Consider the following 56,999-nt stretch of genomic DNA (forward strand, 5'->3'; position numbering starts at 1 on the left):
ACCGTGAACGGATCAGCGTTGACGGCGCAGGTCGACGCTACGATCGATGATCCAACGGGTAATCTGGCCGTCGATGGACATGCCAGCATGAATGTCCCGGATTTGTCCGTGCTGTCCGGCCTTGCCGGGCGCGATCTGGCAGGCTCGATCAAGGGCGATGTTCAGGGCAAGGGCGCAAAAAGCAGCCAGACTTTTGATATCCAAGGCGACGTCACCGCGAATGATATCCAAACGGGCATTGCCGCACTGGACAAGCTAATTCAGGGACGCACGACGCTGGTGGTCGACGCATTGAAAGAGGACAGCGGCCTTAACATCCGCGACTTTCGCCTGAATGGGACGGCCTTGTCGGCCAATGCCTCGGGTCAGTTGGATCGACAATCTGGAGGGCTGGATTTTTCGGCCAAACTGGATGATCTGGCGCGGTTGTCCAACACCTTGTCCGGTCCGTTGCAACTGGATGCAAATGTTGCGCCTTCCGCTACCGGGTTTGAGGGAACAGCCAAACTGCAAGGGCCTGATAGCTCGTATGCCAGCCTGTCCGGAACAGTGGCCACGGATGGGGCCGCTGATCTGGATTTTGACGCCAAGCTCAATCGCATCGAACGCTTCGCGCCAGAGTTTCCCGGGACCGTTGCCGCCACGGGAAATGCCAAGCGGAGCAATGGCGTCTGGACAATCGACGCCAACGCCAAAGGCCCGGCCAGCATCAATAGCGATGTGGCGGGCACCTTTGACGAAACCAGCGGAAATGCGGATCTGACGGCACAAGGCGGGGTCAATCTTGGCATCGCCAACATCTTTGTCACTCCCAACAAAATCGACGGATCCGCCCGCTTCAATCTGGCGCTAAAAGGCCAGCCAGCTCTGGAGTCGCTAAGTGGAACAATCACGACGTCCGGCACATCCTTCGCGATCCCAACAGCCGGTCAGACCATAACCGGGATTAGCGGCTCGGTCGATCTGGCCCAAAGCCGTGCAACGATATCGCTGAACGGCGGAGTGCGCGCCGGGGGCGGATTTACAATCAGCGGGCCGGTGGATCTAACTCCGCCCTTCAATGCGCAGATCACGACGCAGCTCAACAGCCTCGTGCTGACGGATAAGTTGTTGTACGAAACTACGCTGAACGGCCAGATTGCCATGACCGGAGCACTGGCCGGGAATAGCTCGCTTGCCGGACAAATCAATTTTGCCGAAACCAACATCAATCTTGCGGCGGCCTCCGGTGCAGTAGGCGCCGCGCCAATACCCGAGATCCAACATGTCGACGAAAGCCGTGCAGGGTTTGTCACTCGTGAGCGCGCGCAGTTGGTCGTGAAGGAAGAAGGATCCAAAAGCGACTCCCGCATCGCGCTGGATGTCAGTCTGGTCGCCCCGAAGGCCGTGTTCGTCCGAGGCCGTGGCGTGAATGCGGAACTGGGTGGCCGCATCGTGATCGGCGGTACCACAACATCTGTTGTTCCCTCCGGACAGATTGATCTGATCCGGGGCACTTTTGACATTCTGGGCCGCAGGCTGCAGCTGACAAAAGGCATTGTCAGCCTGCAGGGCGACCTGAAGCCGTATATTGAATTCGAGTCCTCGGCCAGCACGTCTGACGGCACGGCTACCATAGAAATCGCGGGCCCGCTGGATTCACCCGAGGTTGATGTGTTCTCGGATCCGGAACGCCCCGCCGAAGAGGCGCTGGCCATGCTGCTTTTCGGGAACCGCTTTTCTGAGATATCGCCTTTTTTGATCGCGCAGATGGCAGCCTCATTAGCACAGCTCAGCGGCGCGGGCGGCGACGCGACCAAGGGGCTGCGTGAATCCACCGGCCTTGATACGGTCGACATTGGCGCGACCGAAGGCGGCGCAGGCCGTTTGGGGGCTGGCGCGTATCTTAGCGACAACCTTTACACGGATTTCACGGTGAACACCGAAGGCGATACCGAGGTGAACCTGAACCTGGATGTCACGGATAATTTTTCCATCAAAGGCACGGTCGATGGCAAAGGTGAAACAGGTATCGGTGTGTTTTTCGCAAGGGACTATTAAGCTCGCGTCACCGTGGCCCTACTTGCGACGAATTCCGATCCGTTGACCAATCTGTGACGCCGGTTCCAAAGACTTGTGATCCTCGACCATCTGCATCAGGCGTGCCACCGCCCAATCCGGGTAGGCCACCGAGCGACCGGTGTCGTGGCTGACATTCATAAACAAAGCCTCTTGTGTGGCGCAGACATGACCATCTGAGGTCGAGATCATCTGTGCAAAATAGTGACCTCTTTTGGGGTCGGCGTCCAACATTCGAAAGTGAAAGTGGAACTGCGTGTCTTGGGTAATCTCGCGCAGAAAATGCAGGTGCGACTGGATGATGTACGGGCCCTGCCCCAACGCGTTGACCTGCAGCTCCCCCAACCCGAGGTGATCCACCATTAGTATCTCAAGCGCCATGTCGAAAGCCACACCGTAGTATCCGACATTCATGTGGCCATTGTAGTCGATCCAAGCGGGGTCCACCGCTCCTCCGCGGATTTCAACCGGCGCCGGATACGGACCGTCATGTCCACCCAAAGACGTGTTCGCCATCTGTGTTCCCCTCGTTCAGGCGTATACATCAAGGCGACATGCGGGCCGAAAGTCCAGCTTTGACACGCAAAAGGGCGGCCTATTTAGGGCCGCCCTATGTGTTTTAGCAGGCTGAAAGGTTACTCTGCCGCAATGGCATCCTCGATCTTTTCGACGCGAATGGCCGAGAATTTAAACTCGGGGATTTTGCCATAAGGATCGATGGCAGAGTTGGTCAGGATATTCGCCGCAGCCTCGACATAGGCAAACGGTATGAACACCATATCCTCGGCAATCGCGCGATCGGCCCGCACCATGATCTCGATCGAACCACGGCGTGTAGTCAGGCGGATCGTTTCACCCGGTTCGATCCCCATCAGCTTCAGCTGACGCGTATTCATCGAACAGTTCGCCTCGGGCTCTACCGCGTCAAGCACCGTAGCGCGCCGGGTCATCGACCCAGTGTGCCAGTGTTCCAACTGACGGCCTGTGGTGGCGATCATTGGGTATTCGTCATCGGGCGCTTCATCCGGCGGGATCACGCTGGCCGGGGTGAACTTCGCGCGGCCGTCAGCACGGGGGAAACCATCACCAAACACGATCGCCTGACCCGGATCAGTTTCACTGAGCGACGGATAGGTGATCGTCTCGGTTTCAAGCCGCTCCCAGGTAATGTTGTCGAGCGACGCCATGGTCAGCTTCATCTCATCAAACACCTGCGACACATCCGTGTAATCCCAGTTCAGCCCAATGCGCTGTGCCAGCTCAACCGTGATCTTCCAGTCCTCGCGCGCCTCGCCCGGAGGCGTCACAGCCGGACGCACCCGCTGCACCTGGCGGTTGGTGTTCGACACGGTGCCGTTCTTTTCATACAGCGCCGAGGCGGGCAGGATGATGTCGGCATAGTTCGCGGTTTCGGTCAGGAAGATGTCCTGTACGATCATCAGCTCCAGCTTGGCCAAAGCTTCCCGTGCGTGACCAACATCCGGATCGGACATGGCCGGGTTTTCGCCCTGAATATACATGCCCTTGATGTTGCCCGCATACGCCTGATCGATGATTTCGGTCACAGTCAGCCCCTTCTCGTTCGAGAAGTCGTCTGAGTTCCAGACGTTGTTGAACTTGGCCCGAATGCCGTCATCCATAACCGACTGATAATCCGGCAGGAACATTGGGATCAGACCCGCGTCAGACGCGCCCTGCACGTTGTTCTGGCCCCGCAGCGGGTGCAGACCCGCGCCGGGTTTACCAACATTGCCGGTCATCAATGCCAGCGAGATCAGGCAACGCGAATTGTCGGTGCCGTGAATGTGCTGGCTGACGCCCATACCCCAGAAGATCAGACCAGCCTTGGCCTGCGCGAAGGTACGCGCGACACGGCGCAGCTGATCTGGCTCAATGCCACAAATGGGCGCCATTGCCTCGGGCGTGAAGGCGCGCAGATGCTCTTTTTCGGCTTCCCAGTTCTCGGTCCAGCGGTGGATGTACTGGCTGTCGTACAGCTCTTCCTCGACGATCACGTTCATGATCGCGTTGAGCATCGAGACATCAGCGCCGGGACGGAACTGCAGCATTTCATCCGCAAACTTTCGCATCCCGACACCGCGCGGGTCCATCACGATCAGCTTGCCACCTCGTTTGGTGAACTGCTTAAAGTAAGTCGCCGCGACAGGGTGGTTCTCGATCGGGTTGGCCCCGATGATGATAACCACATCCGAGTTCTCGACCTCGTTGAAGGTCGCGGTCACAGCGCCCGAGCCCACGTTTTCGATCAGTGCCGCCACGGACGACGCGTGGCACAAACGGGTGCAGTGATCGACGTTGTTGTGCTTGAAGCCCTGACGAATGAACTTCTGGAACAGATAGGCTTCTTCATTGGTGCATTTGGCCGAGCCAAAGCCAGCGACGTTGCGCGGATCTTCATCACGCAGCGCCTTCAGCTTGGTGGCCGCCAGATCCATTGCCTCTTCCCAAGTCGCCTCGCGGAAATGGGTCGACAGATTACCCGGATCGACGTTCAGGCCCTTTTCTGGCGCACCCTCACGACGGATCAGCGGCTTGGTCAGGCGGTGCGGGTGGTGGATATAGTCAAAGCCAAAGCGGCCTTTGACACACAGGCGACCTTCGTTCGCAGGACCGTTGATGCCCTCGACATACTTGACCTTGCCGTCCTTGACCTTCAGCGAGACTTTGCAGCCGACGCCACAGAACGGGCAGACGCTTTCGGTCTCGGAATCGTAGTCTTTGCTGTCGCCTTGCTGGTTGTCGTCCAACACAGTTGCTGGCATCAGCGCACCGGTTGGACAGGCCTGAACACATTCACCACAGGCAACACAGGTCGAATCCCCCATCGGGTCGTTCTGGTCAAACACCACCTGCGCGGTGTGTCCACGACCGGCCATGCCGATCACATCATTCACCTGCACATCGCGGCAAGCCCGGACGCAGAGGTTGCAGTTGATGCAGGCGTCCAGATTGACACGCATCGCGACATGGCTGTCATCCAACAGCGGAATTTTCGCGGCTTCTTTCGCCGGGAAGCGGCTGTCGTTGACATCGTTCAGCTTGGCCATGTCCCAGAAGTGACTGGACACATCATGCGGCTGCTCAGGCTGATCCGAGACCAGCAGTTCCATGACCATTGCGCGCGATTTCTCGGCCCGATCACTATCGGTTTTTACCACCATTCCGTCCGCAGCCGGACGGATGCACGAGGCGACCAGCGTGCGCTCGCCTTCAACTTCGACCATACAGGCGCGGCAGTTGCCATCGGGTTTGTAGCCCGGTTGCGGTTTATGGCACAGGTGCGGAATGGTGAACCCCTGCCCCTTGGCGGCTTCCCAGATGGTCCAGCCTTCGGGCACGGTGACATCATCGCCGTTCAGGTTGAAGGTGACGGTTTTGTTCGGGCTTGCATCAAGCATGGCTCTGTCTCCCTCAGATTTCGTCGGCGAAGTGTTTCATGACCAGGCGGATCGGGTTCGGGGCCGCCTGCCCCAGCCCGCAGATCGAGGCATCACCCATGACCTGACACAAATCTTCCAGCAGGTCCTGATCCCATTTGTCGGCCTGCATCAGCTTGACCGCCTTTTCGCAGCCTGCCCGGCAGGGTGTGCACTGACCGCAGCTTTCATCTTCGAAAAACCGCAGCATGTTCAGCGCCGCATCGCGGGCGGTATCCTGATCTGACAGAACCACCACGGCAGCAGAGCCGATAAACGTGCCCAACGGCTGCAGCGTGTCAAAATCCAGTGGCACATCGTCGATGGATGCGGGCAGCAGGCCCGAAGACGGCCCACCCGGTTGATAGGCCTTGAAGGTCTGCCCCGCGGCCATACCTCCGGCGGCCTCGATCACGTCCAGAATGGTCGATCCTGCGGGCAGCAGGTAAACGCCCGGCTCGGCCACGCGGCCCGAGACCGAATAGCTGCGCAGACCCTTACGGCCATTCTTTTCGGTGCTGTTCAGGCATTCCGGCCCCTCGCGGCAGACCTTGGTGACCCAGTAGAGCGTCTCGACATTGTGTACCAAGGTTGGACGATTGAAGACCCCCACCTGCGCCACGAACGGAGGGCGGTGACGCGGCAGGCCCTTTTTGCCCTCGATCGACTCGATCATCGCGGATTCTTCACCGCAGATATAGGCGCCAGCACCCCGGCGCAGATCGATATAACCTTTTTCAACGATCCCAGCCTCTTCCAACGCGGCAATCTCTCGACGCAGGATTTCCAGAACGGCCGGGTATTCGTCGCGCATGTAGATGAAGCAGGTCTCAGCCTCGACCGCCCATGCAGCGATCAGCATGCCTTCTAGAAAGACATGCGGCTGGCGCTCCAGATAATAGCGGTCTTTGAAGGTGCCGGGTTCGCCCTCATCGCCGTTCACCGCCAGATAGCGGGTACCTTCGTTCATGCGAACAAAGCCCCATTTCTTGCCCGACGGGAAGCCAGCACCACCCAGACCGCGCAGGCCCGAGGCCAGGACGTCTTCCTGCACCTTCTCCCAGTCGCCGCTGTCGCGCAGCTCTTTCAGCTTGGCGTAGCCACCGTTTTTGGCATAGGCGGCAAAGGTTTCATAGTCGGGCAGATGTGCGTGGGTGTCACTGGCGGCAATCGCGGCCTTTACCTTTTCGGGGGTCGCGTGATCGATATGGTTGTGGCCAATCTCAAGCACCGGCGCCGTATCGCAGCGTCCCATGCAGGGCGCGCGGAGGACGCGCACCTGCGATGCATCCAACCCATCCTCGAGCGCCTTTTGCAACTGCTGGGCCCCAGCCATTTCACAGGACAGGGAATCACAGACACGGATTGTCAGCGCAGGCGGAGGTGCTTCATCCTCTTTCACCACATCGAAATGGGCGTAGAAAGTGGCAGTCTCATAGATCTCGGCCTGGCCCACGCGCATCTCGACGGCCAAAGCGGCGATGTGATCGGCGCTGATATGGCCGTGTTCGTCCTGGATCAAATGCAGAAATTCAATCAGCAGATCGCGGCGGCGCGGGCGGTCGCCCAGCAGGCGCGATATCTCGGCCTGTGCCTCATCCGTGAACTGACGGCCTTTGGGCGTGTGCCGCCCTTTGCCTTTACCTGACTTCCAGACGCCCCTGGGTGCGCCTGATGGCTTGGTATCTAATGGTGCCATGATGCCCTCCGATTGAGGTTTGGTCTCTCATCAGGTTAGCATATCGTCAAATCGCATATCACTATCGCACGATAACGACAGGTTATCACCGTAAAGACGCCACGACGGCGCGCAATGCCGCAACCGTCGGCAATTCGGGATCGCGCGTGAGGGTCGCCAGACAAATCGGTTTACTTACAACAGGATCGATCAGCGGCAGTACCTTCGTGCCTTTGAGTTCTCCCAACGCCCGCACCAGAACGCGGGGCACAACGGTTGCGGCCAGACCCTCGCGGGCCATAACCATCGACGCGGTAAATCCGCTGGTTTCTGCCACCACATGCGGATGAAGACCCTGTTCTGAAAATATCCGATCCAGAATGCGCCGATTCTGCATTTGCGGCTCCAGCAGGCTGATTGGAAAATCAGCCACCCGCGCCCAGGGAATCGGCCCGGTTTCACCCGTCATGTGCGCGGGGATCAGCAGGACATAGGTCTCTTCATACAAGGGCTGAACCTGACGCAGGTCGGTGCCGATACTATCGCCATAAGTCACGCCAGCATCCAGACTGCCCTCGTCAAGCCGATGCTGAATGGCATTGGCTGACATGGTTTCGATCCGGGACAGGATGCGAGGATGGGCCTGCTGCAGCCGTTTGATCAAGCGGCCCGTAAATGCGGTCGCAGTGGGGATCACACCGAAAATCAGCGTGCCGGTGATTTCACCGCGGGTTGCCAAGACCTGCTGTTCCAGCGCTTTGGCATCATCCAGAATGCGGCGTGCCCGACGAACAATCATCTCGCCTTCTTCGGTCAGACCTTGAAACCGATTGGCGCGGCGCACGATTGACACACCCAACCGATCTTCGAGATTGCGGATGCGCATCGAAAACGCGGGCTGAGATATCCCGCATTCCTCGGCCGCTTTGGCAAAGTGTCGGTGCCGCGCCAAAGCGCTGAGCAATTGCAGGTCGCGAATCTCGATCACTCTGGGCCTCGGCGTGCTGACAGGTGGGGCAGGATAACCTTCTCTGGCTGCAGGAAAAGACCCTTATTGATCAGGTGTTGAACAAGAAGTGCATCACGTCACCGTCCTTGACAACATAACCTTTGCCTTCGGCCCGCATCTTGCCAGCCTCTTTGGCCCCCTGTTCCCCATCGGCCGCGATATAGTCGTCATAAGCGATGGTTTCAGCGCGGATGAAACCCTTTTCGAAATCACCATGAATAACACCAGCCGCCTGTGGCGCGACCGTTCCTGTCCGAATGGTCCACGCACGGGCCTCTTTCGGGCCAACAGTGAAATAGGTTTCCAGCTTGAGCAAATCGTAACCGGCGCGGATCAGGCGGTCGAGACCAGGTTCTTCCAGACCCATCTCCTCAAGGAACATCTGGGCTTCGTCCTCTTCCAGCAGGCTGATCTCTTCTTCGATCTTGGCGCTGATGATGACGTGAGAATTGCCCTGTGCAGCGGCCATTTCAGCGACGCGGGTCGAATATTCATTTCCCTCCGCCGCTTCTTCTTCCGACACGTTGCAGACATAAAGCACAGGCTTTGTCGTCAGCAGCTGCAGCATCTTCCAGGCTTTTGAATCCTCATCGCTGACCTCGACCAGACGCGCGGGTCTGCCACTTTCCAGCATTGCCTGCGCTTCGGCCAACAGACGTTCCTGCTGCTGGGCTTCCTTGTCGTTGCCTTTAAGCTTGCGCACCAAGTTTGCGCGGCGTTTTTCAATACTTTCCAGATCCGCCAGCATCAGTTCAGTCTCGATGGTATCAGCATCTGCCACCGGATCGACGCGCCCGTCGACATGGGTCACATCACCATCTTCGAAACATCGCAGGACATGAGCTATTGCGTCGGTTTCGCGGATGTTGGCCAGAAACTGATTGCCCAGCCCTTCCCCCTGCGAGGCGCCTTTGACCAGACCTGCAATATCCACAAAAGTCATCCTTGTCGGGATGATCTGTTTCGAGCTTGCAATCGCCGCCAGCTTGTCCAGCCGATCATCAGGCACGGCCACGTCGCCCACATTGGGTTCAATCGTGCAGAACGGGAAATTCGCAGCCTGAGCGGCCGCGGTTTTGGTCAGCGCGTTGAAGAGGGTCGATTTGCCCACATTCGGCAAACCCACAATTCCCATTTTAAAGCCCATGGTGGTCTCCTGATGCCATTCGCGGCTGCTTCTAGGCAGGTCAGGCTCAATGCGCAAGCGGTTGGCAGGCAACACTCAATTGAGCCTGTTTGGACACATCACAATAATGTTCGGTAGTTTTCGATGCTTGTTTGCTTGTGTAAATCTGAAAATGCGCTTTAAAGTCACCACTTAGCGAACGACATCAACAACAAATTGCGTATAGATTGATATGAAGACACTCCTTTTAGTTTCCGCTGTGGCCATTGGCGCCGCGACCGCTGCGCCTGCGCAATCCATCATATTTGGCGCTGGATATGCAGATTATTCGGACAGTATGTCCGAGGATCAGGCTATTTTGTCCCTGGAATACCAACACAGTCCCTTTCATCAAGCGACGCGGTTCAGTGCCACTTGGGGTGCTGCTTTGTCGGTCGACGCTGATGGCGACACACATATTGGCGCTGGGCTGATCGGCGTCTATACGCTGGGTGATCGCTGGTTTGTCGAGGGCAGCGTCATGCCCGGGTATTATGACGAAGGAAATGATCTGAACGATCTGGGCGGTAGCTTTCAGATCCGCAGCCTGCTGGGCCTTGGCTATACCTTGAACAGCGGCAACAAGATTTCGGTCGCGGTGACACATAAATCCAATGCCAGCACCCAGGACGAAAATCCCGGGGTGAACGCTCTTTTGCTGCGGTATCATTACGCGTTCTAATCCATTCGCAACGAGGCGGGATTGATTTTCGGTCAAAGTTTCTGCACATCAGGTCCAAACCTGTTTGCAAGGACATCTGATGAGCCGTATCGACGCAAAGTTTGCCGCACTGAAAGCCGAGGGCAAAAAAGCCTTTGTCGCCTATATCATGGCCGGAGACCCTGACTATGAAACCTCGCTTGAGGTGGTCAAGGGTTTGCCGGGAGCTGGTGTCGATGTGATCGAGCTGGGCCTGCCCTTCACCGACCCAATGGCCGATGGCCCCACGATTCAACTGGCGGGACAACGCGCATTGGACGGCGGCATGACGTTGCAGCGCACGTTGGATTTGGCGCGCACCTTCCGTGAGACCGACGACACCACGCCGATTGTTTTGATGGGATATTACAATCCAATCTATAGCCGCGGCGTTGATACGTTCCTTACGGATGCAAAAGCTGCCGGTATCGACGGGCTGATTGTTGTCGACCTGCCACCTGAAGAAGATGACGAGCTGTGCCTGCCTGCACAGGCCGCCGGATTGAACTTCATCCGTCTGGCGACACCAACAACAGATGACAAGCGCCTGCCCCGTGTTTTGCAGAACACGTCGGGCTTCGTTTATTACGTGTCAATCACGGGTATTACCGGCGCGGCCGAGGCAGAAGCTCAGGATGTCGGACCCGAGGTTGCGCGGATCAAATCGCAGACCGACCTGCCAGTAATCGTCGGATTCGGCATCAATACACCGGAAAAGTCACGTACCATTGCAAGTGTGGCAGATGGGGCTGTTGTGGGCTCGGCCATTGTCGGTCAAATCGGGGCCGGAAAGCCGGTCGCCGAAGTGCTAGAGTTTGTGAAGACCCTATCTGACGGAGCTCACTCGGCCTAAGCCTCTAACAACAACTTCAAACGCTTCTTTAGCCGCAGTTTGCCTCAGGCCAGCTGCGGTTTTTGATATCCGGACAGCGTTGCGGCTGGTCGAAAAAATTGGTAACAAAACCTAACCAATATCATCAAGGCCGTGTGCAATGACCGTCATCACCACAATCGAAGACCTGAAACGCATCTACCAACGCCGCGTCCCCCGGATGTTCTATGACTACGCCGAAAGCGGAAGCTGGACGGAACAAACGTTTCGGGAAAACACCTCGGATTTCGAGAAGATTCGCCTGCGCCAGCGGATCGCAGTGGATATGGCCGGGCGTTCAACGGCGTCTCAGATGATTGGCGAGGACGTTTCGATGCCCGTGGCGCTTGCGCCTGTGGGCCTGACCGGGATGCAGCACGCCGATGGCGAAATGAAAGCTGCCAAAGCCGCTGAGAAGTTCGGCGTGCCCTTTACCCTTTCAACAATGTCGATCAATTCGATCGAAGATGTGGCAGGCCACACCGACAAACCGTTCTGGTTTCAGTTGTACACTATGAAAGACGAAGACTATGTCAGCCGTCTGATCCAACGCGCCAAGGATGCAAAATGTTCGGCGCTGGTGATTACGCTGGACCTGCAGATCTTGGGGCAACGTCACAAGGACCTAAAAAACGGGTTGTCCGCCCCGCCGAAACTGACCGCAAAAACCATCGCAAACCTGATGACCAAATGGGCTTGGGGCATTGAGATGCTCGGTGCCCATCGACGAGAGTTCGGAAACATAGTGGGCCATGTCGAAGGCGTCTCGGACGCTTCATCGCTGGGCGCATGGACAGCAGAGCAGTTTGATCCAAGCCTGGATTGGACCAAGGTGGAAAAACTGATGGAGCAATGGGGTGGTAAGGTCATTCTGAAAGGAATACTTGACGCCGAGGATGCCAAGATGGCGGCAAAACTGGGGGCTGATGCCATTGTTGTGTCGAACCATGGCGGTCGCCAGTTGGACGGTGCACTTAGTTCGATCCGCATGCTGCAGGAAATCCTGGATGCAGTCGGAAGCGACGTTGAGGTACACATGGACAGCGGAATCCGGTCCGGGCAGGACGTGCTGAAGGCGTTAGCTTTGGGGGCCAAAGGCACATATATCGGCCGCGCATTTGTCTATGGTCTAGGCGCTATGGGGCAAAAAGGCGTGACCACCGCGCTCGAGGTGATCGAAAAGGAATTGGACACCACGATGGCCCTGTGCGGTGAGCGAAACGTGGGCGATCTGGGGCGGCACAACCTGCTGATCCCGGAAGATTTTGGCGGGCGCTGGCAGGATTGATCCGTCTTTGCGTCTAAGCGGCTAAAAATCGCTTTCCAAACCCAATGAATCAAGCTATGGACGCCGCTTCACGCGGGTATACAGCCTTGGAGGATGCCCGCCCTAGCATTGGAGATATATCATGGCTGGTGAGATTCCTGATCTCGTAGCTCTGGAACGGACGGGGACAGGCAAGGGCGCCGCTCGTCAAACACGCCGCGACGGCATGGTTCCGGGCGTTGTATTTGGCGGCGACAAAGACCCGCTGGCAATCCAGATCCCGTTCAACGAACTGTTCAAGCGCCTGAAAGCGGGTCGGTTCAAGTCGACGCTGTGGAACCTGAAGGTTGACGGTCACGAAGACGTTCGCGTTATCTGCCGCGACGTTCAGCGTGATGTCGTCAAAGATCTGCCGACACACCTGGACCTGATGCGCCTGCGCCGGACCACCAAGATCGCGCTGTTCATCCCGGTTGAGTTTATCAACGAAGAAGAAGCTCCCGGCGTCAAGAAGGGCGGCGTTGTGACCGTTGTCCGTCCTGAAGTTGAGTTGGTTTGCACAGCAGGCGAGATCCCTGAAAAGATCACCGTTGATCTGACCGGCATGAACATCAACGACGTTGCGACCATTTCGTCTGTTGAGCTGCCAGCTGGCACCAAGCCGACCATCGACCGTGATTTCGTGATCGCCAACATCTCGGCACCGACAGGTCTGGCGACAGACGACGATGAAGAAGGTGAAGATGAAGTCGCAGCTGACGAAGTCGAAGTCGTCGGACAGGAAGAAGAAGAATAAATCCGGATACCACTATCCAGATTTTCTAACGGGGCTCTTCTTAGAGCCCCGTTTTTTGTTGCAACTTCGATGATCAACGCAGTTTTGCCTAACCGGCTTCTTCGGCCAAGCCATAGATGGCCGTAAGTCATCCCGTGATTTTCAAACCGGCCCATCTGGATTTTCGAACGAAATCCGGGCATGAGGGGGCAGACGAACTTTGACCTGTGGGGCAGCACAATGAAACTATTTGTCGGACTGGGAAATCCGGGGCAGAAATATGCCCGGAACCGGCACAATATTGGTTTCATGGCCTTGGACCAAATTGCCGAGGATCACGGGTTTGGCCCATGGAAATCAAAGTTTCAGGGCGACATCGCAGAAGGTCGGTTGGGCACTGAGAAAGTCCTGCTGCTGAAGCCGCAAACCTTCATGAACCGTTCGGGTCAGTCAGTGGGCGAAGCGATGCGTTTCTACAAGCTCGACTCAACCGACGTGACAGTTTTTCACGACGAATTGGACCTTATCCCCGGCAAGGTGCGTGTTAAGGCCGGTGGTGGTCATGCCGGGCACAATGGCTTGCGTTCCATCCACGAGCATATCGGCGCGGCCTATGACCGGGTTAGGTTGGGTATCGGGCACCCTGGTCGAAAAGAAATGGTCTCACCCTATGTGCTTAGTGATTTTGCGAAGTCCGAGGGCGACTGGCTAAGCGCGGTATTGCGCGGTGTTTCGGACGGCGCCAATCATTTGGCACAGGATGAAGGCGGGAAATTCATGAACGCCGTCGCCTTGCGCACAGCACCGGCGCGGTCATCCAAGACCCCTGCGCCCGCCAAAACCGATTCTAAACCTGAAGCAAAGCCAGAACCGCTGAGCGACGATCGTTCAACCATGCAGAAGCTTCTGGACAAGTTCAAATAGGCGCGCCTCACCTTTCCGTAACGTCTTGATTGCGGATTGAACCGTCCCGCGTTCCAATGCTGAGCGAAGAGGGAGGCATCATATGAGAACGGTTATCAAGTGGCTGCTGCGGATTGTTCTGGCATTGGTGCTGGCCGCAGTTGTTGTCGGTGCTTGGAAACGCGAAGAAATACAGCGCCTGATGGCCGTGAACTCGCTGTTCTACGAAGAAAAGATTGTCCACAACTTTTCGCATATGAACGAGGCTTTCCTGACAGTTGATTTGCCGCGCGGCAATGCCCCGACGTCCGAGCTGTCATATGGTGCCGGCTTTGAGCTGCCCGAAGGCACCGATACCTGGATTGATGAACGATCCGTCACATCCTTGCTGATAATGCAGGACGGGCGCATTCGGTTCGAAGAATACTACTTAGGCACTTCGCCCGAAGACCGGCGGATCTCGTGGTCAGTTGCCAAAAGCTATCTGTCGGCCCTGCTCGGGGTTCTGATAGACGAAGGCGCGATCGCGTCGCTGGACGATCGGGTCGTCGATTACGCTCCTCAGTTGAACGGCAGCGCTTACGAAGACGCAACGATCCGAAATGTGCTGAACATGGCCAGCGGCGTCACCTTTGACGAAGACTACCTGGATCCGAAATCAGACATCAACCGTATGGGCCGTGTCGTCGCGCTGGGTGGAGAGCTGGATGATTTTGCAGCCTCGTTGCAGGACAGCTTCGCGAACCCGGGCGAAACCTGGCAATACGTGTCGATCGACACTCATGTGATTGGCATGGTGATCCGCGGCGCAACGGGGCGCAGCGTGTCCGAGCTGTTGACCGAAAAGATCACTGAACCACTCGGACTCGAACGCGATGGTTACTACATCACTGACGGGGCTGGAGTGGCATTTGTGCTGGGCGGATTGAACTTTACTACCCGAGATTTTGCCCGTTTCGGACAAATGATCCTACAAAATGGCACCCATAACGGGCAACAACTTGTGCCAGCAGAATGGATCGCCGACGCTACGCGAGCCAGCGCACCAACCAAACCTGACCAGACAGGTTATGGCTATCAATGGTGGATACCGGTTGGCGCGCAGGATGGAGAGTTCCTAGCCCGCGGTGTCTATGGGCAATACATTTACTTTGATCAACCTCGCGGTGTGCTGATCGTCTCAACCGGGGCGGATCGAAAATTCCGTGAGCCGGGTGTAAATAATCAGAATATCGAAATGTTCCGCAATATCGCCCGAAACCTGTAAGATGCATCTATGCAAAAGCAAGACAGTGTAAACGTACTGGGGGGCGTGTTGGCCCCCTGCTCCCGCGATCCGCTGACGGGTTTCTTTCGGGATGGGGCCTGCAACACCTGCCCCGAAGATCAAGGCAGCCATACCGTGTGCGCCGTCATGACTGCCGAGTTCTTGGCGTTTTCAAAATATGTCGGCAATGACCTGAGCACACCCAGGCCCGAGTTCGATTTTGCCGGCCTCAACCCCGATGACAGTTGGTGCCTGTGCGCCAGCCGATTTCTGCAGGCCCATGACGAAGGGTGCGCGCCCAAAGTGCATCTGGAGGCCACCCATAAGCGCGCATTGGATATTGTGCCGCTGACTATTCTGCAGCAACACTCCGTCAACGTGGATTGACGCCTGGTTCAGAATACTCTCTATGGCCCATAGCCAGCCAACATTCTTTTCAGCCAGCCTAAATGATGAACGAATGAGGTTTGACATGAGCTTTATTGCTATGAACCGCTTCAAGGTCCGTCCGGGCAGCGAAGCAGATTTCGAACACGTCTGGAAAGAGCGTCAGAGCCGCCTGAACGAACTACCGGGATTTCAGGAATTCCGTTTGCTGAAAGGGCCGGAAGGGGACGCTTATCGCCTTTACTCCAGCCATGTCATCTGGGACCGCCGCGAAGACTTCGAGGCATGGACCAAATCGGAACAGTTCCGCGATGCGCATAGAAACGCCGGAAACAGCAACACCCAATCCGCCCTGATGGGTCCACCGCAGTTCGAGGGGTTCGAAACCGTCCTACACGAAGGCTGACAAGGTCCTGAAAACCGAACGGGACTGGTTACGGGATTGTTAGTTTCTCATCAAAACCATCGACACAAGTCGATCTGGCGCTTAAACCGCTCTAGCCAAGTATCCCCGAGACGTACGCGACGGCGGGCCAGTCGGGAAACTGTGTTGCGCTTCCAAAAGCCAACCTGATTCTGCGAGCATCTCAGCGACTTTCTCTGGCCTGTATGAACGGTGCCGCCATTGAAACCAAATGATTGCGTTGCACCAATGCGGCTTACTGACAACGAGCCAGAGCTTGGCAGTTGGGGCCGCCAAATCGCGCATTTGGCGCAGTGCCAATATTGGATCTTGGCAGTGTTCCAAAACATGTGCGGCCAACACGCAATCAAAGGGGTCGGTTGACCGAAAATCTTCCAACCGGGTTTTGGCTGTTTCCGCAGCCATGCCCCTACGGCTCAACGCCTGCTCCGCACGCATTAGCATCTTGCCGGAGGGTTCCATCAAGGTGACCCGACCCTCAGAGCGTATTACTGCGCGCGCTTCGGCAAAGGCGCCAGTACCGCACCCGACGTCCAGTGCATTGTAACCAAGGTCCTCAGGCGACCCCCCCGAGAGAAATCCTAAATACGCGTCGAAGTAGCCAAGCAGCCGCATCTTGTCCGCCCACCCGTGGGCGGCGGCGTCATATTTCTGGTCAAGCCGCGCAGGGAATGATGAGGAGGAATCGCCCATGCCACAAAGCCTGGCACGAAACGCACCGGAGGGCAAAGCCCGGATGGGCTCAGCCGGCGGAACGTCCTTCGGTATCCGACATGTCAAAGTTCAGGTACTTGGCAACCGTCTGCACATCCTTATCACCGCGTCCACACATGTTCATGCAGATGATGTGATCCTTTGGCAGTTCAGGCGCGATTTTCATCACATGGGCAAGGGCGTGGCTGGGTTCCAAGGCCGGGATAATGCCTTCGGTCGCACAGCACAGCTGGAATGCCTCCAGCGCCTCGACATCGGTGATCGAGACATATTGCGCACGGCCAATTTCATGCAGCCACGAATGTTCTGGCCCGATGCCGGGATAGTCCAGACCAGCCGAGATCGAATACCCTTCGAGAATCTGGCCATCATCGTCCTGCAAAAGATAGGTTCGATTGCCATGCAGAACCCCTGGACGCCCCCCTGTCAGCGAGGCGCAGTGCTCCATCTTTTCGTTAACGCCTTTGCCACCTGCTTCAACGCCAATGATGTTCACGGATTTGTCGTCCAAGAACGGATAAAACAGGCCCATCGCGTTCGACCCGCCACCGATGGCGGCAATGATCGTGTCAGGCAGACGGCCTTCGGCCCTATGCATCTGTTCCTTGGCTTCTTTGCCGATGATCGATTGGAAATCGCGAACCATCGCCGGATAAGGGTGCGGGCCCGCCACTGTGCCGATGCAATAGAACGTGTCGCGCACGTTGGTGACCCAATCGCGCAGCGCATCATTCATTGCATCTTTCAGCGTCCCACGGCCCGAGGTTACCGGAATCACCTCGGCCCCCAGCAAGCGCATGCGGAACACGTTTGGTGCTTGGCGCTGCACGTCATGCGCGCCCATATATACCACGCATTTCAGACCAAATTTGGCGCAGACCGTGGCCGTTGCCACTCCGTGCTGCCCGGCGCCCGTTTCAGCAATGATCCGGGTCTTACCCATGCGACGCGCCAAGATGATCTGACCAAGCACATTGTTGATCTTGTGGGCGCCCGTATGGTTTAGCTCATCCCGCTTAAGGTAAATTTTCGCACCACCCAGATGATCGGTCAGGCGTTCGGCGAAATACAGTGGTGAGGGTCGGCCTACATAGTTGGCCCAGAGATCATCCATCTCAGCCCAGAATGTCGCGTCGTCCTTGGCCTTCTCATACTCTTCTTCCAGTGACAGGATCAGCGGCATCAGCGTTTCGCTTACGAACCGCCCGCCAAAAATGCCGAAGCGCCCCTGCTCGTCAGGACCGGACATGAAGGAATTGAAAAGATCGTTGGCCATGGGTGACTCCCTCGTCGTACGTGTTGTTCATAGGAGGTGACGGCAGGATTTGCCATCGCAAAACGCATCATTCCGCAGCGCGAATATGCTGACACCAATAGCGTAAGGCCAGTTCCGCAGACGGAATCTCGCTGCATTCAAAATGAAAGAACCTGTTCACCTGTGCCAGGCGGTTTGCGGCCAGCATCACACGCCGGTGCGGGCCGGATTGCGCGTATGCCCGCATCGCTTCGGCATCACGCCAAACACTCAGCGAGAAATAAAGTGCGTCCTGACGAAAAACTTCAGCATGCATACACAGATGATCGTCCTGCGCCTGGCGCAGAGCCCGATTGGCCCGCCAGTAGAACTCGGGTGCAGAGTACCAGTGTTTCAAAGACAAACCGCCGATCGCCGCCAGCATCATGATCCCCCCTGTTCAAGGGATACGCGGGGCAGTTTGGGTCAGATCACTTTAGAGCCGCTGCAAAAGCGCTGATCAGGCCAACGTCTTTGACGCCCGGCGCGCTTTCCACGCCAGACGAAACATCGACCTGCCGCGCACCGGTCATTCGAACCGCCTCGGCTACGTTGTCAGGCGTCAATCCGCCGGCCAGCATCCACGGCCGCTGCCAGTATTTTCGCCCGGCCAGCAATCGCCAATCAAATGCCAGCCCATTGCCCCCCGGCAATTCCGAGTTGCGGGGCGGTTTAGCATCGACCAGCAACTGATCGGCCACTTCGGAGAACAGATCAATGGCCGTTAAATCTTCGGCCTCTGCGATGCCGATGGCCTTCATCACCGGAAGTCCAAAACGCTCTCGTATCTCAGCCACACGGTCGGGGCTCTCCTTGCCATGCAGCTGCAACATGTCCAAAGGGACCGTCGAGACGATACGGTCCAGGTCTTCATCTGTCGCATTCACCACCAAGGCGACCTTTGCGACGCCGGCAGGAACCAATTGCGCCAGGTCGGCTGCGGTTTGCAATTGAAGATGTCGTGGCGATTTCGGGAAGAAGACAAACCCAACATAGCCAGCCCCGGCCTCTACCGCAGCGCGCACATGTTCGGGTGCGGTCAGACCGCAAATTTTGAGCCTTACATCATCGGACATTGAGCGGCCTCAGCTAGCCTCGTCCAGCAGCGCCAGAACGTCGTCCTGACCTTCATTCTGCTTTTTCTTGAGCTTTTTGACTTCGCGCTCAAGCTTGCGCACTTCACTTTTCTTGGCGGTCGCGTCGCGACGATGCTTATGTTCGCGCAGCCATTCCCAAAGGAAGCCGATGACAAGACCGGCAACCACACCACCCAGAACCACCACAAACAGCGGTAAGGATGTTGCCAGGTTAAAGCCCAAAAGCTCAGCCAGAGCGTCAGGCATCAGTTTCAGTTCCACTGACTGAACATTTGCCAACGACACTGAAATCAGGATGATTCCAAGCACCGCCAGAAAAGCATATCGAAGATAGCGCATCATAACGTCAGGCTTTACCGTTCAATCGATCCCTGAGCAACTTGCCAGTCTTAAAAAAAGGTACACATTTTTCTTCGACCTGAACGGTTTCCCCTGTCCGAGGATTACGGCCAACGCGGGCGTCCCGTTTCTTAACGGAAAACGCGCCAAACCCGCGCAGTTCGACTCGGTCGCCCCGCGCCATGGAATCTGTGACTTCTTCAAAAACGGTATTCACGATCCGCTCGACATCGCGCTGATAGAGATGCGGGTTTTCGTCGGCGATTTTTTGAATCAATTCTGAACGGATCATACGTGATACCCTCCCAGGCGGCCGGTTTAACATGTCTATTGTTCTGACAGTATAGGAAAAAACCCGGAACGGGGGAACGTAAAGTCTTCACCTCAGAGGATCATTTTTGCTCAAACTCACGCGAATCTTTGCCGGTCGGCGGTATTTCCACACGTAATACGTGAATGATAGCCAAGTTAAGCCGAGATTTCAGAACATATTGATTCGCAACAAAAACGGCCCCGCGCTGCTGCGCGGGGCCGAGAATTCGTCTTCAAGACGCTGCCTTAGCTTAGTCGCCAGATTTCAGCGCCGCGCCCAGGATGTCGCCCAGCGACGCGCCCGAGTCGGAGGAACCGTACTGTTCCACGGCCTCTTTCTCCTCGGCGATTTCGCGTGCCTTGATCGACAGGCCAAGACGACGGGTCTTGCTGTCAACATTGGTGACGCGAACGTCGATCTTGTTACCGACCGAGAAGCGCTCGGGGCGCTGTTCGGCGCGGTCACGCGACAGATCGGAACGGCGGATAAAGGACTTCATGCCTTCGTATTCCACCTCGATGCCGCCATCTTCGATCGCAGTAACTTCGACAGTGATGATCGAGCCACGCTTCACGCCGCCCACGGCTTCGGCGAACTTGTCACCGCCAAGGGCTTTGATCGACAGCGAGATACGCTCTTTCTCGACATCCACTTCAGACACAACGGCCTGTACCACGTCGTTCTTGTGGTAGTTCTGGATGGCATCCTCGCCACGTTCGTCCCAGGACAGGTCCGACAGGTGAACCATGCCGTCGATGTCGCCTTCGAGGCCAATGAACAGACCGAATTCAGTGATGTTCTTGACTTCGCCTTCGACTTCGGTGCCCTCGGGGTGTGTTTCTGCAAACACTTCCCATGGGTTGCGCTGAGTCTGCTTCAGGCCCAGGGAAACGCGGCGCTTCGCACCGTCGATTTCCAAAACCATGACGTCAACTTCTTGGCTGGTCGAAACGATTTTGCCGGGGTGGACGTTTTTCTTGGTCCAGGACATCTCGGACACGTGTACCAGACCTTCTACACCAGCTTCCAGCTCGACGAACGCGCCGTAGTCGGTGATGTTGGTAACGCGACCCTGATGGACCGAGCTGAGCGGGTACTTGGCAGCAACCAGATCCCACGGATCGTCCTGCAGCTGCTTCATGCCCAGGCTGATACGGTGAGTTTCCTTGTTGATCTTGATGACCTGTACGTTGATGGTCTCGCCGATCGTCAAGATCTCGGACGGGTGGTTCACACGACGCCACGCCATATCGGTAACATGCAGCAGGCCGTCAACGCCGCCCAGGTCAACAAATGCACCGTATTCGGTGATGTTCTTGACCACGCCTTCGACGGTCTGACCTTCGGTCAGGTTGCCGATAACTTCAGCGCGCTGTTCGGCACGTGATTCTTCCAGGATTGCGCGACGCGAAACAACGATGTTGCCACGACGGCGGTCCATTTTTAGAATCTGGAACGGCTGCTTCAGACCCATCAGCGGGCCTGCGTCACGCACGGGGCGAACATCAACCTGCGAACCGGGCAGGAACGCAACGGCGCCACCCAGATCGACGGTGAAGCCACCTTTGACGCGGCCAAAGATTGCACCTTCGACGCGCTGATCGTCGGCATATGCTTTTTCCAGACGGTCCCATGCCTCTTCACGGCGGGCCATCTCACGAGAGATGACGGCTTCGCCACGGGCGTTTTCTGCGGCGCGCAGGTAAACTTCTACCTCGTCACCAACAGCGATTTCAGGGGCTTCGCCGGGGTTTGCGAATTCTTTCAGATCAACGCGGCCTTCCATTTTGTAGCCGACGTCGATGATGGCCTGGCCCGCTTCGATCGCGAGAACCTTGCCTTTGACAACAGAACCCTCTTCGGGCGTGTCCATTTCGAAGCTTTCGTTCAGGAGGGCTTCGAATTCCTCCATGGTTGTATCAGCCATCTGGCAGTGTTTTCCTTTACAATACGTTTTTACTGGCCGAGCGGTTGTCTCCGCCGGTCTTGTTTCATGATGCCACCAGACGTGATCCCGGGCGTATCCGACTACACAAACACAAAGGGCCGAGGTAACCCGGCCCTGCTCAGATACGTCATCCGGACGTTGACCGCCCTTGTCGTGACAGCGCGCGTATAGGCCGTTTGACAGGATTGTGCAAGTGCAAAGCCCTGCGCTGTATGGGTTACAAGGAATTCGCCCGCCTGATTGGTTTAGGCATTCACCTCCCAGATACGTGCATCACGGCACAGCATTGACCGCTCGATCGCGTCCAGCCGTGCCAGCGCCGCCTCTGGATTGCGACCACCTCCGGCTTTTTCCCAGATTTTCAGTGCCGATGCGGGGCTCCAGGGCAGGCAAGCTTCGGCCAACCAGTGTCGTAACGTTGACGGAAGTGTATCGTAGGCCTGCATCGCGCGACCTTGACGCCTTCTGCGCTTCAGGTGGCTACGAAGGTTTCGGCCGGTTCGACGTCCACGCCATAAGTCACGTGAAGAAGCGATTGCAGCTGGCATTAACATATCTCTTTTCGGCATCGATTTAGGATATGTTATTATATTTCGTTTTCGGCGTGATCAAGAGGCATCACTCCTATCATCAACGCTGATGGTATCCCCTGCGGTTGCTTGGGCTTCCTCGCCTTTTTACCAAATTTTCTATCAGTTCATGCTGAAGGCGGAGATTTAATACCCCGCCCCCATCTTTGCCTCAGAAAACGCTCAGAACGGAGCGCAATGAACTTTTAGAAGAGTTGCAAATCCTTCGCGCCGCTTTGGATTTCGGCGAAGTTCGGCATGTTCTGGATGGCCACAGGTGCTGGCACCACGCCCGGCATCGCCACCGTCGGTTTCATCGCCGCCGCCATGCCACAGGCTGGTTGCTTCAACTCCCCTCGGATATCGCGCAGCAGCGTTTTGTGATCCGGCATCGTTTTGAGTATCTGCGCAAGGTCCACTTTCGCGCCCTTCCACCAATGGAACCAAATCGGTTTCTTCAATGGTCGCAGACGATCTCGGATGCCAGTACCATAGCCCGTGTCATAGACCTGCTTGCCCAAAAGAACCGTCTGATAAACGCGGAAGTTAAACAGCGTGGCGAACTCGATGTCATTTTCCAAGGGCAGGCGGTGCTGCCACAATTCCAAGTTCTCGGCCAACCGATCCGGTATCTTCATCTCGGTGCGTGCGTCGATCCAATATTGATCGTCCGTGCGATTGCCCAATCGATAGTGCAGACAGATAAAATCCAGAACCTCGTCATAGAGGTTGTTCATCTGCCGATTATATCTTGTCCGCAGGGACGGCGCGATGTCCCGCGTGGGCAAGTGCTCGGCGAACCAGCGCACCGCATGATCAACCATATGGATCGCAGTGCTTTCCAATGGCTCAATGAACCCGCCGGACAGACCGATCGCCAGACAGTTTTTGACCCAGGCATTGCGCACACGCCCAATGCGCATCGGGATCACGCGCGGCGTCGCGCCCTTGCCGCTGTCACCCAGCCACTCAAGGTATTCATCTGCCGCCTGATCATCCGTACGATGCGCGGATGAGAACACATAGCCCGTGCCCACACGGTTATAGAGTGGCACCCGCCACGTCCAACCTGCGCCAAGTGCGGTAGACCGTGTAAGACTTTCGATCTTCTCAGGGTCGGGATGCTCGATCTGCAACGCCAAGGCGCGATCGTTGGGTAGATAATCCGAGTAGTCCATAAACGGCTCGCCAAGTGCCTGATTGATGATCAACCCGCGGAACCCGGTACAATCTATGACCATCTCGATGTCATGGCGGCCATTGCGCTCCAACATCAAATGGCTGACGTTGCCCTGCTCATCCAGCTCAACCGATTTCACCTCGTCCTGGATATGCTCCACACCACGCTTGGTGCAAACCTTGGTGAGCATGCCTGCAAATTTCACCGCATCCAGATGATACGCGTAGCCAAATCGCTGCTCAAATTCAGGCTGACCCAAAGGCCGCGCGCCTTTGCAAAGGCGGGCCAGATCGTCATGCGGCGAGATGGACTGCGTAAAATCGCGATCCCCATTACCAAAGCGCAAGAAATACTCGGCAGCCTCCAACCCCTCTAGCATCTGGCCGTGGGCAAAGGGGTTCACGTAGTCAATGCGATTGCCCTTGGCATCCTTGTTCCAATTGCAAAACTTCACACCCAGCTTGAATGACGCGTTGGTCTCGCGGAAAAAATCCCGCTCTGAAATGCCCGCCTGACGGAGTGTGACCGGCATGCGCGGCACTGTCGCCTCACCTACACCCACGGTGGCGATATTTGGGCTTTCGATCAGGCAGATGCGTGGGCGATCCTTAGGCGCCGACGTGCGGGAGAGCACCATCTCAAGGATCAGCGCGGTCATCCAACCCGCCGTTCCGCCGCCCACAATTGTGATTTTGCGCAAACGATTATTCATGTTGTTCTGTCCCTGTTGGCTTGGGAATTGTTTAGCTCCCTCCCCTTTTTGGGGCTTGTGCGGAGGCTTTCCCTTATTGCTGTACGAAACTATACCAACTTTCCTGCATCCAGCTAGGGTCTATGACACTCTGGCCTGCATGCACGTCCGGTCCTGCGATCGGCAGTGACAGACCCCACGCCCCCGGCTCCGCACAAAAGTGCGTCCCTTAGAAATCAAAAGACGGTGTCGGAGAATTGTAGTCCGGCACGTCACAACTCAGGTTTGGGAACTCAACGAGCTGTGTGTTGTACCTGTTCAATGATCTCAATGGCCTTTGCCAGGGCGGCGTTGATGCTCAACTCCGATGTGTCTAGCAGAGCGGCGTCATCTGCTGGCTTCATCGGCGCAGTACTGCGTTCAGAATCCCGTGCATCCCGTTCACGAACATCCGCAAGAACCTGACCCCGCGTTACATCAGCGCCTTTTTCCTCCAACTCAAGAAACCGGCGTTCGGCCCGAACTTCGGCGCTGGCAGTCACGAACAGTTTGACGTCCGCATTCGGGCAAATGACGGTCCCGATGTCCCGCCCGTCCAAAACGGCGCCACCGGCGCGGCGGGAAAAAGCGCGCTGAAAATCAACCAATGCGGCCCGGACTTCGGGAATAACCGCGACTTTGGATGCGGCTTGCGCAATCTCAGCTGTCCGCAGATCGCCCTGATCTAGTTCCTCGGCGGTCAAAGCATGCGCAGCTTCGACAGGGTCGAGTCCTTGTAAAGTGTGCCGTCCAACCGCGCGATACAGCAACCCTGTGTCCAGATGCGCAAACCCAAAATGCGCAGCAATGGCTTTGGATATCGTTCCCTTGCCAGCCGCGGCCGGGCCGTCGATGGCAATTGTAAAGCTCACGTGCGTTGGACCTTGGCGCCCAGCGCGGCCATCAGCGGTTCGAAGATCGGGAATGATGTGGCTATGGGGCCTCCATCATCGACGGATACCGGGGTTTTGGCCCCCATGCCCATCACCATGAAAGACATCGCGATACGGTGATCCAGAAAGCTTTCACACGTCCCGCCGCCGGTAACGCCACCAATGCCCAGACCATCGACAGACCACCAATCGTCGCCCTCGTCTACGGTCACGCCATTTGCTCGCAAACCACGCGCCATCGCGTCGATGCGGTCGCTTTCCTTGACGCGCAACTCTTTTACGCCGCCCATCGTCGTCGTGCCGGTGGCATTCGCCGCAACCACCGACAGCACCGGGTATTCGTCAATCATTGACGCGGCACGTTCTGGTGGAACCTTGATGCCCCTCATATCCGGCGAATAGCGCGCGCGCAAATCGGCAACTGGCTCGCCGCCCTCTTCGCGTTCGTTTTCATAAGTCAAATTCGCGCCCATGTCGCGCAGCGTGGCAAACAACCCGGCGCGGGTCGGGTTCAGGCCAATTCCGGGGATCAGAACGTCGGAACCGGGGGTGATCAAGGCCGCGCAAACGGGGAATGCTGCGCTGGACGGGTCACGCGGCACAGCAATCACTTGCGGTTTCAGTTCAGGACGCCCCGTCAAGGTAATCACACGGCCTTCGTCGGTGTCCTCGACGGTGATTTCTGCGCCAAACCCAGCCAACATCCGTTCGGAATGGTCTCGGGTGGCCTCTTTTTCGATCACCACAGTCTTGCCCGGGGCATTCAAACCCGCCAGCAGAACTGCAGACTTCACCTGAGCAGAAGGAACGGGCACTTCGTAGCGCACGGGAACCGGTTCAGCCGCACCTACGATGGTCATGGGAAGTCGTCCACCCGAACGCCCAACTGATTGCGTTCCAAACAAGGCCAGCGGGTCGGTGACACGCGCCATGGGGCGTTTGTTCAGGCTGGCATCGCCGGTGAACGTTGCCGATATCGGACAGGTTGCCATTGCGCCCATGATCAGGCGCACACCAGTACCGGAGTTTCCGCAGTCGATAACCTGATCAGGCTCGGCAAACCCGCCAACACCGACACCATGCACCGTCCATTCGCCGTTGCCGTCGTCCGTAACTTCGGCCCCGAAGGCGCGCATGGCTTTTGCCGTGTCCAAAACATCCTCGCCTTCCAGCAGGCCCGAGATTTTGGTCTCGCCCACAGCCATCGCGCCAAGGATCAGGGACCGGTGCGAAATCGACTTGTCGCCAGGCACCTCAGCCGTGCCGGCCAGCGGTCCGCAGGGATGAGAGGTCATCGGGATGGGCGTGCCGTGTCCGGACATGGGGGCTCCTTTTGCGCTACCGTTCTCAAGCCGATTAGCGAATTGGCCAAGTTTGGTCCAGCCTCAAAGGCTTTGTAAATCTCTGCCCAGGTGAAAAGCCTGTCCTGGCAGTAGAAAAAATACCGTTTTTGGGGTAAAATCCCAGCATTGATCTTTATCGATTTTAACTCAGTAAACAGTTGAAGGACTAAATTATGACCGATGCTCCATCCCTGCTGGCCAGAGGTCCCAGAATACTTTTTCACCCAACCGACCCGCACCAACCCGAAAGTGATATCGAAAAAAGGCTGGCGTTTCTTGTAGGTCTGGTTGCATTCGGCCTGCCGGTCATCCTGGCTGCCGGGGCCATCTTTGGCGGAAGCTGCTTTCGCGACAGCATCAGTCATTTCTATTATGCACAGTTTCTTGGACCGATCTTTGTTGGCCTGCTCTATTTCATCGGAGGGTTTTTGATCGCCTATACCGGCGAGATGTTCATTGAGGACAGGCTAAGCACGGTGGCTGGTGTCGGCGCCTTTATAGTGGCCTCAGTTCCAACGTTGGGCACGGGATGTGAAGGACAAGACAAATTCCTGTCCCGCGTTTTTGTTGAAGTAACAAACGGTGACCCCATAACCGTGACTGAGGCGAGCGATCAAGAGTTCTTCAACCTGTTCAGCACCGCCAGTAACTGGCATCTGTTCGCGGCTGGCATCTTGTTCATCTACCTCGCGCTTTATTGTCTGTTTGTGTTGAAACGGGTGGTTCCGGAACGGCATGAAAGAAACGGCGTGATGATCGAAAGCAAACGCCAGCGCAACCAGCTATACAGCATTTGCGGCCTGATCATTCTGGCATGTGTCGCGCTGCTGTTCTTCAAAGGCAAAATCGGCGGTCCAGGCTTTTTGATCTGGTGGGACAGCCTGAACCTGACCTTCTTTGTCGAGGCAATCGCGCTTTGGGCCTTTGGGATCGCCTGGTTTGCCAAAAGCCGCGTGTTCCAGAAGCTAAACGACAGTTAACCGGCGCGGCGAAACGTCAGGTAATGCGGCGTACGCCCCTCGCGCAGGGCCTTTTGTTCGTAGCGGGTGGAAATCCAGTCATCCCAAGGTTCGCGCCAGTCGGCGGGGCGTTCTGCCAACCATTCGAACCCTGCGCGCGGAACCTCTTCGAGGGTCTGACGGACGTAGTCGGGAATGTCTGTGGCGACCCGGAATATCGAACCCGGCTTCAGCACGCGCGCCAGCGGCTCCAAATGTTCAGGCGTGACAAACCGGCGACGATGGTGACGTGTCTTGGGCCATGGATCGGGGTAAAGAAGAAATGCGCGCGAGATGCTGGCATCCGGCAAAACGTCAAACAGGTCGCGCACGTCCCCGGGATGTACGGCCAGGTTTTCGACGCCTGCCCGACGAATTTTGCCCAGCAACATTGCGACGCCGTTGATGTAAGGCTCGGCCCCAATGATCCCGATGTCGGGGTTGTTCGCAGCCTGATGGACCAGGTGCTCACCACCGCCAAATCCAATCTCTAGCCAAACGGGTTTACTGTCGAAAAGACTGTTTAGGTCAAGCGGGGCACGCTCGGGATTGCTGTCCCAATCCACAGCGCCGGGCGAGAGGGCGGCAAGGTCTTCGTTCAGATATGTCTTCTGGCTGGGCTTTAGGGTTTTGCCCTTGAAGCGGCCATAGAAGTTTCTGCGGGGGCGTTGCGGGGTCTGAGAGCTCATGGCCCGAGGCCATACTGCGGGGTCAGCAGCGTTGCAAGGGTGTGACCGGCACTCTGTCAAATGAAAAAGCGCGCCTATATCGGCGCGCTTTTCTTTTTGGGTCAGACAGCTTGCTTCAGCGCATCTGCCAAATCGGTACGTTCCCAGCTGAATCCGCCATCTGCATCGGGTTCGCGGCCGAAATGCCCGTAGGCGGCCGTGCGCTCGTAAATGGGTTTGTTCAACTGCAGATGCTGGCGGATACCACGAGGGGTCAGGTCCATCACCTGTCCAATCGCGTTTTCTATCTGCGCATCAGCGATCTGACCTGTGCCATGCGTATCTGCATAGATTGACAGCGGCTTGGAAACGCCAATCGCATAGCTCAGCTGAATGGTGCAACGTTCGGCCATACCCGCAGCGACCACGTTCTTCGCCAAATAGCGAGCAGCATAAGCAGCTGACCGGTCCACTTTGGTCGGATCTTTGCCCGAGAATGCACCCCCGCCATGCGGCGCCGCACCACCGTAGGTGTCGACAATAATCTTGCGGCCCGTCAGGCCAGCGTCGCCGTCGGGACCACCAATCACGAACTTACCAGTCGGGTTCACATGCCATTCTGTATCGGCAGTCACCCAACCTTCTGGCAGTGTGTCGGTGATGTAGGGCTGAACAATCTGGCGAATGTCGTCCGAGGTCAAAGCTTCGTCCAGGTGTTGGGTCGACAGCACGATCGAACTGATGCCAACGGGCCTACCGTCACGGTAAATCACTGACAGCTGCGACTTCGCGTCGGGGCCCAATGTAGGCTCGGTACCGTTTTTGCGGACCTCCGCCAGACGCCGCAGAATCGCATGCGAATACTGGATAGGCGCTGGCATCAAAGCGGGCGTTTCGGTTGTTGCGTAACCGAACATAATACCCTGGTCACCGGCACCTTCTTCTTTGTCATCAGATGCATCAACACCCTGCGCGATATGCGCAGATTGTTCATGCAGCAGGTTTGTCACCTCGACTGTTTCGTGGTGAAACTTGTCCTGCTCATAGCCAATATCTTTAACACAGGCGCGTGCAATCTCTTCGATGCGGCCCATGTAGTCATGCAGCTTTTCCTGATCAGACAGACCTACTTCTCCGCCAATGACAACACGATCGGTCGTGGCAAAGGTTTCGCACGCAACACGTGCTTCGGGTTCTTCATTCAGAAATGCGTCAAGGACGGCATCGGAAATACGGTCACAGACCTTATCGGGATGCCCTTCGGAAACGGATTCCGAAGTAAATGTGTAGTTCTGTCGGGACATAAAAGTGCTCCATTGAGATGTCTCCGTCACGTCAGGAAGCCGTTGTGACAGGCGAAGGATCGGATACGCGCATTGACCAAAAGGGTCAATCGAAAACTACTGTGAGCCGTGCCGAGTGCGGCGCCACAGCACCGCAACCAAAAACAGCAACGCGATTAGAACCGGGCTATCCCCAATCCACGAATAAATCGTCCTAACCTGCGGTTCAGGCAATACCGCATCGACATACCCCGCCTGCCCCAAAGGAAGAGACTCGGTGATCCGACCCAGCGGATCAATCATCGCCGACACCCCCGTATTGGCCGATCGCATCATCGGGAGGCCCTGCTCTATCGCTCTCATCTGCGCTTGCGCCAAATGCTGATAGGGCCCAGAACGCGTTCCGAACCAGGCATCATTGGTTATCTGCAGCAGGAAATCCGCCCTATCTGGCGCCCCGTTGACGTCCTGCGGGAACACAGCCTCATAACAAATCAGGGGCACGGCTCGACCCAGTTTGCCGACATCCAGTAACGCCGGCCCTGGCCCCGCGCTGAACCCATTGCCCGTCGTAGTCGCGAGGCCAAAAACACCCAAGCGAGCCATCAGATCCCCCAAGGGAACATATTCGCCGAACGGAGCCAGATGATGTTTGTCGTATAGCCCGCGCTGTTGGCCCTTTTCGTCCAAATAGATCATCGAATTGTAGATCCGCGGACCATCGCCACGCTGAACACCCAAGACCACGGGCGTTCCCTGCGCGGCGTCAGCGATTGCAGTCAGATACGGCTGAGCGCTTCCCAACCAAGCCGGCACCGAGGTTTCGGGCCATATAATCAAGTCTGGCCGGGGTTGGCTTGCCGTGAATTCTATTTGCCGGGCAAAAAACAACGGCGCGTAATCAGGATCCCACTTTTGATGCTGCGGCGCGTTGGGTTGCACGAGACGTACGATGTTGTCACTCAACATCACGGGCGGCCGTAATGCAGAGTAGCCAAGCGCAAACACCGCGCATCCCAAAACAAAGGCAGCCGGAAACATCACGTGACGCACGGACCTTTTTTCCGACAAAGCCGCGCCCAAAGGCAAAGTTGCCGCAAATGTCAGCGCCCCCAACCCATAAGGCCCGATCAACGACAACAGCTGGGCAACAGGTGTATCAACCCAGATTTGCGCAACGCCAGCCCATGGGAAACCGGTCAAAAGATAGCCGCGCCCAAGCTCGACCAGCGAAAGCGCCATGGCAAGCATCACGCCTTGCCGTAGTGCCGATGCATTTCCGCGCCGTGAAACCCAGAAAGCCAGCGCCCAAAACAGTGCCAGCGCCCCCGCCATGAAAATCAGGGCAAACGGCGCCATCCACGCGTGCCGTTCAGCATCGACCTGAAAGGGTTCCATGATCCAGCTTAATGCGTGTGCGAAATATCCGGTCGCAAAGACCCAGCCCAGCATTGCCGCCCGGCTGCGGGTCTCGCAGGCCAAAAACAAGGGTGCAATCAGTATGAGCACCACCAGAGTCGCTATCCAATAGCCGAAGGGTGCTAGCCCAAAAGCGCCGAACGCACCCAACAAAGCTGCAACCGAAAGCTTCAGCCAAAAGGGCCAGCGCTGGATAGGATTCATGCAGCGATATCCGGAAGCATGACACGCAGCCGCTTTATGCGGCGTGGGTCGGCTTCGACGACTTCAAACTCGGGGCCCTCGGGGTGCAAGACGACTTCGCCCCTGGCCGGAACGCGACCAGACAGCATAAACACCAAACCACCCAGCGTATCTATTTCTTCTTCGTCCACATCTTCATGGCTGGTCAAAGAACGGCCAATCTCAGCCTCAAAATCCTCAAGAGGTGCACGTGCCTGAACAACATAACAGCCCGGTTTTTCCTGTATCCAAAGCTGATCTTCGTCGGCGTCATGCTCGTCGGCAATCTCACCTACGACCTGTTCGATCAGATCTTCGATCGTCAACAGGCCATCGACACCGCCGTATTCGTCGATCACCAACGCCATATGACGACGCTCGGTTTGCATCTTGGTCAACAACACACCGATCGGCATCGAAGGTGGCACAAACAGCAAGGTTCGCAGCATGGACACCAGATCAAACCGCGTGGATCCGCCGTTGAACCCATGGGTCAGCGCGAAGTCCTTCAGGTGGACAAAACCCAATGGATTGTCCAACGTTCCCTCATAGACCGGAATGCGCGACAGACCGCTGTCACGGAACACCTGCGCCAGCTCATCCTTGGCAATCGTTGAGGATACTGACACGATTTCAGCGGTTGGGATTGCAACATCCTCGACCCGCATACGGCGCAGATTGATCATACCTCGGGGTTGATTGGGCATTTCCTGATGTCCGTTTACAGAAGTGCTTTGTTCCCCAGCCGGGCCGGAAAACGCATCATAAACCCAAGAAAAAAATCCGTTTTTCTCTTTAATGTCTTCGCTGGTGTTCTGCGGTTGCGCGCTATGCGCCGCCCTAGAACTGCCGTCTGTATCGCCCATTGTCCTGTTCCAGTTGATCGGGTGAATTAACCCGCCTTACCCATTATATGGGTCATCAATACCCATTTTGCCAAGTATCTTGACCTCAACCTCTTCCATCAGGGTGGCATCAGGGTCACGAATGTGATCATAGCCCAGCAAATGTAACGTCCCGTGAACGATCAAATGCGTCACGTGATCATCCATGGATTTACCCGCTTCTACTGCTTCGCGACTGCAGGTATCGTAAGAGATCGCAATGTCTCCGAGCGCAATCTCGCCCGTGAAATCTGGCTGGGGATGCAGCGGTTTGTGCCCGGGCACGTCTGCGGCAAGATCTTCGGCAGGCCAGCTGAGTACATTGGTCGCGGTCTGTTTTTCGCGAAATTCGGCATTCAGCTCGGCAATGCGCGTGTCGTCGCAGCCCAGTACACTGACCTCGCAGATATCCGGGTCCAATTCACAATAGAGCAAAACTGCAGACACAGCTTGCAGAGACAGGGTTTCCAATCCGTGCCAGCGTTCATCCTCGATGGTCAGTTCCAAGTTCATATTGCCGTTCCAACGCCCCACATACGGGGATCAGAAATCAACTTGTCTCACGGCCCGCGTCGGCCTCATACGCCTCGATGATGGCTGCCACAAGCGGATGGCGCACCACATCCTTAGACGTGAAGTAGTTGAAACTGACATTGGGAATGGTCTTCAACAGCCGTTCCGCATCCTTGAGACCCGACTGCACACCTCGCGGCAGATCGACCTGAGAGCGGTCCCCCGTAATCACCATCCGGCTGCCTTCACCCAAACGGGTCAGGAACATTTTCATTTGCATGGTTGTGGCGTTCTGTGCCTCATCCAACACCACAAACGCATTGGCCAGCGTTCGGCCGCGCATAAAGGCCAGCGGCGCAATTTCGATTCGTTTTTCTTCAATCAGCTTGGCCAGCTGTTTGCCGGGCAGAAAGTCGTTCAGCGCATCATAAAGCGGCTGCATGTACGGATCGACCTTGTCCTTCATGTCACCTGGTAGATATCCCAGCTTTTCACCGGCCTCGACCGCAGGACGGCTTAGGATGATCCGGTCCACATGCCCACCGATGAACATCGAAACACCAGCGGCAACAGCGAGGTACGTCTTACCGGTGCCGGCAGGGCCAATGCCAAAGGCAAGCTCGTTATTGAACAGCGATTGGACATAGACTTTCTGCGCATCCGTCCGCGGTTCCACAAGCTTCTTGCGTGTCTTGATCTCAACTGTACCGCCCTTGAACATCTCAAGCTGGTCGCCGTCGCGACTGCCGGTTCCCTGTTCGGACCCGCCCATGCGAAGTTCTCGATCAACATCCGCAGCTTCCACGTCGCGGCCGCCTTCCAATCTGGCATAGAGCGATTGCAGTACTTCGATCGCGTGTTTCTGGGCCTCCTCGTCGCCCATCACTGCAAGCTGATTGCCGCGGCGAATAATCTGAACAGATAGCTTCTGTTCAATATCGGCCAGATTGCGGTCGTATTCACCGCATAGGTCAATCAACAATCGGTTGTCTGGAAATTCAACAAACGCCTCGCGCTGGGGCATTTCATCCTGCGGTGGGGTAAGGGCACCGATGGCCAATCCGTTCTCCTGTCTTGGCGGTTCACCTCAAGCGTAGACAACAATTCTTGGTGGACGCAAGCCACAGAATCAAAAATAACTGAGCCAATGACAAAACCGCCGACCCGTTGCTGGCGAATGAGGCTAGAAAGCGTAGTTCAAACCAAATCGCAGCCCGCGATAGCTGGGTGTCGATTTCGTCGAAAAATTCGAGTTGAACTGGACATCTTTCGATTGGAACTGAACGTATTCGTACTCGCCAGTAATCGACCAATTGTCGCTTAGCTTGTGTTCTGCCCCGATGCTGGCTGAAAAGCCGCCTCTGCGATCAGAATCTTCAAACGCCTGACGCGACGACCCGGATGTGATGCTGCTTGTCGTTTCAATGTCGCCCCACACATAGCCCAAGCTGACAAAGTAAAGGACACTGCCCTTGCGATTCGTCAGACCGTTTTTGATCCGCAACGACAATATGTCCGAGATTGCGCTACTGCCCTGAACCGTATCTCCTCCAATCTGATTGGTGACGTTGTCATCGAGAGTGCCAAAATCATACCCGACTTCGAAGCCGTAGACGTAGTCGCGGCCAATGCTGGTAGGCAGAACGCCCCTCCAACCACCCCGAATCCCCCCGTAGGATCCGGTCAAATCCAGTTCCCCGATTTCAAACACGCCAGCAGGTGCCCTAAGGCCAAAGCGGTCATCGCCGCCTGAGCCGTACCCACCACTTAGACCAAGATAGAACGCACTGACGTCACTGCCAAAACGCTTGGGGCTTCCGACGTCCGGATCAGACAAATTCCCAGTAAGGTCACCGGCGAAGGTCGCGCTGGCAAAAAGTGTAACCACCGACGCGACCGGCAAAGCTTGCCGGACGCTCGGACTAACGAAGCTCTTAAGAACTGTCACTCGTACCCTCCATGGCTCCGGCCCGGTTCGCGGGTCGGCGCAATATGGTTTTACTGGGCATCCAATTGGTCACCTAGAAAAACCTGGCTTCCCTCGGAACATAGATCCAAGCAATAAATCAAGGGTAAATTTTGGAAACAACCACCGTTAATAGAATCTGAACGGCGGATAGTTTCCGAGTTACAGCAACGCGCCTGCCAGAGAATTGGTGCCAGATTCGGTGATCCGAACCTCGCGCAGGTCACCGATGGAAATCTCGGGCGCAACAACGTGAACCGAATGAAGGTATTCGGATTTCCCGACCATCTGTCCGGGCAGTCGACCCGGCTTTTCAAACAGAACACGAACAGTTCGACCCACCATTGAATCCTGTATTTCCCTTTGGTGGCGCGTGATTAAGGTCTGAAGGCGTTGCAGCCGATCATCCGCTGCCTGCGGGTCGACCTGAGCCCTTTCTGCCGCCGGGGTTCCGGGGCGCGTCGAATACTTGAACGAATACGCGTAGCCGTATTTGACCTCTTCCACGAGATCCATTGTGGCCTGGAAATCTTCTTCGGTCTCTTCCGGGAACCCAACAATAAAGTCGCCAGACATGACAATATCGGGCCGTGCGGCGCGAATCCGTTCAATCAAGCGTAAATAGCTGTCAGAGGTATGGCTGCGGTTCATACGTTTCAGAATCTTGTCCGAGCCCGACTGAACCGGCAGATGCAGATAGGGCATCAACTTGTCACAAGTGCCGTGCGCTTCGATCAGATCATCCGCCATGTCGTTAGGATGCGACGTTGTAAATCGAATACGCTCCAACCCGTCGACCTTGTTCAATTGCCAGATCAGCCCGGCCAGCGTCATTTCGCCTTCGGGTCCAACCCCATGATAGGCGTTAACGTTTTGCCCAAGCAGCGTGATCTCGCGCACACCGCGCTCAACAAGATCCTGCGCCTCACGCAGAATGCGATCAGCTGGGCGGCTCACCTCGGATCCGCGTGTGTAAGGCACCACGCAGAAGGCACAAAACTTATCGCAGCCTTCCTGCACGGTCAAAAATGCTGTTGGCCCGCGCTTGGCTTTGGGGCGGTTTTTCAGCTTCTCAAACTTGTCTTCTTCGGGGAAATCAGTGTCCAGCGCCTTTTCGCCCGCACGTGTCTTGGCTTCCATCTCGGGCAGGCGGTGATAGCTTTGAGGGCCGACCACCAAATCAACCAGAGGCTGCCGGCGCATGATTTCCTGGCCTTCGGCCTGTGCAACGCAGCCTGCAACCCCGATTTTCAGATCGGGTTTTTCGGCCTTCAAGCCTTTGAACCGGCCCAGTTCCGAGTAGACCTTCTCGGCCGCCTTTTCCCGGATGTGGCAAGTATTTAGCAGGATCATATCCGCGTCATCGGCGCTTTTGGTTTCGACATATCCCTGACCGCCCAGCGCTTCGGCCATGCGTTCGCTGTCATAGACATTCATCTGACAACCGTAGGTCTTGATAAACAGCTTTTTCGGTTCGGACATGGATCGGGCCTTTGCAGTCGCTGGATCGGCGTCATCTATATGCTTCGAACGCCGCTTGCAATGCAGGCGCAATTACCCGAATTTGGCGGGACTTTCCAGCAAGGCGCAAATGAAAAACGGCGATGCAATACGAAACCCCCGATCACTTTCTGAGAACAGGCCAAGCCGCGTTGGCAAAAGGTCCCATCGCAATGGTTTTTGCCGAAGATGAGACGGAGCTGGACGGGACCTTGCGTCATCATTTGAACCTGGGCTTCAAGTCTCTGATCGCGTTTATGCCCGCCGAATTCCAACTTGATGACAAACTGGCTGAACGCATCCATCGCGTGACGATGAAATGCGCGCCGCGATCCGTTGTGTTCGAGACGATCAATCGGATCATCCAAGCGGCCCCCGGCATCTGGATGTATTACTGCTATAATGCCGAGTATCTGTTTTTTCCCTTTTGCGAAACACGCAGCGTTGGAGAAATGCTGACATTTCACAGCGAAGAACGCCGCAACGCCATGCTTAGCCACGTCGTCGACCTGTACGCAGATGACCTGAACAGCTTCCCTAATGGTGTGGCACCCGATCAGGCGATGTTCGACAGCACTGGTTATTATGCCCACGCACGTCATGATCCGACCGGACAGCCGCTGGAAAGACAGCTGGATATGTCAGGTGGCCTGCGCTGGCGGTTCGAGGATCACATCCCGTACGAACGGCGGCGCATCGACCGGATTGCTTTGTTCAAGTCCCGAAAGGGTCTGGAAATTCTGCAGGACCACACCTTTAACGAACCGGAATATAACACCTATTCCTGCCCCTGGCATCACAACATGACGGCAGCTATTTGTTCGTTTAGGGCTGCAAAGGCTCTCAAAAGCAACGCCGGGTCCACATTCGACATTCCCAGTTTTCGCTGGCGAAACTCCGTCCCGTTCCAGTGGAGCTCACGCCAGCTACTCGATTTAGGGCTGATCGAATCTGGGCAATGGTTCTGACCCCCTTAACGCTGTAGTAGTATCGGGAACCAATCCTCGCGCAAGCGTTGCCCTGGAGTCATTTCATGTCCGGGAAACGGTGGTGATGTACGACCGGGGCGTTCGACATAGCGCGCATCATCGCCAACCAACCGCAGCGAAAACGCACGGCGGCGGCTGTCTGACTGGTTGCCGCGTGCACCGTGCAAGGTTCGGTAGTTGAAAGCCACCGCATCGCCCGGCACCATTTCGAATTCGACGACTTTCATCCCTTCTGCATCTGGATCAGGGGCAGGAATGTACTGGCCTTCATCCGGAAAAAACCCTTCCTCTGAAACCCACCGCGTTGGTAGAACTTCCTTTTCCCATCGATGCGACCCGGCCACACACCGCAGCGTCGCTTGTTTCACGGGGTCCAGCGGCGACCAGAAACTGACTGTCTGTTGCCCTTCCACAAAGTAGTAGGGGCCGTCCTGATGCCAGGGCGTTGCCATCGACGTGCCCGGTTCTTTGACCAACACATGATCGTGAAACATTTGCACGCTTTGCGAATTCATCAGATCCGCTGCGACCTCGGCCACTGCGGAGGTTTCTATCACCTCACGAAACTGCGGTATGCGCGTCCAATTACAATAATCGTCAAAGAACCGACCAGACTCGCCTTGCTTCTTGTTCTCCGATGCATAGGGACCGGGTTCGGCCATGTTCGCCGCGACGCCATCGCGCAATTGGTCCACGTGATCGGCAAACAACCCTTTGACCAAAACAACGCCATCAGTCTGATAGGTATCGATCATGGTTTGGGTAACAAGAGGGTGCGGCATCTCAGGCTCCTTTCAATAGCCTTCATGTTCTGCTCTGGAACAATACTTCTATTCAAATCATATCTTTCAAATATAGTATTAACTTCATGTTATATATTTCTCTGCGCCAGTACGAATATGTATCTGCCATCGGGCGGCATGGCAGCCTGTCTGCCGCGGCCCTGACCCTGAATGTGTCGCAACCTGCCCTGTCGAATGCGCTGACGCGGGTCGAATCGCATCTGGGCTACCCTTTGTTCATTCGTCGGCGGGGGGCGGCCATGGCGTTGACGCCCCAAGGGCGGAAGTTCATCGAACAGGCCGAGGATGTACTGACCCTGGCGGCACAGCTTGAATCGCCAAACCTCTCGACAAAGGGCGCGTCACATATTCGGTTGGGTATGTTCACGGATTTGGCGCCAGTTCATCTGGCACCGACACTGCAAGAACTGCGCGCGGCTTTGCCGGATGTCGCGGTGTCCTACAAGGTTGAACCGTTCGAACGATTGATGAGCGGGCTGATCGATGGACAGATCGATATCGCAATCACCTATGACCTAAGCATGGACGCAGGATTCGTAAGGCAAAAGCTGTTCGACAATCGACCTTTTGCACTGGTGTCACCCGACCATCAGTTGGCCAGCGCCAAGCAAACTACGCTGGCGGACATAGCCGGCTTTCCTTTGATCCTGTCGACCGAAGGTCTGTCAGCGCAGCACATATTGGGACTGTTTCGGCGCAACGGATTGCACCCAATGGTCGCTCATCGGGCTGCATCGCTGGATCTGCAGCGCAGCCTGGCCGCGAACGGTGAAGGAATCGGTATCAGCTATGCCAATCCGCCCGACAGTGACAGCTATGGTGACAAACCGCTGGTCAGCTTACCAATCACCAACTCAGATGCGTCCGAGGCCGTTGTTCTGGCACATCACGGGACTGGGCCGATTGATGCGACTATCGAGACTGCCGAGAGGGTTTTGATCGAGTGCCTGCGGGCGAAGCCGATCGCTACTTCTTACGAAGTCGGATGACCACATCGACAGATGCGATCTCAACCCCTTCGGGGGCTTCAGGCAAACGCTGAATAACCAGCTCTTCCGAAGGCGCGTCACTCAGGCGGGCTTCGTCTTCCCAGAAGAAATGCGGATGATCATGCGTGTTCGTATCAAAATAGCTTTTTGAGCCGTCCACCGTGATCTCTTGTAGCACGCCAGCATCGCAAAATGCGCGCAGCGTATTGTATACCGTTGCAAGCGACACAGCGTCGCCGTTTGTTTTTGCCGATTCAAACAGGCTTTCGGCTGTGACATGCCGATGGCGACCGTCACCCACCAACAGTTCGGCCAAAGCCACACGCTGACGCGTCGGGCGTAATCCGGCGTTTTCCAACCAGTTTGTCGCGATGTTCCGGCTCTGAGGTGTCATCAATCCGATACCCGTTTTTGCTGATACTATATATAGGGTCGCTCAGTCGGTAATTTCAAATGAAATTCATTCGCAAAGAATGTCACCCGCAAAACATCATGTCACGCGCTGCACTTGCAGGACCTTGCATACGGGTGCTAGACGAGGCCAGATGTAACGAACAGACCCCTGGCAGGAGAGGCGGCAGAATGGCCCAATTCCCGAGCAGCTTTGACAAGGATGATCTGCTGAAATGCGCCCGTGGCGAATTATTCGGCCCCGGCAACGCGCAGTTGCCTGCTCCGCCGATGCTGATGATGGACCGGATTACAGATGTTTCGGAAGATGGCGGTGCTCATGGCAAAGGTCATATTGTTGCGGAATTCGACATTACACCTGACCTTTGGTTTTTTGACTGTCACTTCCCTGGAAATCCGATCATGCCGGGCTGTCTGGGGCTGGACGGTCTTTGGCAATTGACGGGCTTCAATCTGGGTTGGCGCGGCTGGCAGGGGCGCGGTATGGCGGTTGGCGTCGGCGAGGTGAAGCTGACCGGTATGGTGCGGCCTGATCGCAAGATGCTGACTTATAAGATAGACTTCAAAAAAGCGATCCAGACGCGTCGCCTGACCATGGGTGTGGCGGATGGTATCGTCGAAGCAGACGGCGAAATGATTTACGACGTCAAAGACATGAAAGTCGTTCTGTCCGAAGCCTAAGCGCCGGACTGGCCTGAAATAAGGAGCACGCACATGCGTCGAGTAGTTGTCACCGGTTTGGGGGTGGTTTCCTCTATCGGGAACAATGCCGAAGAAGTTCTGGCCTCTCTCAAGGCTGGCAAGTCTGGCATCGAGGCCAATGAGCAGATGGTCGAACATGGCTTTCGCAGCCAGATCGCCGGATCAATCAACATCGACGTGGCCGCACATGTGGACAAACGGACCCTGCGGTTCATGGGGCCAGGCGCGGCCTATGCTCATATCGCGATGACACAGGCAATCGCAGATGCGGGGCTGACCGAAGATCAGGTTTCAAACCCACGCGCCGGTCTTGTCGCGGGTTCTGGTGGACCTTCTACAAGCGCCATGCTTACCGCGCATCAGACCGTATTGAAAAACGGCGCCACCAAACGGATAGGTCCGTTTGCCGTTCCGAAATGCATGTGTTCAACGATTTCGGCCAATCTGGCGACTGCATTCAAGATCAAAGGGATCAACTACTCGATCACCTCGGCCTGCTCGACGTCGCTGCACTGTATGGGCAATGCGGCCGAACAGATCATGATGGGCAAGCAAGATATCATGTTTGCGGGCGGTGGAGAAGAACTGAACTGGACTCTTTCCTGCCTGTTCGACGCCATGGGCGCGATGTCGTCCAAATACAATGACACACCCGAGAAAGCCTCACGCGCGTTCGATCAGGATCGCGACGGGTTCGTGATTTCGGGTGGCGGCGGTATCGTTGTTCTGGAAGAACTGGAACACGCACTGGCGCGTGGTGCTGATATCTACGCCGAAGTAACCGGCTTTGCAGCAACATCCGATGGTCACGACATGGTCGCCCCCTCCGGTGAAGGCGGCGAGCGGGCGATGCGCCTGGCGCTGTCGACCGTGCCAGAAGGCCGGAAGGTTGACTACATCAATGCCCACGGTACCTCGACCCCGGTCGGCGATGTGGGTGAGGTTGAGGCTGTTCGCCGTATCTTTGGCGAAGGCAGTGTACCTCCGATTTCATCAACCAAATCGATGACAGGTCACGCTCAGGGCGCGGCCGGTGCGCTCGAGGCAATCTTCTGTCTGCTGATGCTGCGCCATGACTTTATTACTCCGTCGATCAATGTCGACACACTTGCCGAAGGCATCCTGCCCGGTGAAATTGCAACTCAAGTAGTTGAAAACGCAGGCTTGGATAGCGTGATGACCAACAGCTTCGGCTTTGGCGGCACGAACGGTTCCATGGTTCTGTCAAAGTATAACGGGTGAATGTGATGTCGGAAGTTCTCAAGGGTAAACGCGGCCTGATCATGGGCGTGGCAAATGACCGCTCGATTGCGTGGGGTATTGCCAAGGCCATGCACGAGGCTGGCGCCGAGCTGGCATTCACCTATCAGGGCGAGGCATTCGGCAAGCGGTTGGAACCGCTGGCCCAAAGTCTCGGCAGTGACTTCATGGTCGATGCGGATGTAACTGACGATGCGTCGCTGGACCGCGCGTTTGAACAGTTGGGCGCGCGGTGGCCAACGATTGATTTCGTTGTGCATGCGATTGCCTATTCAGACAAATCCGAACTTGCGGGTCGCTTCTTGAACACCACCCGCGCAAATTTCAAACATTCAATGGATGTCTCGGCCTATTCCTTCATCGAGGTCGCGCGCCGCGCCCATCCGATGATGGCGGAAAATGGCGGAACGCTTTTAACCCTGACCTATCAAGGATCAAACCGGGTTGTGCCGAACTACAACGTTATGGGCGTGGCTAAGGCTGCACTTGAATCGGCGACGCGCTACCTTGCGAATGACCTCGGCCCTGATGGCATTCGCGTCAACGCGATCTCGCCGGGACCGATGAAAACCCTTGCCGGGGCGGCAATCGGTGGCGCGCGTAGAACGTACAAGTTCTGCGACCAGAACGCACCGATGCGAGCCAATGCAACGCTTGAAGCTGTTGGCGGGACCGCCGTTTATCTCACGTCAGATGCTGGCGCGTGCACATCCGGTGAAATTATCCGCGTTGATGGCGGGTTCCATGTGCTCGGTATGCCACAACCTGATTTCATGTGACGATAAATTTCCCTGCCGCTGCCAAGATTTAACCATCTTTCAGCGGCAGGATTTCGGTATGAACAAGCTAGACCAAATCATTGCAAACAATGCGCGCGCGTCGCGTGGCCGGAGAAAATCGGGTTTTCTTGGGAATCGCGCCAGAGTTTTGCTGCTGACGCTCACCTCGCTGCTGCTGCTTTTCGTTTTCATGACGCAGCCACCTGTTCGCGCGGCGATTGAAGCGCTGTTTGGGTAAGAAACCCAACATCCTGCGCGTCAGTTGATCGAAACAACCTCGATTTCAAACACCAGATCCTGCCCGGCTAGGGGATGATTTGCATCAAGGGTCACGGTCGCTTCGTTGGCGTCGACAATCGTGACCGGCAAAGTTTGACCATCGGGCGTCTGCATCTGTAGCTGAGTGCCCGGATCCAGCGGGATATCATCCGGAATGCCTTCGCGCGGCACATCCTGCCGCATTCCAGGATTGATCGGACCGTAGGCGTCAACACAGGCGATCTCGACCCGCTTCTTCTCACCAACCGAAAGACCGGGCATTGCACTGTCCAGACCAGGAATAATCTGCTCGGACCCAACGACGAACTCCAGCGGATCGCGCCCTTCGGAACTGTCAAAGACGTTCCCATCCAACAGAGTACCGGTATAGTGGATGCGAACGGTGTCGCCTTGTTTGATTTCGGTCATATGGGCCTCCGGCCTCTTGTGCGTTGAACGGCCAACCCTAGGCGCTGACACCATGATGTAAACCCTTGGCCCTTTAACGCCCTCATATCTTGTGCCAGTTTGCGGCTCAGCAAGGGAGAGGCAGATGGCAATCAAGACCTGTGTATTCGATGCCTATGGCACACTATTCGACGTCGCTGCTGCAGCGCGTCAGGCCGCAACGGAACCGGGGTTCGAGGCTTTGCAGAACAAATGGCCAGATCTCGCGGGCCATTGGCGCTTGAAGCAGCTGCAATACACCTGGCTGCGAGCCGTTGCTGACGCTCATGCCGATTTCTGGGACGTCACACAAGATGGTCTAGATTGGGCCTTGGAAGCGACCGGTCTGCAAGGCGACACAAATCTGCGTCAGCGCCTTTTGGACCTGTATTGGGGATTGCGCGCCTATCCCGAAGTGCCGGAAATGCTGACCGACCTGAAGGAGGGTGGTTTGCAAACCGCGATCCTGTCAAACGGCTCGCCTCCGATGTTGGACGGCGCTGTAAAATCCGCTGGAATAGGCCATGTGTTGGATGACGTTCTATCCGTCGAAAGCGTTGGCGTATTCAAACCCCATGCGCGAGTTTACGATCTGGTGCAGGAGAGATTCGGCTGCGAACGCGATGAGGTTCTGTTCGTCAGCTCAAACGGGTGGGACGCTGCAGGTGCAAGCGGCTATGGCTTCTTGACGGCGTGGGTCAATCGAGCAGCCGAGCCGATGGATCGCCTTCCGTGGACCCCTGCGCATGTGCTGTCTGACCTGACCTCAATTCCCAAGTTAGCAGGGCTTTGATGGCTGACTTCACAACCTCCGACAACATCCGGATATTCTTTGAAGAAACTGGAACAGGTGCACCAATTCTGTGTCTGTCCGGGTTGACCCGAAACAGCCGCGATTTTTCGTTTTTTGCACCGCATGCAACCGACCTGCGCATGATTGCGATGGATTATCGCGGACGCGGACGATCGGAATACGATCCGAACTATTCGAACTATAACGTGCCGCGCGAAGCTCAGGACGTGATCGAACTTCTGGATCATCTGGGCCTGCAGAAAGTGTCGATTCTGGGAACATCCCGAGGGGGCCTGATCGCCATGGCACTGGCCGCCAGCCATCCGGATCGTCTGGCGGGTGTTGTTCTAAATGACGTTGGTCCGGTTATCGAACCAGCGGGCATCGCCAAAATCATCGGATACGTTGGTGCCCGACCCACTTCAAAGTCTTATGACGATGCCGCGGCCGTTCTCAAAACACTGATGGAGCCGCAATTTCCCGGCGTCGCCCTTGAAATTTGGCGCAAGCAGGCAGAGTTCCAGTTTAAAGAACAAGGCGGCAGCCTTGGGGTGCGCTACGACCCGGCGCTTGGAAAGGCCCTGCAAGAACAAGCGGCAAGCGGGGTGATACCTGATATGTGGCCATTGTTTGAGGCGCTGCGGGGGCTGCCGACCGGAGTGATCCGAGGTGCGAATTCGGACCTTCTGAGTCGCGGCACGGTGACCGAGATGCATGCCCGCCACCCGGACATGATCTCAGCCGAAGTCCCCGATCGTGGGCATGTCCCGTTTTTGAACGAACCACAGTCACTTGACGTTATTCGCAAGGTATTGAACGCCATATGAGCACCATTGATCTGATCGAAGCCGCCGCCGAAAGACTAAAAGGCAACGTCCGGGAAACGCCACTGCTGACCTCACCATTTCTGGATGAAATCGCAGGCCGCCGAGTTTTTGTGAAACCCGAATGCCTGCAGCATACGGGCAGTTTCAAGTTTCGGGGCGCGTGGTCTGCCATTTCCGCGCTTGGCGCGGAAGAACGTCAGCGTGGGGTGATTGCCTATTCCTCAGGTAATCACGCGCAAGGTGTCGCCTTGGCCGCCGCAAAACATGGCGTCACTTCGGTTATTGTGATGCCGTCTGATGCACCGCAACTTAAGATCGACAATACAAAGGCACTTGGCGGCGAGGTGGTTTTGTATGACAGGGCCAAGGAAAGCCGTGAAGAAATTGGTGAGGCGCTGGCAGCCGAGCGTGGCCTAACCCTGATCCGACCCTATGACGAACCCCAGGTGATTGCGGGACAAGGCACTACCGGCTTGGAAATCGCCCGGCAAGCCGAAGAATTGGGCGTGACCGCCGCCGACGTACTGATCTGCTGCGGCGGAGGCGGATTGACCTCGGGCATTGCGTTGGCATTGGAAAAACATGCACCGGGAATGCGCGCGCGCCCTTGCGAGCCCGAAGGGTTTGACGATGTAAAGCGTTCGTTGGCAGCCGGTCAGATCCAGAACAACAATGCGGCTTCGGGCAATATTTGCGATGCTATCCTGACACCGCAGCCAGGTGATATCACCTTTCCGATTCTGCGCCGTTTGTGCGGCCCCGGATTGTCCGTCACTGAAGAAGAAGCCTTGCGGGCCGTGGCGCAGGCATTTCTGCGCCTTAAGATCGTATTGGAACCCGGCGGCGCCGTAGCCCTGGCCTCTGCCCTATTCCGCAAGAACGACATTGAAGGTGACGACGTCATCGTCGTCGCCTCGGGTGGCAATACCGATCCCGAAGTTTTTGCCCGTGCGTTGGAATTCCTGACCTGACAATCGCGTGCAGGCGGTGCACTCTGGCCGCACAAGTCTTGGCGACAAGGATTTAAGATATGATGATCGCTGATCTTGGTGACGTGCACTTACATTGCCAGGTTGATGGCACGGCAGGCGGTGCGCCGGTTGTGTTTGCCAATTCGCTGGGAACCGATATGCGCCTTTGGGATGATGTTCTGCCGCATTTGCCCAAGGGATTGCGGATCATCCGGTATGACAAACGCGGACATGGGCTGTCATCTGCCCCTCCTGCCCCATATTCAATGGGCGCCCTGATCCGCGATGCCGAGGCGCTGCTAGACCACCTTGAAGTTCGCGATTGCGTCTTTGTCGGGCTATCCATTGGCGGAATGATTGCGCAAGGTCTGGCGGTCAAACGAATGGATCAAATCCGCGCTTTGGTCTTGTCGAACACGGCGGCTAAGATCGGCACACCTTCGATCTGGCAAGATCGTATGACGGCTGTCCGTTCGGGCGGAATTGAAGCATTGGCAGACGCCACCATGGAGCGGTGGTTTACGCGTGACTTTCGCGCATCAGACGACCATCTTTCGTGGCGCAATATGATGGTCCGTCAACCAGTAGACGGCTATCTGGGGTGCTGCGCTGCGATTGCAGGTACAGACTTTTACACTCCAACCAGCGGATTGCGCCTGCCCTCGTTGGGCATCGCTGGCAGCGAAGACGGATCAACACCACCGGATCTGGTGCGTGAGACCATTGACCTGATCCCTGGGTCCCGTTTCGAACTGATGCGCCGCGCCGGGCATCTGCCTTGCGTCGAAAAACCTGTAGAATATGCCAGTCTGCTGACACAGTTTTTGACCGAAATCGGTCACATTTAAAGGAGCACTATTTTGGCCAGTTTCCTTTTGATTCACGGGTCTTGTCACGGCGCCTGGTGCTGGCGTGATCTGATTCCCCAACTTGAATCGATGGGCCATGTTGCACGGGCTATTGATCTGCCCAGCCATGGTTCGGACCCGACACCCATATCCGAAGTGACGCTGGACAGCTGCCGCGATGCGGTTCTGGCGGCCTCGTCGCAAAACTCAATTATCGTCGGTCATTCCTGGGGCGGCTATCCGATCAGCGCTGCCGCCGAGGCGCAGCCCGAGGCCATGCGCGCCTTGATCTACCTGAGCGCCTATGTTCCCCATGACGGCATGTCGATGATCGAAATGCGTAAAAACGGCCCGCAGCAAACCATTGTGGACGCAGTCGAAAAGTCTGCTGACGGCTTGTCATACACCGTCCGTCCCGATTACGTTCAGGACCTTTTTTATCACGACTGTGCGCCGGAAGTTTTACCCTTCGCTTTTGCCCGGTTGTCCCCACAGCCCATCAAACCTCAGAACACGCCGCTTCCCCTAAGCACCAAATTCCAGAAGGTTCCCAAGGCTTATATCCGCAGTACCGACGACCGGACCGTCCCGACCGAATATCAAAAGCAGATGAGTGACGACGTACCTGCGGATCTGCGCTACACAATCAACAGCTCACATTCGGCGTTTTTCTCGCATCCTCAAAGGTTGGCAGAGATATTAAACGAGATAGAAGGCAAGCTATAAACACGCGCCAATCGGGTTGTTACGGAACGTTAGTGGCCAGATTTCAAAGGCTCTCTTCCCTGCGGCCCTAACTGTGCATACTGTGCCGCAGACGGTCCACATCAGCGGTTTTCATGCGCCTCCCTTTTGTCTTTGTTCTCAGTACAGTCATGATTGACGCCATGGGCATAGGCCTGGTGCTGCCGATCATGCCACAGCTGATTGTCGAGGTGCAGGGCGGTACGCTCGCCAATGCCGCGATCTGGGGTGGCATTCTCAGCACCGCCTTTGCCGCTATGCAGTTCGTGTTTGGCCCCATACTGGGCAACCTGTCCGACGCTTATGGGCGGCGCACCGTTTTGCTTGTCTCCCTTTTTGTCATGGCTCTGGACTATGTGGTGATGGCAATCGCTGGCAGTATCTGGCTTTTGCTGATCGGCCGATTAGTTGGTGGCATCACGGCCGCCACCCATTCTACAGCGGCCGCGTTCATGGCAGACGTGTCGAAACCCCATGAAAAGGCCGCGAATTTTGGGTTGATCGGTGCCGCATTTGGCATCGGTTTTGTCCTCGGCCCCGTGATTGGCGGATTGCTGAGTGAGTTTGGAACGCGCGCGCCGTTTTGGGCGGCGGCCGGCCTTTCAGCAATGATATTCGGAATCGGCGTTTTGGTGATGCCGGAAACCGTTACAGACAAAACGCGACGTCCGTTCAATCTGCGACGTGCAAACCCTGTGAATTCACTAAAAGCCATTGCAGCCCTGCCCGGAATACGGCCAATGCTATGGGTCTACTTCCTCTATTCAGTCTCAATCTACGTGTATCCAGCCATATGGTCCTATTTCACGACCGAGCGCTTTGGCTGGTCACCGCAGATGATCGGATTGTCTTTGGGGGTCTATGGCATCGGGATGGCGGCGGTTCAGGGCGGATTGATCCGACCGGCAACCCGGTATCTTGGTGAAAGAATGACAATCGTTTACGGGATGATATTCGAGATCGTCAGCTTTGCCCTGCTGGCCTTTTTGACCAACGGTACAATCGCCTTGATGCTTATCCCCATCACGGCCTTGGGGGCCGTAATCACGCCTGCCCTGCAAGCAATGATGTCCCGCGCCACACCGGACTCTCAACAAGGCGAACTGCAAGGGGTTCTAACCGCCCTGCATGCGTTGTCGATGGTGATATCCCCGCTTTTGATGACCAGCATATTTGCGCAGTTTATCAAACCAGACGCCGCCATCTACCTGCCCGGGGCTCCGTTCCTGCTTGCACTGGGGCTAATGTTGGCCGGATTCATCCTTTTTTGGCGAGCCCGCCCGGTCGTTGTGTAACAACGACATTTTGTTGACGGTTTCCGCCTTGCAGGTTGCTGCATCACGCGCCACCGTGGACCAAAGGGAATGAGGGAAAATATGCAAATCATCAAAGCCGCAGTGTGCCGGGCCTTCAATGAACCGTTGGTGATCGAAGAGGTTCGACTGGCCGCACCCGGAACCGGAGAGGTCGAAGTGACCCTGGATGCCGTGGCCATCTGTCATTCGGATATTTCCTTTGCCGATGGAGCCTGGGGCGGCTTTTTACCTGCTGTTTATGGCCATGAGGCCGCCGGAGTTATCACCGCAATTGGCGAAGCCGTAGGCGAGTTCCAGATCGGCGATCCTGTTGTCGTCACCCTGATCCGCGCTTGCGGGTCCTGTCCATCCTGTGCTGGTGGGAAACCCACAATCTGCGAAACGCCTTACGATACGGTCAAAGGCCCCCTGCAAACCAGCGATGGAGAGCCATTGCAGCAAGCCATGGCCTGTGGGGCCTTTGCGGAGAAAGTGGTGGTCAGCTATCGGCAAATTGTGAAAATCCCGGAAAGCCTGCCGAAAGACCTGGCCAGCCTGCTGTCATGTGGTGTGATCACCGGCGTTGGTGCCGCTGTTAACGCTGCCGGGTTGCGACCAGGTCAGGATGTGGTGGTGATCGGTGCCGGTGGCGTTGGTTTGAACGCCATCCAAGGGGCGCGGATCGCGGGCGCGCGGCGCATCGTGGCAGTCGATATGACCGAGGAAAAACTGGAAATGGCCAAAGAGTTCGGCGCCACCCATGGCGTGCTCGGCAGCCTGAAAGAACCCTGGAAAGCAGCCTACAAGGCTTTGGGCGGACGCGGAGCGGATGCAGTTTTGATCACCGTCGGCGCAATTCCGGCCTACGAACAAGCGCCGCGCTACCTTGGCCCGGGTGGCAAGACCATCATGATCGGCATGCCGCATTCCGGCGATGAAGCGCGTTACGAGCCGGTCATTCTGGCCGCACTTGGCCAAGGATTGGTGGGATCGAAAATGGGCGACGTTGTTATCCAGCGCGATATCCCCTGGATGATCGATCTTTATGAACAAGGTCGGCTGAAACTGGATGAATTGATCTCTGGCCGCTGGTCGCTGGATCAAATCAACTATGCCATCACGGACACCAAATCCGGAGCGGCCAAGCGCAACGTTATTGTGTTTGACCGAAGCTAGTCGCGCTTGACAGGAGGGCATCTGATGAAGCTGCAAGACCTCGACGTTATCATTACCGCTCCCCCGGCGCCCGGATGGGGCGGGCGCTATTGGATTTTGGTCAAGGTCACAACCGACACGGGTGTTACCGGTTGGGGAGAATGCTATGCATCCTCGGTCGGGCCTGATGCCATGCGCCATGTCATCCGCGACGTGTTCGAGCGGCACATGCAGGGTGAAAATCCCGAGAATATCGAACTGATGTTTCGGCGTGCGTATTCCAGCGGTTTCACACAACGCCCCGACCTGACCGTGATGGGGGCGTTTTCTGGCTTGGAAATTGCATGTTGGGACATTTTGGGCAAAGATCGTGACCGACCTGTTTATGCTCTGCTTGGCGGCAAGATGAACGACCGTATCCGGGCGTATACGTATCTTTACCCCCTGCCCCAACACAACCTGACAGACTTCTGGACGTCCCCGGAACAAGCCGGGGAAAGTGCGGCGGAAATGGTCAGGCGCGGATACACCGCTGTCAAATTCGACCCGGCCGGGCCCTACACAATCCGCGGCGGGCACATGCCGGCGATGACAGACATCTCTTTGTCCGTGGCATTCTGCCAGGCGATCCGAGAGGTCGTCGGTGACAAGGCCGATCTGCTGTTTGGCACTCATGGTCAATTCAACACCGCAGGTGCAATTCGCCTGGGGCAGGCACTGGAGCCTTACTCACCGCTCTGGTTCGAGGAACCAACGCCGCCGGACATGATCGACGACATGGCCCGCGTTGCCCGCAACGTCCGCATTCCGGTGGCCACGGGTGAGCGTATGACCACCAAGGCCGAATTTGGCGCTGTTCTGCGTGCGGGTGCTGCTGAAATCCTGCAACCCGCGCTGGGGCGCGCGGGCGGGATCTGGGAGATGAAGAAGGTTGCGGCAATGGCCGAGGTGTTTAATGCCCAGATGGCTCCGCATCTGTACGCCGGTCCGGTGGAATGGGCTGCCAATATCCATCTCGCGGCCTCGATCCCCAACTTGCTGTTGCTGGAATCTATCGACACGCCTTACCACGACCAATTGATCAAGGGGTCCTTGCGCGTAGAAGACGGGTATGTCGCCGCGCCGTCGGCGCCGGGCCTTGGAATCGACGTTGATGAAGATCTGGCGCGCGCGCATCCCTACAGCGGCGACGGATTGCATCTGGAGATGCAAGAGGCGCCCTGCGATTACACCGACGGCAACGCCTTTCAGGGCGGAGCCCCTGCTACCGAGGATTGATCCAGCTGGCTCGAGGTATCCTGCGTCTCTAAAACGTAGCTGGGTGGCTGGGACGAGGCGTCAAACACACGGTGAGGCGATTGCCACGCGCCGGTTGTCAGAAACAAAGCAGTCGTCTGACAACACTAATTCCGGCTTAGAAAGCCAGCACATCGTGTTTTAGTTCGAAACATATCCGGCAATGACCTGCAACAGCTTGAACGCCGTAGCCGCGTCGTTTTCCACAACGGCCAGGAATTCTTCCTCACCGATGCGCAAACAGGACAGCTCTGTTTCGGCAACCATACTCAAGGCGCGCGGTTCTTTGCGGATCAACCCCAATTCGCCGACCAAAGCGCCCGCCCCAACCTTTGCAATCAGTTGATCGGGTCCCTCGATTTGGGGAAGATACAGCCCAGCCTCACCGTCCAAGACAACATAAGCCCCGTCCGTCGGCTGATCATCTTTCAAAAACACCACCTGCCCGGGAGCCGCATTGAACCAGCGCGCACCAAAGGCCAACAGGCGCAATTGCCTGCGATCCAACCCCGAAAACAGAGGGGTCTGTTCCAATGCGCGAAGCTTGCGCGCAAGGTCGGCCGAGGCAGCGCTGTCCTCCTCCACGTCCGCAGGTCCTTCGTCAGTGACCACACGACCTTGTCGGATTTCAACATACATGTCGAATACATCAGGGCTTTCGAACTGGTCATTCAGGTAGATGACCGTGGTCTCGGGCAGCAATTCACGCAGGTTTTTGTACACAGCGACCTGTGTCTGCATGTCATAGCTGGCCAGCGCGTTTTCCAGGATCAAAATGTCGGGTTTTTTGATCGTTGCCCGGGTAAAGGCCAAAGGTTCGGCAAAAACGGCTGGCAGGTTTTGCCCCCCCAGAGACACCGGAATGTCGTAGATCAATTCCACCACCAGCGGCCGTGCGCCATTTTCGTCCAACACATCGACGATCAGTTTGCGCGCTTCATCCGAACGCACACCGCCTATCTGGCTGACTTTCCCGAACAGGGCGTTTTCCATCACCGTTAAGCCGGGCGCAAACTCGTCCGGTTTCAGCGGCACGAAGACATCCTGCAACCGCTCCAACAGCTTCTCGGAATGACTGTGGCGCAGTTCAAGGATCCGGTCCTTCAACTCATCTGTAAACGCCGGCCCGATCTGTTCGGCCGAAATCACCAAGGGAACCGCAAGCAAATTGGCCAACTGCCCGTCATCCAGCCCAGCGGCACCTTCCTTGCGTGTGCGCTCGACCAGCTCGACGGCTGTTTCATAGGTTTGCGCCTCAAGCCCCAACTTGCGGAACAATGGGTGATCCGTTCCGTCGAGCCCGAAGATCTGCCGCAGCATATCGATCACGTCACGCGTCAACGCTATCAGTGTCTCGTCCAATTCCAGCTCGCGCAATTGCCCCAGAAAGACAGTTTGTTGCGCCAGCAGGTCTTGTGTCACTGAAACACGAGGTGTTGCAAAAAGCAGGTTTTCAGCCACGGGAAGCGCCGGATTGTAGCTGTCCCGATCAAAGATCAGAGCATGCTGTTCCAACCCTGCCTCATGAACTGCTTGCTGAACACGCGGGCGAAGCTCAACCAATTTTTGCGCAAGCTCTGGGTGTTCTGTCGCATTGAACTCCTGTTCTGCACCGCGCTGGAACAGTGCAGCCCCGGATCCCATCCCATCAATCAGCCGTAGCCACCAATCTCGCAACGCGGTTGCACTGTCTAAACCCGCCAGAGACGGATCCAGCCATTCAGCCTTGAAAGGGTCGGTGCTATTCCCAGCCCTGAGAGTTTCCGGAAAATCTGGATCGTCGGCGGCGTTTGACAATGGCTTGTACCGCATCGGCATCATGACGTTGTCACCCAGTGTGCCTTGGAACATGACCGGCCGGGACGAGGCATAGCCTATGCGTGCTGCCACAATACCTTGATGCAACTCGGACAGTTTCTGATCACCGATTTCGACCCGACCTGCACTTGGCAGGATTTCCCGGGTCAACAACTCTCCGATCGCTCGCCTATCCTCTTCGCTTGGCGCGGCGATACCGATGGTTTTGCCATGCGGAAAAGTCAGGTTTAGATCATCCAACACCTGATTTCCATCGATGTCGCGGACCGACACCCGATCCAGAACAATATCGCGATTCAGATGCGGGCGTGCTTCAGGCTCACCTTCGAACAGCTTTTCATCCTGCATACCGGAAGGAGCAAAGCGTTCGATCACGACATCCCAGCGCAGGGACATATCCTGGGTCTGGTTGTAGTAGGTCAGCAGCTCTTTCCAGGGCGAGCTGAGATCTTTGTAAGCCGCAAGCGCCGCAACCAGAGCCCCCAGTGAAACCGACCCCTGAAGCACCAGAAGCCCGCCAACCAGGTAGAACATGAACGGCGTCAATTGCGAGATGAAGTTGTTTATGAACTTCATAAAAAACTTCTTCTGGTAGATCTCGAACCGGATGCCAAACAACCGACCCAATTGATCCGAGATCATGGCCCGACGATACCGCCACCCCCCGTTCGCGCGCAGGGTCGATGCGCCTGCGGCGTTTTCACCGATTTGGGCCGCCAATACGCGCACTTCTTGAATACGGCGTTTGTTCAGCAAGTTGATCTGACGTTGCAAGCGCGGGATCAACCAGGCCTGAACCGGGATCAGCGCGACGGCGGCCAGACCAAACCAGAAGCTTTGCAGAAACAGGAAAGACAGGATGGTGATCATCTGCCCGGCCTGCAAAACCGGTTGACTGATCGCATCGCCCATCAGCCCGCCCATCGGCTCACTTTCGGCGGTGATCATCGATACCAGCTCACCTTGGCTGACGCGCTCAAAATAAGGCTGTGGGAATCGCAAGGTGCGACTGATCAACTGATAGCGAAGCCGGCGCAGCATCCGCTCGCTCAGCACACCTTTCATGGTGTTGATACGCATCTTCATCAGCCCGTGCGCCAGAACCGCGACCAAAAAGGCAAAACACAAAATGATCAGAAAATTCGTCTGCGGCAGGCTGTAACCCCAGAACTCGACAATGCTGCTTGTGGCGCCAATCGCATCATTGATGATGCGTTTCGGCAGCTCCAGCGTCAGGTACAGCAATGGGAACAACGTCGATGTGACGGCCAGCAAAATCAGCTGGTCGCGCTTGGAGTACTTCCAAATGAACCGAAAAATCGTGCGTTCTATTGAACCTGCCCCTGCTGCTGATCAACGAAGTGATTTTGGTGTTATGCACGCAAATACAACAGATTGAATTTACAGTATTCCAGTTGGGATACGCAAATAGTTTCACACTTGGTATATTTATTCGCGTTGTGTGAACTAGTTCATTTACGTGCCCGCGTTTTCAGTCATAGTATTCGGGCAGGACGAGATCGGGAGGGTACTTTTGACTGCCAGTTTTGGCGCAGTATTTCTTATGCTCTGCTTATTGCAGATCAAGCATATGTTTGCCGATTTCTTCCTACAGACACCTAAAATGCTTTCCGGGCGAGGAGAGTATTTTCACATGGGTCGTGCACAGCATGCCGGTGTGCACGTCGTTGGTTCTGTTATCGTGTTCCTGCTGTTCGGCGCACCACTGACGTTTATTCTGGTCATCGGGGCCCTGGAATGGGTTGTTCACTTTAACATCGATTTCTTCAAGGCAAGCTATTCCGACAAAAAGCAGCTGGAGCCCAATCAGGCCGCGTTTTGGCGCGCGGCGGGATTGGATCAGTGCCTGCATAACCTGACTTATGTTGCAATGGTTTGGGCCTGGGTTACGTTCGCAACCTGACAGCTCGTCGAGATCAAGCGACTGCATCCAGCGCGCTTGACTGATAGGCAGATAGCCACAGCTGGTCCAGCGCGTCGATCTTATCAAGTTCGAACTTTTGCTTGGCCTCCCAATACCGACCCGATGGCACATAATAGCCCAGCTCAGCTTCAAGCTGAAGCGGTGCAATCATGCGTTTGGTCGACAGCAGCGGACCCGAAGATAGATCTTTTGCTTTGACCGACGGATAGACTAAACGGCTGTCCCGATCGGACAAGCGAACCATCCGGCAACTTTGCAATGCACCAAAGCATCCCAACCGGGCAGATTTCGCCTCGAGAGAGCGCAAGGTGATATCGTCTCGCAAAGGGTCGGCTGATCCGGTGCCGTAGAAATGTGTCTGACCGGAACCGTCATACACCATGTCACATCCGAAATAGGCGATGATCTCGGGGCGCAAAGCCGACAATGCCCAATAGCCTGCCGTAAAAGCCATCGTACCGCCCGCATAAACGAATCCGCCAAATTCGTTTTGTCTTGGGACATAGTCATCGGCCGACACTATTTTCTGACCCGCGTTCAATCTTTCGGGGCGCTTTTCTGTCGGAAAATCCTCGGGATGTATCAGGAAATCCCAATCCTGTCGGATGCGCCAGGCGTTGTTGATGGCCACAATATGCGTGAATGGGGATCTTGCCCAATCGCGCGCCGCCATAGCAGACGGGGCGCTGCCGAGGATCAGGACTCTGTTCTTCGTGTCGGTCATCTGGGGTCCGCCTTTTGTGCGAGCCCCATGAATCTTAGAGCATTTTCGGTGGGCGGCTAGCCCAGTACCGAAAAACTGCTCTCTTCATTGATCGGGCGCCTGCGTGAATAGAAGCCAACGTCGATCGACCGCTTGATATAGGGCAGTTCATACTGCAACGGTTGTGCGTCGTGATCCACTCCACCCTCGCAATATGCGATCAAAGCAGTCATCATTTTTCCCGCGATTGGCGCGTTCTTGTACTGGTTCCCGCTGGTGCCGCAGGCCATGTAGAACCCCGGCAGGCTGGATTTGTCGTAGATCGGGATCCAATCGGTCGAAGCGTCATACAAATCGACGACCCCGCGCGTTTTCGAAGGGATACCGAGGCTCGGCACGCGCTGCGCATAGCGCATGGCTTGGGTCGTCCATTGATCCGTGAAGTCAGGATTGTAGTGAACGTCATCTTCACACCACTGATGCGGGTCGCATTCCGGGTCTTCTGACCCGATCAGGATGTGGTTTCCATGCTCGGGGCGGCAGTAACAGGCTATGTCGCTGTCCGAAACAATCGTCCCTTGATTTTCAAAATCAAAGCCTTCGGGCGAGGGAACATGTACCACCTCTTGCCGCAGGGGGCGGGTTTCAATGGTCATGTCATCCAGAACACCGGCCATTTTGTTGACGATCGCCGACCCCGGTCCGGCAACGTTTACAACCACCTTTGAACGAATTTCTTCCCCCGACGCGAGTTTGACGCCCGCCACGCGTCCGCCTTCAGCCAGAACCTCAACAACCTCGACACCGGTACGGACCTCTGCCCCGTGTTGTTTTGCAGCATCCATCAGGTTTTGCGCAGACAAGGCAGGGTCGGTGACATAGCCCGCTTGTGGCCAGAACACGCCGCCTTGCATCTTACGGCCGTTTGGCTGGCCAAACTCCGGATCATCCATGCGTTTCGCGGGGGCAAAGCTGTCTTGTGAATAAACCGGAAGACGTTCAGCGACTTTCTCGGGCGACCACTCCTCGAACGGACAATCCAAATCGGCACTGTTGAGCTTGTGCTTTTCCAGCAAACCATTGGCATCGGTTTTCATGACCAGACAGCCAGTTTCACGGAACTGCGCCAGATTGGCGTCTTCAGGCAGCCCAAGATAGTCGGCCCAGTCACGCCAGTAATGATACCCCTCCCACGCAAAAGCCGTTCCGTCGAAAGTCGAATAGTGCATGCGAATGATGGCGCAGGACCCGGCGGTCGAGCCGTGGCCGACTTGGCTGTTGCGGTCCAGTGACAATGTCTTCCAGCCCGCCTTGGCCATCTCAAATGCGATGGCCGCCCCGATGACACCGGTTCCGATGATGATTGCGTCTGGTTGGCTCATTCTGTGTCTCCTTCCCAATAGCGCTTTGAATAGGCGCTGAATTCCTCGACTTCCTCGGGCCTTGGTTCGACACCGGTGAAGACATATAGATAGTGTGGAACCATCGACAGCCGTGTTGCCATCGGCTCGTTCAACTGAGCCAGGTCATATCCGATCTGCATGTAGTAAAGCACGCGCGCCCGGGTTTCGGCCTCAATCTCGGAGTAGCCGTAACGCGCAAACATCGCGTGCAGGGCTTTCAAACGTTTAGCATCCGACTGATCCTGAATGCGACGTACCTTGCCGGACTTTCGCGCCCAATCCCGGATCGCGAAATCCAACGCCGTATCGAACAACTCTGTGTTCACAACACATCGATGCACATTGCAAACGGCTGCTGTGATGGTTTCTGCCGGTGCCTTAGCCTGTGCGATCAGGGCCGCCGTGTTTGTGGCCTGCCACCGCGCCAAAAGCGCATCCAACAGTTCCTGACGCGACTTGAAGTACCAGTAGAAGGACGACCGAGATACGGCCATCCGCTCGGCCAGATTCAGAACTTTGATCTGGTCCACACCATCCGAAATCAGAACGTCCATGGCAACGTTCAACCAATCATCACGCGTGACCTTGATATTGCCGACCAGCGGTTCGGCCTGTGGATCATCCCTATGCAGGACCGGTTTTGTGTTCATTTAACTCTCCGGCGGTGCGCCGCCCTCGGCGGTGCGTCGGGCAATAAAGTCATGCAGAGCGCCCAGCTTGTCGTTGTCGATGTTCGGGGCCTCAAAGTC

Annotated in this window: 57 protein-coding genes and 1 riboswitch (2 of these 58 cut by a window edge); of the genes, 25 read left to right on the forward strand and 32 right to left on the reverse strand. The window is 56.3% G+C overall.

Features of this window, described 5'->3' with window-relative positions; genetic code table 11:
- Nucleotides 1–2,040, forward strand: partial view of a translocation/assembly module TamB domain-containing protein gene (locus Q1B13_RS17110; RefSeq protein WP_299082515.1) — the final stretch only. 2,049 nt of this gene lie to the left of the window's left edge; 2,040 of the gene's 4,089 nt are visible here — the last part of the coding sequence; its start codon lies beyond the left edge, outside the window; the stop codon is at nt 2,038–2,040.
- An 18-nt stretch (nt 2,041–2,058) separates the two neighbouring features.
- On the opposite strand, the gene Q1B13_RS17115 is transcribed toward Q1B13_RS17110, so the two are convergent.
- From Q1B13_RS17115 to ychF, 5 genes are all read right to left on the reverse strand, one after another.
- Complete coding sequence (locus Q1B13_RS17115) at nt 2,059–2,574, reverse strand: thioesterase family protein (RefSeq protein WP_299082517.1); 516 nt, start codon at nt 2,572–2,574, stop codon at nt 2,059–2,061.
- Nucleotides 2,575–2,693: 119 nt separating this feature from the next.
- Entirely contained in the window at nt 2,694–5,477 is a 2,784-nt protein-coding gene (gene fdhF / locus Q1B13_RS17120) for a formate dehydrogenase subunit alpha (RefSeq protein ID WP_299082519.1), read from the reverse strand.
- A 13-nt stretch (nt 5,478–5,490) separates the two neighbouring features.
- Entirely contained in the window at nt 5,491–7,194 is a 1,704-nt protein-coding gene (locus Q1B13_RS17125) for an NAD(P)H-dependent oxidoreductase subunit E (protein ID WP_299082521.1), read from the reverse strand.
- 85 nt (nt 7,195–7,279) lie between these two features.
- Nucleotides 7,280–8,161, reverse strand: coding sequence for a LysR family transcriptional regulator (locus Q1B13_RS17130; protein ID WP_299082523.1), 882 nt, complete (start codon nt 8,159–8,161; stop codon nt 7,280–7,282).
- A gap of 70 nt (nt 8,162–8,231) precedes the next feature.
- Nucleotides 8,232–9,329, reverse strand: coding sequence for a redox-regulated ATPase YchF (gene ychF, locus Q1B13_RS17135; RefSeq protein ID WP_299082525.1), 1,098 nt, complete (start codon nt 9,327–9,329; stop codon nt 8,232–8,234).
- 211 nt (nt 9,330–9,540) lie between these two features.
- On the opposite strand from ychF, the gene Q1B13_RS17140 reads away from it, so the two are divergent.
- The 8 genes from Q1B13_RS17140 (at nt 9,541) to Q1B13_RS17175 (ending at nt 15,923) form a co-directional block, all read left to right on the forward strand.
- Nucleotides 9,541–10,029 carry an acyloxyacyl hydrolase gene (locus Q1B13_RS17140; RefSeq protein ID WP_298936600.1) on the forward strand — a complete coding sequence of 163 codons (489 nt, stop codon included), beginning with the start codon at nt 9,541–9,543 and terminating at the stop codon, nt 10,027–10,029.
- A gap of 79 nt (nt 10,030–10,108) precedes the next feature.
- Nucleotides 10,109–10,900 carry a tryptophan synthase subunit alpha gene (gene trpA, locus Q1B13_RS17145; protein ID WP_299082528.1) on the forward strand — a complete coding sequence of 264 codons (792 nt, stop codon included), beginning with the start codon at nt 10,109–10,111 and terminating at the stop codon, nt 10,898–10,900.
- A 139-nt stretch (nt 10,901–11,039) separates the two neighbouring features.
- Nucleotides 11,040–12,206, forward strand: coding sequence for an alpha-hydroxy acid oxidase (locus Q1B13_RS17150; RefSeq protein ID WP_299082530.1), 1,167 nt, complete (start codon nt 11,040–11,042; stop codon nt 12,204–12,206).
- 121 nt (nt 12,207–12,327) lie between these two features.
- Nucleotides 12,328–12,981 (forward strand): 50S ribosomal protein L25/general stress protein Ctc, encoded by a 654-nt coding sequence (locus tag Q1B13_RS17155; RefSeq protein ID WP_298936597.1) that lies wholly within the window; start codon nt 12,328–12,330, stop codon nt 12,979–12,981.
- Between the two features lie 219 nt (nt 12,982–13,200).
- The gene (pth, locus tag Q1B13_RS17160; RefSeq protein ID WP_299082532.1) at nt 13,201–13,884 is read left to right on the forward strand and encodes an aminoacyl-tRNA hydrolase; all 684 of its coding nucleotides are present in this window, start codon (nt 13,201–13,203) and stop codon (nt 13,882–13,884) included.
- Nucleotides 13,885–13,966: 82 nt separating this feature from the next.
- Nucleotides 13,967–15,130, forward strand: a complete 1,164-nt coding sequence (locus Q1B13_RS17165; RefSeq protein WP_299082534.1) for a serine hydrolase — start codon at nt 13,967–13,969, stop codon at nt 15,128–15,130.
- A 9-nt stretch (nt 15,131–15,139) separates the two neighbouring features.
- Complete coding sequence (locus tag Q1B13_RS17170) at nt 15,140–15,517, forward strand: DUF2237 domain-containing protein (RefSeq protein ID WP_298936594.1); 378 nt, start codon at nt 15,140–15,142, stop codon at nt 15,515–15,517.
- An 85-nt stretch (nt 15,518–15,602) separates the two neighbouring features.
- Nucleotides 15,603–15,923, forward strand: a complete 321-nt coding sequence (locus Q1B13_RS17175; protein WP_299082535.1) for an antibiotic biosynthesis monooxygenase — start codon at nt 15,603–15,605, stop codon at nt 15,921–15,923.
- Between the two features lie 81 nt (nt 15,924–16,004).
- On the opposite strand, the gene Q1B13_RS17180 is transcribed toward Q1B13_RS17175, so the two are convergent.
- The 11 genes from Q1B13_RS17180 to aroA form a co-directional block, all read right to left on the reverse strand.
- The gene (locus Q1B13_RS17180; protein ID WP_299082537.1) at nt 16,005–16,634 is read right to left on the reverse strand and encodes a class I SAM-dependent methyltransferase; all 630 of its coding nucleotides are present in this window, start codon (nt 16,632–16,634) and stop codon (nt 16,005–16,007) included.
- A 49-nt stretch (nt 16,635–16,683) separates the two neighbouring features.
- Nucleotides 16,684–17,931, reverse strand: a complete 1,248-nt coding sequence (trpB, locus tag Q1B13_RS17185; RefSeq protein ID WP_299082539.1) for a tryptophan synthase subunit beta — start codon at nt 17,929–17,931, stop codon at nt 16,684–16,686.
- A gap of 67 nt (nt 17,932–17,998) precedes the next feature.
- On the reverse strand, nt 17,999–18,334 hold the full coding sequence (locus tag Q1B13_RS17190) for a DUF3291 domain-containing protein (RefSeq protein ID WP_299800075.1): 336 nt from the start codon (nt 18,332–18,334) through the stop codon (nt 17,999–18,001).
- 46 nt (nt 18,335–18,380) lie between these two features.
- Nucleotides 18,381–19,025 (reverse strand): phosphoribosylanthranilate isomerase, encoded by a 645-nt coding sequence (locus Q1B13_RS17195; RefSeq protein WP_299082543.1) that lies wholly within the window; start codon nt 19,023–19,025, stop codon nt 18,381–18,383.
- A 9-nt stretch (nt 19,026–19,034) separates the two neighbouring features.
- A complete protein-coding gene (locus Q1B13_RS17200; RefSeq protein WP_299082561.1) occupies nt 19,035–19,385 on the reverse strand; it encodes a lipopolysaccharide assembly protein LapA domain-containing protein in 351 nt (116 codons plus the stop codon).
- A gap of 7 nt (nt 19,386–19,392) precedes the next feature.
- On the reverse strand, nt 19,393–19,677 hold the full coding sequence (gene ihfB, locus Q1B13_RS17205; RefSeq protein ID WP_120634325.1) for an integration host factor subunit beta: 285 nt from the start codon (nt 19,675–19,677) through the stop codon (nt 19,393–19,395).
- 271 nt (nt 19,678–19,948) lie between these two features.
- Nucleotides 19,949–21,625, reverse strand: a complete 1,677-nt coding sequence (rpsA, locus tag Q1B13_RS17210; RefSeq protein ID WP_120634326.1) for a 30S ribosomal protein S1 — start codon at nt 21,623–21,625, stop codon at nt 19,949–19,951.
- A gap of 266 nt (nt 21,626–21,891) precedes the next feature.
- The gene (locus Q1B13_RS17215) at nt 21,892–22,194 is read right to left on the reverse strand and encodes a DUF6525 family protein (RefSeq protein WP_299082563.1); all 303 of its coding nucleotides are present in this window, start codon (nt 22,192–22,194) and stop codon (nt 21,892–21,894) included.
- 227 nt (nt 22,195–22,421) lie between these two features.
- Nucleotides 22,422–24,107 carry a tryptophan halogenase family protein gene (locus Q1B13_RS17220; protein WP_299082565.1) on the reverse strand — a complete coding sequence of 562 codons (1,686 nt, stop codon included), beginning with the start codon at nt 24,105–24,107 and terminating at the stop codon, nt 22,422–22,424.
- Nucleotides 24,108–24,379: 272 nt separating this feature from the next.
- Nucleotides 24,380–24,997: a d(CMP) kinase gene (locus Q1B13_RS17225; RefSeq protein ID WP_299082567.1), complete on the reverse strand. Its 618-nt coding sequence runs from the start codon at nt 24,995–24,997 to the stop codon at nt 24,380–24,382.
- Nucleotides 24,994–26,340 (reverse strand): 3-phosphoshikimate 1-carboxyvinyltransferase, encoded by a 1,347-nt coding sequence (gene aroA, locus Q1B13_RS17230; RefSeq protein WP_299082569.1) that lies wholly within the window; start codon nt 26,338–26,340, stop codon nt 24,994–24,996. Before aroA ends, Q1B13_RS17225 begins: the two co-directional genes overlap by 4 nt.
- Nucleotides 26,341–26,534: 194 nt before the next feature.
- Between aroA and Q1B13_RS17235 the strand changes: the two genes are divergently transcribed.
- Nucleotides 26,535–27,341: a hypothetical protein gene (locus Q1B13_RS17235; protein WP_299082571.1), complete on the forward strand. Its 807-nt coding sequence runs from the start codon at nt 26,535–26,537 to the stop codon at nt 27,339–27,341.
- Here Q1B13_RS17235 and trmB read toward each other — a convergent pair.
- The 8 genes from trmB to miaB form a co-directional block, all read right to left on the reverse strand.
- The gene (gene trmB, locus Q1B13_RS17240) at nt 27,338–28,048 is read right to left on the reverse strand and encodes a tRNA (guanosine(46)-N7)-methyltransferase TrmB (RefSeq protein ID WP_299082573.1); all 711 of its coding nucleotides are present in this window, start codon (nt 28,046–28,048) and stop codon (nt 27,338–27,340) included. The two genes, Q1B13_RS17235 and trmB, sit on opposite strands and share 4 nt — an antisense overlap.
- A gap of 101 nt (nt 28,049–28,149) precedes the next feature.
- Entirely contained in the window at nt 28,150–29,331 is a 1,182-nt protein-coding gene (gene metK, locus Q1B13_RS17245; RefSeq protein ID WP_299082575.1) for a methionine adenosyltransferase, read from the reverse strand.
- 5 nt (nt 29,332–29,336) lie between these two features.
- Nucleotides 29,337–29,385: riboswitch (SAM-SAH riboswitch) on the reverse strand.
- Nucleotides 29,386–29,427: 42 nt separating this feature from the next.
- Nucleotides 29,428–30,933 carry an apolipoprotein N-acyltransferase gene (gene lnt / locus Q1B13_RS17250; protein WP_299082577.1) on the reverse strand — a complete coding sequence of 502 codons (1,506 nt, stop codon included), beginning with the start codon at nt 30,931–30,933 and terminating at the stop codon, nt 29,428–29,430.
- Nucleotides 30,930–31,817, reverse strand: coding sequence for a hemolysin family protein (locus Q1B13_RS17255; RefSeq protein WP_299082579.1), 888 nt, complete (start codon nt 31,815–31,817; stop codon nt 30,930–30,932). Before Q1B13_RS17255 ends, lnt begins: the two co-directional genes overlap by 4 nt.
- Before the next feature lie 36 nt (nt 31,818–31,853).
- Complete coding sequence (gene ybeY, locus Q1B13_RS17260) at nt 31,854–32,348, reverse strand: rRNA maturation RNase YbeY (RefSeq protein ID WP_298936578.1); 495 nt, start codon at nt 32,346–32,348, stop codon at nt 31,854–31,856.
- Between the two features lie 37 nt (nt 32,349–32,385).
- Entirely contained in the window at nt 32,386–33,408 is a 1,023-nt protein-coding gene (locus Q1B13_RS17265; protein ID WP_298936577.1) for a PhoH family protein, read from the reverse strand.
- Nucleotides 33,409–33,531: 123 nt separating this feature from the next.
- Nucleotides 33,532–34,296, reverse strand: a complete 765-nt coding sequence (locus Q1B13_RS17270; RefSeq protein WP_299082581.1) for an outer membrane beta-barrel protein — start codon at nt 34,294–34,296, stop codon at nt 33,532–33,534.
- Nucleotides 34,297–34,476: 180 nt separating this feature from the next.
- Nucleotides 34,477–35,796, reverse strand: coding sequence for a tRNA (N6-isopentenyl adenosine(37)-C2)-methylthiotransferase MiaB (gene miaB, locus Q1B13_RS17275; protein WP_299082583.1), 1,320 nt, complete (start codon nt 35,794–35,796; stop codon nt 34,477–34,479).
- A 122-nt stretch (nt 35,797–35,918) separates the two neighbouring features.
- Between miaB and Q1B13_RS17280 the strand changes: the two genes are divergently transcribed.
- Entirely contained in the window at nt 35,919–36,782 is an 864-nt protein-coding gene (locus Q1B13_RS17280) for a hypothetical protein (RefSeq protein ID WP_299082585.1), read from the forward strand.
- Nucleotides 36,783–36,787: 5 nt separating this feature from the next.
- Here the strand turns inward: Q1B13_RS17280 and Q1B13_RS17285 are convergent, their stop codons facing one another.
- Nucleotides 36,788–37,585, reverse strand: a complete 798-nt coding sequence (locus Q1B13_RS17285) for a phytanoyl-CoA dioxygenase family protein (RefSeq protein ID WP_299082587.1) — start codon at nt 37,583–37,585, stop codon at nt 36,788–36,790.
- 86 nt (nt 37,586–37,671) lie between these two features.
- On the opposite strand from Q1B13_RS17285, the gene Q1B13_RS17290 reads away from it, so the two are divergent.
- Nucleotides 37,672–38,595 (forward strand): LysR family transcriptional regulator, encoded by a 924-nt coding sequence (locus Q1B13_RS17290; protein WP_299082589.1) that lies wholly within the window; start codon nt 37,672–37,674, stop codon nt 38,593–38,595.
- Here Q1B13_RS17290 and irrA read toward each other — a convergent pair.
- The gene (gene irrA / locus Q1B13_RS17295; protein ID WP_298936571.1) at nt 38,573–38,989 is read right to left on the reverse strand and encodes an iron response transcriptional regulator IrrA; all 417 of its coding nucleotides are present in this window, start codon (nt 38,987–38,989) and stop codon (nt 38,573–38,575) included. The two genes, Q1B13_RS17290 and irrA, sit on opposite strands and share 23 nt — an antisense overlap.
- Before the next feature lie 188 nt (nt 38,990–39,177).
- On the opposite strand from irrA, the gene fabA reads away from it, so the two are divergent.
- Genes fabA through Q1B13_RS17315 form a run of 4 tightly spaced genes read left to right on the forward strand, consistent with a single transcriptional unit; the run spans nt 39,178 to nt 41,985 of the window.
- The gene (gene fabA, locus Q1B13_RS17300) at nt 39,178–39,687 is read left to right on the forward strand and encodes a bifunctional 3-hydroxydecanoyl-ACP dehydratase/trans-2-decenoyl-ACP isomerase (RefSeq protein ID WP_298936570.1); all 510 of its coding nucleotides are present in this window, start codon (nt 39,178–39,180) and stop codon (nt 39,685–39,687) included.
- Between the two features lie 33 nt (nt 39,688–39,720).
- Entirely contained in the window at nt 39,721–40,950 is a 1,230-nt protein-coding gene (gene fabB / locus Q1B13_RS17305; protein WP_299082591.1) for a beta-ketoacyl-ACP synthase I, read from the forward strand.
- Between the two features lie 5 nt (nt 40,951–40,955).
- On the forward strand, nt 40,956–41,747 hold the full coding sequence (locus Q1B13_RS17310; protein ID WP_299082592.1) for an enoyl-ACP reductase: 792 nt from the start codon (nt 40,956–40,958) through the stop codon (nt 41,745–41,747).
- A gap of 58 nt (nt 41,748–41,805) precedes the next feature.
- A complete protein-coding gene (locus Q1B13_RS17315) occupies nt 41,806–41,985 on the forward strand; it encodes a hypothetical protein (RefSeq protein ID WP_299082593.1) in 180 nt (59 codons plus the stop codon).
- A 20-nt stretch (nt 41,986–42,005) separates the two neighbouring features.
- On the opposite strand, the gene Q1B13_RS17320 is transcribed toward Q1B13_RS17315, so the two are convergent.
- Complete coding sequence (locus Q1B13_RS17320) at nt 42,006–42,434, reverse strand: peptidylprolyl isomerase (protein ID WP_298936566.1); 429 nt, start codon at nt 42,432–42,434, stop codon at nt 42,006–42,008.
- A 124-nt stretch (nt 42,435–42,558) separates the two neighbouring features.
- On the opposite strand from Q1B13_RS17320, the gene Q1B13_RS17325 reads away from it, so the two are divergent.
- The 8 genes from Q1B13_RS17325 to Q1B13_RS17360 all read left to right on the forward strand — a co-directional run bounded on the left by Q1B13_RS17325 (nt 42,559) and on the right by Q1B13_RS17360 (nt 50,363).
- A complete protein-coding gene (locus tag Q1B13_RS17325) occupies nt 42,559–43,245 on the forward strand; it encodes a haloacid dehalogenase type II (protein ID WP_299082594.1) in 687 nt (228 codons plus the stop codon).
- Entirely contained in the window at nt 43,245–44,072 is an 828-nt protein-coding gene (locus tag Q1B13_RS17330; protein WP_299082595.1) for an alpha/beta hydrolase, read from the forward strand. The genes Q1B13_RS17325 and Q1B13_RS17330 overlap by 1 nt, the downstream gene beginning before the upstream one ends.
- A complete protein-coding gene (locus tag Q1B13_RS17335) occupies nt 44,069–45,043 on the forward strand; it encodes a threonine/serine dehydratase (RefSeq protein WP_299082597.1) in 975 nt (324 codons plus the stop codon). Before Q1B13_RS17330 ends, Q1B13_RS17335 begins: the two co-directional genes overlap by 4 nt.
- 59 nt (nt 45,044–45,102) lie before the next feature.
- Nucleotides 45,103–45,891, forward strand: coding sequence for a 3-oxoadipate enol-lactonase (gene pcaD / locus Q1B13_RS17340; RefSeq protein ID WP_299082598.1), 789 nt, complete (start codon nt 45,103–45,105; stop codon nt 45,889–45,891).
- A gap of 12 nt (nt 45,892–45,903) precedes the next feature.
- Complete coding sequence (locus Q1B13_RS17345) at nt 45,904–46,617, forward strand: alpha/beta fold hydrolase (protein ID WP_299082599.1); 714 nt, start codon at nt 45,904–45,906, stop codon at nt 46,615–46,617.
- Nucleotides 46,618–46,730: 113 nt separating this feature from the next.
- Entirely contained in the window at nt 46,731–47,930 is a 1,200-nt protein-coding gene (locus Q1B13_RS17350; protein WP_299082600.1) for a TCR/Tet family MFS transporter, read from the forward strand.
- Between the two features lie 81 nt (nt 47,931–48,011).
- Entirely contained in the window at nt 48,012–49,106 is a 1,095-nt protein-coding gene (locus tag Q1B13_RS17355) for a Zn-dependent alcohol dehydrogenase (RefSeq protein WP_299082602.1), read from the forward strand.
- A gap of 24 nt (nt 49,107–49,130) precedes the next feature.
- A complete protein-coding gene (locus tag Q1B13_RS17360) occupies nt 49,131–50,363 on the forward strand; it encodes a mandelate racemase/muconate lactonizing enzyme family protein (RefSeq protein ID WP_299082604.1) in 1,233 nt (410 codons plus the stop codon).
- A 159-nt stretch (nt 50,364–50,522) separates the two neighbouring features.
- Here Q1B13_RS17360 and Q1B13_RS17365 read toward each other — a convergent pair whose 3' ends face one another.
- On the reverse strand, nt 50,523–53,519 hold the full coding sequence (locus Q1B13_RS17365; RefSeq protein WP_299082630.1) for an ABC transporter transmembrane domain-containing protein: 2,997 nt from the start codon (nt 53,517–53,519) through the stop codon (nt 50,523–50,525).
- 244 nt (nt 53,520–53,763) lie between these two features.
- On the opposite strand from Q1B13_RS17365, the gene Q1B13_RS17370 reads away from it, so the two are divergent.
- The gene (locus Q1B13_RS17370; RefSeq protein ID WP_298936663.1) at nt 53,764–54,123 is read left to right on the forward strand and encodes a DUF3307 domain-containing protein; all 360 of its coding nucleotides are present in this window, start codon (nt 53,764–53,766) and stop codon (nt 54,121–54,123) included.
- 13 nt (nt 54,124–54,136) lie between these two features.
- Here Q1B13_RS17370 and Q1B13_RS17375 read toward each other — a convergent pair whose 3' ends face one another.
- The 4 genes in view from Q1B13_RS17375 to Q1B13_RS17390 are tightly spaced (at most 56 nt apart) and all read right to left on the reverse strand, a layout consistent with a single transcriptional unit that may run on beyond the window.
- Nucleotides 54,137–54,868 carry a hypothetical protein gene (locus tag Q1B13_RS17375; RefSeq protein ID WP_298936557.1) on the reverse strand — a complete coding sequence of 244 codons (732 nt, stop codon included), beginning with the start codon at nt 54,866–54,868 and terminating at the stop codon, nt 54,137–54,139.
- 56 nt (nt 54,869–54,924) lie between these two features.
- Nucleotides 54,925–56,229 carry an FAD-binding oxidoreductase gene (locus Q1B13_RS17380; RefSeq protein ID WP_299082606.1) on the reverse strand — a complete coding sequence of 435 codons (1,305 nt, stop codon included), beginning with the start codon at nt 56,227–56,229 and terminating at the stop codon, nt 54,925–54,927.
- Nucleotides 56,226–56,900 (reverse strand): TetR/AcrR family transcriptional regulator, encoded by a 675-nt coding sequence (locus Q1B13_RS17385; RefSeq protein ID WP_298936555.1) that lies wholly within the window; start codon nt 56,898–56,900, stop codon nt 56,226–56,228. Before Q1B13_RS17385 ends, Q1B13_RS17380 begins: the two co-directional genes overlap by 4 nt.
- A protein-coding gene (locus tag Q1B13_RS17390) for a trimethylamine methyltransferase family protein (RefSeq protein WP_299082608.1) crosses the window boundary here: on the reverse strand, nt 56,901–56,999 show its 3' end. It continues 1,452 nt past the right edge of the window; the window shows 99 of its 1,551 coding nt (coding positions 1,453–1,551); its start codon lies off the right edge, out of view; its stop codon occupies nt 56,901–56,903.

Origin of the sequence: uncultured Ruegeria sp. (assembly GCF_947489545.1) — a bacterium.
Classification (GTDB): domain Bacteria; phylum Pseudomonadota; class Alphaproteobacteria; order Rhodobacterales; family Rhodobacteraceae; genus Ruegeria.

Coding starts and splice junctions, on each gene's coding strand:
- Q1B13_RS17115 (WP_299082517.1), bottom strand. CDS start 2,574: ATGGCGAACACGTCTTTGGGTGGACATGACGGTCCGTATCCGGCGCCG.
- fdhF (WP_299082519.1), bottom strand. CDS start 5,477: ATGCTTGATGCAAGCCCGAACAAAACCGTCACCTTCAACCTGAACGGC.
- Q1B13_RS17125 (WP_299082521.1), bottom strand. CDS start 7,194: ATGGCACCATTAGATACCAAGCCATCAGGCGCACCCAGGGGCGTCTGG.
- ychF (WP_299082525.1), bottom strand. CDS start 9,329: ATGGGCTTTAAAATGGGAATTGTGGGTTTGCCGAATGTGGGCAAATCG.
- Q1B13_RS17140 (WP_298936600.1), top strand. CDS start 9,541: ATGAAGACACTCCTTTTAGTTTCCGCTGTGGCCATTGGCGCCGCGACC.
- trpA (WP_299082528.1), top strand. CDS start 10,109: ATGAGCCGTATCGACGCAAAGTTTGCCGCACTGAAAGCCGAGGGCAAA.
- Q1B13_RS17150 (WP_299082530.1), top strand. CDS start 11,040: ATGACCGTCATCACCACAATCGAAGACCTGAAACGCATCTACCAACGC.
- Q1B13_RS17155 (WP_298936597.1), top strand. CDS start 12,328: ATGGCTGGTGAGATTCCTGATCTCGTAGCTCTGGAACGGACGGGGACA.
- pth (WP_299082532.1), top strand. CDS start 13,201: ATGAAACTATTTGTCGGACTGGGAAATCCGGGGCAGAAATATGCCCGG.
- Q1B13_RS17165 (WP_299082534.1), top strand. CDS start 13,967: ATGAGAACGGTTATCAAGTGGCTGCTGCGGATTGTTCTGGCATTGGTG.
- Q1B13_RS17170 (WP_298936594.1), top strand. CDS start 15,140: ATGCAAAAGCAAGACAGTGTAAACGTACTGGGGGGCGTGTTGGCCCCC.
- Q1B13_RS17175 (WP_299082535.1), top strand. CDS start 15,603: ATGAGCTTTATTGCTATGAACCGCTTCAAGGTCCGTCCGGGCAGCGAA.
- Q1B13_RS17180 (WP_299082537.1), bottom strand. CDS start 16,634: ATGGGCGATTCCTCCTCATCATTCCCTGCGCGGCTTGACCAGAAATAT.
- trpB (WP_299082539.1), bottom strand. CDS start 17,931: ATGGCCAACGATCTTTTCAATTCCTTCATGTCCGGTCCTGACGAGCAG.
- Q1B13_RS17190 (WP_299800075.1), bottom strand. CDS start 18,334: ATGCTGGCGGCGATCGGCGGTTTGTCTTTGAAACACTGGTACTCTGCA.
- Q1B13_RS17195 (WP_299082543.1), bottom strand. CDS start 19,025: ATGTCCGATGATGTAAGGCTCAAAATTTGCGGTCTGACCGCACCCGAA.
- Q1B13_RS17200 (WP_299082561.1), bottom strand. CDS start 19,385: ATGCGCTATCTTCGATATGCTTTTCTGGCGGTGCTTGGAATCATCCTG.
- ihfB (WP_120634325.1), bottom strand. CDS start 19,677: ATGATCCGTTCAGAATTGATTCAAAAAATCGCCGACGAAAACCCGCAT.
- rpsA (WP_120634326.1), bottom strand. CDS start 21,625: ATGGCTGATACAACCATGGAGGAATTCGAAGCCCTCCTGAACGAAAGC.
- Q1B13_RS17215 (WP_299082563.1), bottom strand. CDS start 22,194: ATGCCAGCTGCAATCGCTTCTTCACGTGACTTATGGCGTGGACGTCGA.
- Q1B13_RS17220 (WP_299082565.1), bottom strand. CDS start 24,107: ATGAATAATCGTTTGCGCAAAATCACAATTGTGGGCGGCGGAACGGCG.
- aroA (WP_299082569.1), bottom strand. CDS start 26,340: ATGTCCGGACACGGCACGCCCATCCCGATGACCTCTCATCCCTGCGGA.
- Q1B13_RS17235 (WP_299082571.1), top strand. CDS start 26,535: ATGACCGATGCTCCATCCCTGCTGGCCAGAGGTCCCAGAATACTTTTT.
- trmB (WP_299082573.1), bottom strand. CDS start 28,048: ATGAGCTCTCAGACCCCGCAACGCCCCCGCAGAAACTTCTATGGCCGC.
- metK (WP_299082575.1), bottom strand. CDS start 29,331: ATGTCCCGACAGAACTACACATTTACTTCGGAATCCGTTTCCGAAGGG.
- lnt (WP_299082577.1), bottom strand. CDS start 30,933: ATGAATCCTATCCAGCGCTGGCCCTTTTGGCTGAAGCTTTCGGTTGCA.
- Q1B13_RS17255 (WP_299082579.1), bottom strand. CDS start 31,817: ATGGGCGATACAGACGGCAGTTCTAGGGCGGCGCATAGCGCGCAACCG.
- ybeY (WP_298936578.1), bottom strand. CDS start 32,348: ATGAACTTGGAACTGACCATCGAGGATGAACGCTGGCACGGATTGGAA.
- miaB (WP_299082583.1), bottom strand. CDS start 35,796: ATGTCCGAACCGAAAAAGCTGTTTATCAAGACCTACGGTTGTCAGATG.
- Q1B13_RS17280 (WP_299082585.1), top strand. CDS start 35,919: ATGCAATACGAAACCCCCGATCACTTTCTGAGAACAGGCCAAGCCGCG.
- Q1B13_RS17285 (WP_299082587.1), bottom strand. CDS start 37,585: ATGCCGCACCCTCTTGTTACCCAAACCATGATCGATACCTATCAGACT.
- Q1B13_RS17290 (WP_299082589.1), top strand. CDS start 37,672: ATGTTATATATTTCTCTGCGCCAGTACGAATATGTATCTGCCATCGGG.
- irrA (WP_298936571.1), bottom strand. CDS start 38,989: ATGACACCTCAGAGCCGGAACATCGCGACAAACTGGTTGGAAAACGCC.
- fabA (WP_298936570.1), top strand. CDS start 39,178: ATGGCCCAATTCCCGAGCAGCTTTGACAAGGATGATCTGCTGAAATGC.
- fabB (WP_299082591.1), top strand. CDS start 39,721: ATGCGTCGAGTAGTTGTCACCGGTTTGGGGGTGGTTTCCTCTATCGGG.
- Q1B13_RS17310 (WP_299082592.1), top strand. CDS start 40,956: ATGTCGGAAGTTCTCAAGGGTAAACGCGGCCTGATCATGGGCGTGGCA.
- Q1B13_RS17315 (WP_299082593.1), top strand. CDS start 41,806: ATGAACAAGCTAGACCAAATCATTGCAAACAATGCGCGCGCGTCGCGT.
- Q1B13_RS17320 (WP_298936566.1), bottom strand. CDS start 42,434: ATGACCGAAATCAAACAAGGCGACACCGTTCGCATCCACTATACCGGT.
- Q1B13_RS17325 (WP_299082594.1), top strand. CDS start 42,559: ATGGCAATCAAGACCTGTGTATTCGATGCCTATGGCACACTATTCGAC.
- Q1B13_RS17330 (WP_299082595.1), top strand. CDS start 43,245: ATGGCTGACTTCACAACCTCCGACAACATCCGGATATTCTTTGAAGAA.
- Q1B13_RS17335 (WP_299082597.1), top strand. CDS start 44,069: ATGAGCACCATTGATCTGATCGAAGCCGCCGCCGAAAGACTAAAAGGC.
- pcaD (WP_299082598.1), top strand. CDS start 45,103: ATGATGATCGCTGATCTTGGTGACGTGCACTTACATTGCCAGGTTGAT.
- Q1B13_RS17350 (WP_299082600.1), top strand. CDS start 46,731: ATGCGCCTCCCTTTTGTCTTTGTTCTCAGTACAGTCATGATTGACGCC.
- Q1B13_RS17355 (WP_299082602.1), top strand. CDS start 48,012: ATGCAAATCATCAAAGCCGCAGTGTGCCGGGCCTTCAATGAACCGTTG.
- Q1B13_RS17360 (WP_299082604.1), top strand. CDS start 49,131: ATGAAGCTGCAAGACCTCGACGTTATCATTACCGCTCCCCCGGCGCCC.
- Q1B13_RS17370 (WP_298936663.1), top strand. CDS start 53,764: ATGCTCTGCTTATTGCAGATCAAGCATATGTTTGCCGATTTCTTCCTA.
- Q1B13_RS17375 (WP_298936557.1), bottom strand. CDS start 54,868: ATGACCGACACGAAGAACAGAGTCCTGATCCTCGGCAGCGCCCCGTCT.
- Q1B13_RS17380 (WP_299082606.1), bottom strand. CDS start 56,229: ATGAGCCAACCAGACGCAATCATCATCGGAACCGGTGTCATCGGGGCG.
- Q1B13_RS17385 (WP_298936555.1), bottom strand. CDS start 56,900: ATGAACACAAAACCGGTCCTGCATAGGGATGATCCACAGGCCGAACCG.